The following is a 56,344-nucleotide window of genomic DNA, read 5'->3' as shown; positions in this document are numbered from 1 at the left end:
GGCAAAATCAATCCGTATTCAAGCTCCAATACCAGGAAAAGATGTTGTAGGTATAGAAGTTCCAAATGATGAAATTCAAACCATTTATTTAAGAGAAATTTTACAAAGTGAAGTTTTTAAAAACGCTAAAAGTCCTTTAACCATAGCTTTAGGTAAAGATATAGTAGGCAATGCTTTTGTAACCGATCTTAAAAAACTTCCGCATTTACTCATCGCAGGAACGACAGGTAGTGGTAAAAGTGTGGGGATAAATTCTATGCTTTTAAGTCTTTTATATCGCAACTCTCCAAAAACCTTGCGTTTGATGATGATAGATCCTAAGATGCTTGAATTTAGCATTTATAATGACATTCCTCATCTTTTAACTCCTGTTATCACAGATCCAAAAAAAGCAGTCAATGCGCTTTCAAATATGGTAGCTGAAATGGAAAGACGCTATCGCTTAATGGCTGATGCAAAAACCAAAAATATAGAAAATTACAATGAAAAAATGAAAGAATTAGGCGGAGAAGAACTTCCTTTTATTGTAGTAATTATCGATGAACTTGCTGATTTGATGATGACTGCGGGTAAAGATGTAGAATTTTATATAGGAAGACTTGCGCAAATGGCAAGAGCAAGTGGAATCCACTTGATTGTAGCTACACAACGACCTTCTGTTGATGTTGTAACAGGACTAATTAAAGCGAATTTACCAAGTAGAATTTCTTATAAAGTAGGGCAAAAAATTGACTCTAAAGTTATTTTAGATGCTATGGGTGCTGAAAGTTTACTTGGAAGAGGGGATTGTTTATTTACTCCTCCTGGAACAAGCTCTATAGTGCGTTTGCATGCGCCTTTTGCAAGCGAATTTGAAATAGAAAAAATCGTGGATTTTCTAAAGGATCAACAAAGCGTAGAATATGATGAAAGCTTTTTAAAGGATCAACAAAGCGTAGGTGTTACAACAAATGAAAGCTTTGATGGGGAAGTAGATGAGCTTTATGAAGAAGCTAAAAGAGTAATCTTAGAAGATGGAAAAACAAGCATTTCTTATTTACAACGCCGTTTAAAAATCGGCTATAACCGCTCTGCAAATATTATTGAACAACTTACGCAAAACGGGATTTTAAGCGAACCTGATGCCAAAGGACAAAGGGAAATCTTGTAAGATTTTTCTTGTGTTTTTGATATATAAAACTGATTACAAAAGAAGAAATTTAAAAGGCAAAAGCCCCGTAAAAAGGGCTTAAAAATTATTTATCTCTAAGATTTAATTCAGTAATTAACTTACTATAAGAATTATAATCTTTTCTTTTAAGATAAGATAAAAGTCTTTTTCTTTGACCTACAAGTTTTAGAAGTCCTAATCTTGATGAAAAGTCTTTTTTGTAGATTTTTAAATGTTCTGTAAGTTCTGCAATTCTTGCAGTTAAAAGAGCTACTTGAACTTCTGTTGAACCAGTATCACCTGGTTTTTTAGCGAATTTCGCAACTATTTCTGCTTTTTTGGCCGAATCCAAAGCCATGATAGACCTCCTGATTGGTAAAATAATAAAATTAAAGAACTGTAATTTTATCTTAAAAAGCAAAAAATAAACTGAATTTATCTTTTTTAGAAGGTTTTGTCAAAATTTAAGTCTTTTTCTAAGAATTATTTATTATAATTACAGCTATTTCTGTAGTTATAACAAGGAGAATCTGTGCTATTTACCAAAGCTAGCGAATACGCTTTACTTTCTTTAATTTATATTTCTCAAAAAGAAACACCTCAAGATGTAGATTCTTTAGCTTTAGAGCTTGATATTCCTAAAAGTTTTTTAGCTAAAATTTTACAAACTTTAGCTAAAGATGGCTTGTTAAAATCCTTTAAAGGGGCAAAAGGTGGTTTTGTTTTAATCAAAGAACCAAGTCAATATACTATAAAAGAAATTGTTAATAGTGCTGAAAAAAAGGATATCAGTGTATTTGAATGCAGTGGTGGCACTTGTCCAAATAATAAAGAAGAAAATTGCACCTTAATGCCTATGTTAGTAAATTTACAAAATAAAGTAGATGAATTTTTAGATTCTATTACTTTAGAAGATATTATGAAAAATAATGGCAAAAAATAAAATAGTCGATTTAGTTTTTCCTTTCTTGGGGCCTTTAATCGCTCCTGTTTTAAAAGCTAAAAGCTTGACTATTGTTGGTTTTTTAGTTTGTATTTTAGCTATTATTATAGTTCCTTTACCAAGCCCTATTTTGGACTTTTTCTTGGCTTTAAGCATAGCTTTATCGGTATTAATTATTTTAATTTCTATTTATATACCCAAACCGACAGATTTAACAACTTTTCCAACTTTAATCTTGATTATCACTTTATTTAGGCTTTCATTAAATATAGCTACCACAAGGATGATTTTAAGCGAAGGGCAAAACGGCCCTGAAGCTGTGAGTGAGATTATAGCAGCATTTGGAGAATTTGTTGTTGGTGGAAATATGGTCATTGGCGTGATTGTATTTTGTATTTTAGTATTGATTAATTTCATGGTTGTAACAAAAGGTAGTACAAGGGTTTCTGAAGTACAAGCAAGATTTACACTTGATGCGATGCCGGGTAAACAAATGGCTATTGATGCGGATTTAAATGCAGGACTTATTGATGAACAAACCGCTAGAGCAAGACGTCAAGAAGTTATTGCTGAGGCAAACTTCTATGGTGCAATGGATGGTTCTTCTAAATTTATCAAAGGAGATGCTGTTGCAGGAATTATCATAACTATTATAAATATCATAGGTGGTTTTTTAATAGGATCTTTTCAGCACGATATGGCTTTAAGCGATGCTGCTTCTACCTATACTATTTTAACCATAGGTGATGGACTTGTATCTCAAATTCCAGGGCTTATTACTTCTACTGCAACCGCTATAATTATCACTCGTGCAAGCAAAGATGAGGAAAATTTTGCAGAAGGAACTTTAACTCAACTTTTAAGCGAATATCGCACGCTTTTAATAGTAGGTTTTGTACTTTTTATCTTTGCGTTAGTGCCTGGTTTGCCAACTTTATCCTTGGGCTTTATGGCTTTAGTATTTTTAAGCCTTGGCTATCTTACCAAGCAGGTTAAGGAAGGTAAAATTGATATAACTACAGTTACAAAAAGCAAACCAAGTGCCGCAGTTGCATCTCAAAGTGGAGCAGGTGGGACAACGGCAGCGCCTGCTAAGAAAAGCGAAGAAGAAATTCTCAAAGAAGAAGAGCACAAGATTAACGATATACTCAAAGTTGAAATTTTAGAACTTGAACTTGGATACGGACTTATTAAGCTTGCTGAAAACGAACTTACAGAAAGAATTCGCTCAATGAGAAGAAGTATTGCTGAAAGTTTAGGATTTTTAATGCCAAAAATAAGAATAAGAGATAATTTAAGACTTAAACCAAATGAGTATAGTTTTAAACTCAAGGGCGTGTCTATAGCAAGTGCTGAAATTTATCCGGATAAATATTTAGCCATGGATAGTGGTTTTATCACAGAAGAGATAGAAGGGATTGCTACAAAAGAACCCGCTTTTAACTCTGATGCACTTTGGATTGATGCGAATTTAAAAGATGAAGCAACATTAAATGGCTATATAGTAATAGATCCTGCAAGTGTTATTTCAACACATATGAGCGAACTTATCAAAGCGCACGCAAGCGAACTTCTCACACGCCAAGAGGTACAAAATCTTCTTGATAAGGTTAAAAATGATTATCCAATCATCGTAGAAGGTGCTTTAGGTGTTGCACCTGTAAGTCTTATTCAAAAAATTCTCAAAGACTTGCTTAAGCATCACATACCAATTAAAGATATGCTTACTATTTTAGAATCTGTAAGCGATATAGCAGAAGTAAGCAAGAGTTTTGATATGATTATTGAACATGTAAGGGCGTCCTTAGCTAGGATGATTACAAATATGTATTTAGATGATAAAGGAAATTTGGATATTTTTATCTTAGACTCTGCTAGTTCTGCGGTTTTAATGGAAAATGTACAATTTAGAGATGGAAGTTATCACTTGCCTTTAAGTGTAGCTCAAACAGGTACTTTAGTAGATACTCTAAGGGCTGAAGTTGCCGCAGTAGCAAATGGTCGTATCAAGCCTTTTATACTTTGCGTTGAACCGCAGCTTAGAAAATTCATTGCTGATATTTGTTATAATTTTAGCATTAATATAGTAGTGTTAAGTTTTGCAGAAATTGCAGAAAATACAAATTTTAATACCGAGGGTATTATTAGGATAGAACTTTAAGGAATATAATGAAAATTTATCATCTTTCACATACAGATCTTGATGGCTATGCTTGTCAATTTATAGTAAATTTTTATTTTAAAAATGTGAAATTTTATAATTCTAATTATGGTAAAGAAATTAATGAAAATTTTAACTCTATTATAGGTGATATAGAAAAAGATGAAAATTTCGGAAAAGCTATTATTCTAATAACAGATTTAAATTTAAATTTAAATCAATGCGAAGAATTTGAAAAAATTTGCAAAGAGAAAAATACTAAAATTTTTCTTCTTGATCATCATCAAAGTGGCGAAGAATGTGCTCAAAAATATTCTTGGTATTTACTTGATTCTAAAAGATGTGCAACTAAAATCGTTTATGATTTTTTCTCTAAAATCTGTACTCCTGTTTTAGAACTTTCAAAATTTGTTGATGTGGTTAATGCTGTTGATATTTGGCTAAGCGAGGATGAAAATTTTGAACTTGGAAAGGTTTTTTTAGGCTTGATTGCCAATGCAAAAGAAATAAATCGTGTAATGTTTAAAGAATCTCAAATTGATTATATGTTTTTCTTGCTTGATAAGGCTTGGAAATTTATAGGAAAAGAAAATGCAAATATTTTACTCGATAATGCTACTCATTTTATAAAAAAGGATTATTTTGCCAGAAAAAATGATGATACTCTTTCTAATTTAATTTCTTATTTTGTAGTTGAAAAACTAAGTGAGCTAAAAGAAAATTTTAGCATAGAATATGAAGGCCATAAAGGCATCTTAACTTCAAATATAGGCAATACTTCTGTTATTGGAAATGATTTTTTAGTAAAAAATCCTGATTATGACTTTTTTATTGATGTTAGTTCTAGAAAAACCTTAAGTTTTCGTGCAAATGGAAAAATAGATGTAAGTTTAATGGCTAAAAATTTAGTAGGTGGTGGCGGACATAAAAATGCTAGTGGTGGACTTTTTGTGACATTTAAAGATGGAGCAAATTATAATTATATTAAGGCTCAAATTATTGATTTAATTAAAAGCAAAGAACTTAAAAAGGAAAACAATGAATCAAAACAATAATAAAACCTTAAAAAATGAATTAGAAGATTTGCAATATGAGCTTAGTATAGTTTTAGAAGCTATGCTTTTATACGCTGGAGTTAAAAGAGAAAAATTAGAAAATGCAATAGAAGCTTATATTGATAATATAGATAATGTACTCGAAAATTCCAACAAAGAAGGGGTTGATGAAATTTTAGAAGTGGTGGAATTTCTAAAAAATAAATACAAAGATTTTTTTCAATGAAAAAGTATATTTTAATTTTTTTTAGTTTATATTCTTTAAGTTTTGCTAATATTTATGAAAAATTAAATGATTTTGCTTATGAAAAAAAACCGAATAAAGATTTTAAGATTCAAGAAGTTAAATTAGTGCAATTTTCACAAGAAAATAAAGATTGCCTTGAACTTTTAATAGAAGCCAGTCAAGTTAGAATTTTAAATAGCTATAATTCTTGTCAAAAATTATCTAAAGATGAAAGTTTTCAAAAATTTCTTAATGAAGATTTTTTAAAACTTTATAAAAATAATGGATATTTGATTAATGAAAATTTACAAAATTTGAAAAATACCATGCAGGATATTATGATATATTATAAACTCCGATATTCTTTTAGTAAAGATGTAAAAGATATGAGTAAAAATAAGAATTTGGATATTTTAAATATAGATGAAAAAGATGGTGGCACTTTACTTTACAAAATCAACAATCAAGCTTGTGTTGGAATAGAACTTACAAGACATGACTCAAGAATGGCTATGAAAATATACGGGATAGAAAATTTGGATAAAGAGTGCAAACTATTTATCCAATCACCTTCTTTTAAAGATCTTTCCTGCACAAAAAAGGATTTTAAGTGGTATTATTTAGAATAAATAAATGCTTTAATTTTTAAATAAAAATTTTTAAAAACCACACTTAAAGTAAAAGTATCTTGCCTTCCAAGATTTTGAAAAACGCAGTTGTCTAAGTCTTTTTTTTCTTGAATGCTTAAATTTTTCATTAACCTAACCTTTAAAAATATTGCAAGATTTTATTATAGCGAAAAAACTTTATTTTTGCTTTAAATATATAAGTTCTATTTTAAATATAAACGAATATTATTTTAAGGTTTAAAGCTTTTTTCTTAAAATGTAATTAGGTTTTATTGACTTTTTCTAAATAAAGTCTTATACTGAATTTAAATTACGCAAAATAAGGAGGGAAATTGATGAATAAATTTTCTATAGTTTTAACTTTGTTGTTATGTGGAAGTTGTGCTTTAACCTTAGATCCAAATTTGGAAAAAACTAAGAGTGCAACAGGTATTGATCTGCCTACTGCCAAATGGAATTTACCTAAGGAATTAAATGAAGATGGCACTATAGATGAAACTAAAATGCCAAAAAATTCAGAATATAGCAAAATGGTTATTTTGGGAAATAAAATTCTTAATGAAACAAGCAAATATGTGGGTCCACAAGCCAAAGATCCTAAAAAAAGATTTGCGGGAAATAATCTTTCTTGTTCAAGCTGTCATGCTAATGGTGGAAGTGTGCAAAATCAATCGGGTTTTGTAGGAATTTGGGCAAGATTTCCACAATATAATGCAAGAGGAGATAAAGTAATTACCTTAGCAGATAGGATCAATGGCTGTTTTGAACGCTCTATGAATGGCAAAAGAATGCCTAGTGATACACCTGAAATGAAAGCCATGCTAACTTATATGCAATGGTTATCTCAAGGAGTTCCAGTAGGAGCTAAGATAGAAGGATAGGGACTTAAGAAGATAGATTTCATCTTAAGAGCAGCTGATCCTAAAAAAAGGTAAGGCAATTTATATGGATAAATGTGCCGTTTGTCATCAAGAAAATGGCTTAGGGCTTAAAAATGAGGATAGCACAGGGGCGTATTATCTTTATCCACCACTTTGGGGTGATGATAGTTATAATACAGGAACTGGAATGTATCGTCTTATCAAAGCTGCTTCTTATATTAAAGAAAATATGCCTCAAGGTGCGCCTGACTTAAGTCTTGAAGATGCTTATGATGTAGCAGCTTACATGAATTCACAAGCTTGTCCTATTAAAGCAAATAGAAATAAAGACTTTCCAGATAGAAAGGTTAAGCCTTTAGATATGGATGTAGGACCTTATGATGATAGCTTTTCTACAACCCAACATCGCTATGGACCTTATACAAATATGATCAAAAAATAATTTTTAAGGCAATTTTTATTGCCTTAAAAATTTATTATTTCATATTACTTAATTTTTTAACTAGATCTTCTAAATCTTGCATCGAATTGATTGCACTTGGGTTAATTTGATATTTTCCATTAACAACAAAAGCAGGGGTGCCATAGGTTTTAGCTATATCATTAGCTCTTTGAAACTCGCTTAAAATTTCTTTAGCTTTTGGGGTATTTAAAAAATTTAATACTTCATTTTTATTTACATTCATAGCCTTTAAACCTATGTCGTAAAATTCATCTAAATTTGAAAGATTTCTTTGCTTGTTTAAAAAATAAGAAACAAAATAAACATCAGCAAGTTTATAAGATAAACTATCAGAATAACTCGCGTCTTTACCATTTTGTTCATCTTTATATTGAGCAAAGGCAAAAAGCTCATTCATTTCTTTGGAAAATTCCCCATTCATTAAACTTACAGGATAGAGTTTAAAATGTAAATTTGGAAAAGCTTCTCTCAGTTTTTCAAGGGTTCCAAATTTATGATGATTGTAACAATGTATACATTTATAAGAAAATGCTTCTATTACACTATTTTCAGAGCTAGGTAAACTTGGATTAAGAGTAATAAAACTATTATTTGCTAATGCAAAACTTGAACAAAATACAAGCGTTAAAACAAATTTGCAAAAAAATTTACGCATATTATATCCTTGGTTAAATAAAATTTTCAAAGATAATTTTATTTAAAAAAAATAAATAAACCCAAAAATAAATTTGGGCTTATTTATTTTTTAGGATTGAATGCTTGATCAACACTAAAAGGCATTGCTTGATAACCCGTGCCTGAACCGCTGAATTGAATTTGAACCGAAGACTCCTTAGCGCCCCAGTTAAATTCATCAATTTCAGGTTTTGGTTCTCCAAGACTTACACCTTTACTAAGATTAAAAGCCATTCCAGCGTTGCACTATAAACCATAATAGAATCTTTATCTGGTTCATATTGAGTTAAAGAAGTTACAGGATAAAACCATTCATTGTCATTTTTATCTACAGGTTGCAATAAATATTTTTGAAATTCTTTATTCCACCCTTTATATGCGCCCAAATTCCTGCCTATACCTGCTATATCTCCAAATTTGTCGCTTTCATCCATTTTGGCAAGTTCTTCATCGCTTAAAGTTTTACCCGCTTTGCTTGCATCTATATTTAAACACACTGCACTTTGATCTAAAGCTTTGATAATAGTACTTCTATAAGGATCTAAAATCTCATACAATCTCTAATCATCAACAACATTACCATTCTCATCTACCTCTACAATAGTATCACGCACAGCGCGTACATGCTTACTATCTTGGACGCAAAGTATTTGTTGAAGAAATAATGCCCATTTTTTGCATATTGTCCATAGCATGAGAAAAAATCTATATAGACAGCAGGTAATTTGCGATTGAAAATTTCTCTTTCTAAGATATCGTATTTTATATATCTTTGACCAAATCCCCAAGTTAAAGCTCCATCTTTGTTTTGACGAAAACTCATCATAATTCCACGATTGTAAATATTGCCCCAGTTCATTAGTTTATTGTTATCATAATACCATCTGATTTCACCCTTGGTATCTTATGATAAAGACATTTGAATTTTTATCCCATTCCATAGCACCACCTACAAGATTATTCCATACAGATTATGAGTCTTTGCCAGATTATTTTCCAGGAGCATTATTTACTAAATATAGCCTATCTGAAAATTTTGGATCCATTTTTAATACTTTCACATTTTCAAAAAAGAGTTCCTCTTTGATCAGTGCCTTCCGCTTGGTTCTATGCTAGCCCATGGAGTTGTAATTTTATAAATCTCATCAATGACTTTTTGACTTTTACCATTTGCGGTTTTAGTATAACTTACCTTTACTATAAGAAGGATAAAGTCCAAAAATAGGAATTCCACCATACGTCTTAGCCATTTTAGAATTCACATTATAAGAAATAGTTTGACCGTTTGGTTTAGGAACAATAGTTACTTTTATATCACTTAAGACATAGCCATTATCCATAATAATAGCGGTCAAAGGAGACAATCCATAAGGATTCATTTTAATCGCACCTATTTGTCCTTGAATTTGCCAATCTATTTTTTCACTCCACTAGGACCACCCATGGCTATTAAAGCATTAGGTGCAAGTAGGGTAGAACCCGCTAAAAGTGCCATGCAAAGAGTTTTGATAAGTCTCATGATCAATCCTTTAAAATTATTTAAGACATCCTAAAATAGCTTAATAAAATTTTAATAATACGCAACAAAAATAATTTGTTGCGTATTTTAAGAGTATCTTAAAACGACTTGATTTAAACTAGCTATATTTTGATTCGGATTTTTTGATTCGCCTATAAATTTAAGCACCAAAACCAAAGCAACAATCACCAATGCAAAAATTTTAGCATTAGGTTTATTTTTATCTAAAACATAGGCTATAAACATTGCAAAAAGCACGACAAAACAACATAAAAATGCTATAAGACAGCAGATTGCCATATTCATAAACTTTAAACTAGGAATCAAATACCAACCATTACTATAAAGCCCATTTTCAAAATCAGGTGGAGTTCCTATAAAAAATTTTTGAAAAGCATTAAGATGATTATAAGCATTTTCTGGAACTACAGGGGTATCCATCCCGCATTCTCCTGTTGGCAAAAACCAACTAGGAGCCCATTTATACAAAGGTAAATTAAATGGATAAATAGGAATTTCACGACATCCATCTACGCCTGCAAAAGGATTTTCAGAATGAACCACTTCATGGATATGATTTAAAGTTAGACAATGCTCCAAGCCAAGCCAAATTCCATAAAAAGCTAAGCTATAAGAAAAAATTTTTATAATATTATTTGCAGGGTTGATTAATGCAATCATACCACCTATAGCCATAACAAGCATATCAAATCTTATATACACACATTGTTCACAAGGTTTCATAAAAAGATATTCTTGAAATAAAAAATGTGCTATACAAGTAAGCCCTATAGTAACTATAATCAAAATCAACCAAGGTTTGCGCGTATCTTGCCATTTGGAAAGTGAAAAATTTCTGCAATTATCTTTCATTTTTATATAACTCATTTTTGCTTGCTAAGTTCTTTAGTAATTTCAATCAAAGCCTCTGGAGAGTTGATTGCACTTGGAACGATTTGATATTTTCCATTAACAACAAAAGCAGGGGTGCCATAATTTTGCGAAATAGGATTGGCAATTTCATAACTTTTTAAAAGCTCTGCAGCCTCTGGAGTTTTTAAGAAATTTTCAAAATCAGCTTTACTTACATTCATTGCTTTTAAACCGACACTATAAAAAGCTTCAGGATTTTTACCATTTTCCCATCTTTGTTTTTTCTTAAAATATGCATTAAAATAAGCTTCAGCAACTTTATGAGTTAAGCTATTTTTATCCGTAGGATCAATTTTATTTACACCATCCTTAAATGTCGCAAAAGCAAAAATTTCATTAGCTTGCCTTCCATAATCTCCCATAGAACTTACAGGATAAAATTTATAAGTTAAATTAGGTAATTTTTCTTTAACTTTACCCATGGTATTAAATTTGTGATGATCATAACAATGAGTACAGTGATAAGAAAAAATTTCAATCAATGAATTATCAGCGTTAGCAATAGGATTTTTAAGAATTACATATTCTTTACCTTCACTTAATGCGCTAGCACTTATACCTGCTAAAAAAGCACATACAACAATAGATCTTGCTAATTTTACTGGAAATTTCATTACCCTCTCCTTGAAATTTGGTTTTGATAAAACTTTTTATTAAGTTTTTATGTAATAACTATTATAAAACTATTAAAATAAAAATATTCTTAAAAAATGTTATAACTAAGAATATTTACTTTAACTAAAAATCAAGAATAGGGGATTAAAAAATTTAATGCACAAGTTATCATTTTTATGTATATTTTGATAATAATATAAAATAATTTAATTTTTAAATATTCTTTATAGTTTTCAAGAAAAGTAAAATATAATTTTAATTTACGAAATAAAATTATCAATTTTTTACATTATATTTTATGGATAAGTTTATTTCACTCAAAAGGTAAAATCATAAAAGTATGTAAAAACAGTAGCTTAATCTATATCAAAGTAGAATAATCCAGGTGTATATAAAAAAGTTTGAAAATTACAGTTTTCAATACAAAATTATAAATTTTATATATTTTTACCTTTTATCATATCTTTTTATGATTGATATAAGATTTATTTAATAAAAATATTTTAATCTTTTTGCCTTGCATATAAAAACAAACTTTTTCCTAAAAAAGCTTTTTTTTACTAAGTTAATACTAAAATACCTTTTCTAGTTAAAAAGCTAAAATTTTAGATTTAGGAAAAGTTTTTATGAAATACCCTTTAGATTGTGAAGAAAATTTTGAAAAATCATTCTTATTTTGGTTAGCAAAATATGTAAAATTTAAACTCAACTCACTATCTAACAAAGAGTTAAAAAATCCACAAGCTTTAGCAGAAGTTAATTTTGCTCTTACAAAAGGTGTAAAAAATATTGATGAACTTGACGCTCTAGCAAAAAAAGCAAGAAATGCTGGTTTAAGTGGAGTTAATACTTATTTTAATCCTTTAAAAAAAGTATTTGAATATTTAAATTTTTATAAGCTTTACTCTTTAAAACAGATTGATGAAGAACTCATTGTAGAAGTTTTAGCAAGTATAACAGGTGCTTTATCAGATGCAAGCAAAAAAAATTACCGTATTGCTGTGATTAATTTTTTTGATTTTTTAGACAAGCAAAATGAAGAAGATGAAAAAGCACATATTTTCGATATCAATCTTAAAAACTGGGCAGGTATAGCAGGTTCTAAAGGGGTAAAATTACCTGAATTTATGAGTGAAGAAGAGCTTAAAAAATTTCTTGATGCTATTGAAAATGCAGATTTTAAAAACAATACCATACGCAATAAACTTATTATTAAAATCATCATTTTTACAGGCATACGGGTAAGTGAAGCTATCAATATCAAAATGGGTGATATTAGCGAAGAAAACGATCTTTATATCATAAGAATAAGAGCTAAAGGCAATAAATATCGTGTTGTAATGATAAAAAAAGAACTTATTTACGATTTGCTTAAAAATGTAAGTATTAATTATATGAGTAAAGACGCCCTACTTTTTGTCAATAAAAAAGGCACTCCACTGACTCAATCTTATGTCAGTCGCATAGTAGAACAGCTTTTATTTCGTGCAGGAATTCGCAAACAAAAAAATGGTGCTCATATGTTGCGTCATACTTTTGCCACCCTGCTTTATAAAAAGCAAAAAGATTTAGTTTTAGTTCAAGAAGCTTTAGGGCATGCAAGTTTAAATACCTCAAGAATTTACACTCATTTTGATAATGATAAATTAAAACTTGCCGCACAGGTTGCAAAGGAATTAAGTGACTCTTGAAAACTATGCTGTTTTTGATAAATATTTTTACCATGATTTAAAACACACTTTAAAAGCCTTTAACCACAAAGAAAGTAAAAAGTGCTTTAAATTTATAGAAAAATATAAAAATGATTTTTATATTTTAATGCTTGCTGATTATGAGCTATATAGATATTTTCAAGATAAAAATTTCACAAGCAAAAAAGCTTATTTGTCTATATTTGCTTTTAAAAAAAGAAAAAAATTTCAAAAAGAAGATATCGATGAAGAAAAATTTATTCCTGAATTTATAAATTTTTTAGATCAAGATAATTACAAAGAAAATTTCATCAAGGTTAAAGAGGCAATCTCTAAAGGAAGAGTTTATCAAATCAACCTTACTCAAAATTTTAAATTTCATAGCAAAATGGATTCTTTTGAACTTTTTAAACTTTTGCTTTCTAGACAAGATACTGAATTTAAAGCTTTTATAAAAGATGAAACAAGAGAAATTTTATCCTTTTCTCCTGAACTTTTCTTCAAAACCAAAAAAAGAAAAATATTTACAAAACCTATGAAAGGCACAATTAAGCGTGATAAAGATCCTATAAAAGATGAAGAAAATAAAATTTTCTTGCAAAATGATACAAAAAATCTGAGTGAAAATGTTATGATTTGTGATCTTTTACGCAACGATCTTTCAAAAATCATCACAAAAAAAAGCTTAAAAACCAAACTTTTTGAAATTCAAAGTCACCCTACTTTACATCAAATGACTTCAAGCGTACAAGGAAAACTTAAAAAAAATATTTCTTTATATCAAATTTTTAAAGCTCTCTTTCCTTGTGGTTCTATTACAGGTGCTCCAAAGCTTGAAAGCATTAAATTTATTGAAGAATTAGAACAAAGAGATCGTGGTATTTACTGCGGAACTATAGGTTTAATACACAAAAATAAAAATAAATTTAGCGTAGCCATACGCACCTTAGAAAAACAAGATGAAATTTATACTTATAGCACGGGTAGCGGCTTAGTTTGGGACTCAAAATTCAAAGATGAATTTGAAGAATTAAAACTTAAAAGTGCAATCTTAAATCCTTGTGATTTTTATCTTTTTGAAACCATGTATTTTAAAAATTCTCAAATTTTATTTTTAAAAGAACATTTATTAAGGCTTATAAATTCAGCTCTTAAATTTAATTTTAATACTCACAAGCTCTTTAAAGATTTTTATAATGTTTTAAATCAAAAAAGTTCTTATAAAGAATATCAAAATTTTACACTTTTTAAACTCGATGAAAAAAATTTCCACAAAAAACACTCTTTATTTTATAATTTTCCCCTACCCTTTAAAAATCCACATAAAGAAGGAATTTTAAAGCTTATTTTATACAGAGACGGAAGATACGAATTTCAACAAAGTGCCTTAAAACAAAATTCAAACGATATTTTGCTTTTAAGTGATGATAAAATTAACTCAAAAAGTGACAATCTCTATCACAAAAGCTCTTTACGTAGTTTTTATAATCAACACTCATACAAATGGCAGCAAAACTTGTGTTATGACATAGCTTTTTTTAACGAAAAAGATGAACTTTGCGAAGGCTCAAGAACCAATCTCATCTTAGAAAAAAACGCTCAATTTTATACTCCACAAATTCAAAGTGGTATGTTAAATGGCGTATATAGAAATTTCTTAGTCAATCTTGGTTTGATAAAAGAAAAAGCATTATTTAAACAAGATTTATTTGAAGCAGAAAATATTTATTGCATTAATTCCGTGCGTGGTTTAAAAAAGGTAAAATTACAATGAAGAAAATTTTATTTATAGATAATTATGATTCTTTTAGTTATACCATCATCTATTATCTTAAAGAACTTGGTTTTGAATGTAAAGTGATAAAAAATGATGCCTTTAAAAAAGCTAAAGAATTAGAAAAATTTGATTTTACTCATCTTATCATCTCTCCTGGCCCTCATTCTCCTAAGGAATCTAAATTAAGTTTAAAAGCAATCAAATATTTTAAAAAAAATAAAAAAATTTTAGGTATATGTTTAGGACATCAGTGTATAGCTGAAGTTTTTGGCGGCAGGGTTTCTAAAATGCAAAATCCCATGCATGGTAAAATTTCTAAACTTTATTTTAAAAAAGATCCTATTTTTAAGGGTATTAAAAAAGAAATTGAAATTTGCTTATATCATTCTTTACACATCAGTTCTATGCCTGAAAAATGCAAAATTTTAGCTCATAATTCAGAAAATATTATTATGGCAATTAAACATAAAAAATATCCTATTTATGGATTGCAATTTCACCCTGAAGCGGTTTTAACTCAAAAAGGCAAAAAAATACTTAAAAACTTTATGAAGCTTTAGTCTTTTTTGCATTTAAAATAACACTCAATATAATCAAAACAAAAGCAAAAATATCAAGCAAGCTATAACGGGTTTTTAAAAATAAAAAACTCATTAAAGCAGCTGCTACAGGTTCTATGGAGGCAATCATACTGGCTCTTAGAGCGCCTATATATTCCACTCCTTTTAAATACAAACAAAAAGCCCCTATAGTTCCGATAAAGACAATCCCGCCCATAGAAAAAAATGCTTTTAAGTTAAAAGCATAGTGAATTAAACCCTTATCAAATTGCAAGATTAATAAAAATACAAAAGAAGCAAAAAGACTCGCCCAACCCATTATCCAAAAAAGACCATATTTTAATATCACTTCTCTAGCACTTAAAGAATAAAAAGCAACTCCAAAAGCTCCTATAACAGCCCAAAAAATACCCCAATAATTTAAAACCACCGCTTCAATATCTCCTTTAGTTGCAAGTAAAAACAAAGCAAAAATAATCAAAATCAAAGCAAAAATTTCTATCAATTTAGGAAATTTTTTATTTTTAAAGCACAAATAAAGCATTATAATTAAAGGTGCACAATATTGTATCATAGTTGCAGTTCCAGCATCGGTATAATAAATAGCCTTAAAATAACCAAATTGTGTTAGCAAAAGCCCAAAAAATCCAAATATACAAATACTTAAGCTTTCTTTTAAATTTGCAAAAACTAAAATTTTTTGAGTTTTAAAACTTAAAAAAATTAAAATTAACCCTGTAGATAAAAGCCTATAAAAACAAACCCAATCTACGCTATAATTATTTTTAAAAAGGTATTCAGCTAAAACACCGCTAATAGCCCAAAAAATACCTCCCAAAAGAACTAAAAATACGCCCATTGCAAACCTTAATAAAAATTATTTTAAATTATAGTATATTTTTTAAAATAATGTCGATTTAGTGTAATATATATTATAAATTAAGGAGAAAATATGCAAATTAACAATTCCTTAAATAGCTTAAGTCAATATGTTAAAGTCAACTTAAACGAAGAAAATCAAAACTCTAAAAATCAAGAACAAAATGCTTTAGCGCAAGATCCAGCTGTAGAGGTAAATATCAGCAAAGAAGCCAAAGAAAAATCAAATACTTCTAATCAAAACAATTCTCAAGCTCCAGCTCAAGCTTTAAACGCACAAAACAACACGCAACAAAATAGTAGTAGCAATAGTGAAGATAAACTTACAGAATTAACACAAAAGCTTGCAGAAATTCAAGCAAAAATTGTTGAACTAACTGCAAAAATGTCTAAAGCTAATGAGGATCAAATCAAAAGTATTGAAAGTCAAATAGCAACATTAAATGCCCAAGCTTCAACTATTCAAGCTCAAATTCAAGAACTCCAAAGTCAACAAGCTTGATTATATTTTTTCAAAAGTTTAAGAATGCTATAATGATGCATTTTTAAACTTTTTCAAGGAAAAATATGACTTATCTAGAAATCGAAGGCACAAATCATCTAAGCGGAAATGTTACAATAAGCGGGGCAAAAAATGCTGCCCTACCCTTGATCGTTTCAAGCATACTTGCCAAAAATGAAGTAAAAATCAACAATGTTCCTAATGTGGCTGATATAAAAACTCTTATATCTTTGCTAGAAAATTTAGGAGCTAAAGTCAATTTTCAAAACAATAGTGCTTTATTAAACACAAACACTCTTAATCAAACCATAGCTAAATATGACATTGTGCGTAAAATGCGTGCTTCCATACTTGCTCTAGGACCTTTACTTGCTCGTTTTGGGCATTGTGAAGTATCTTTGCCTGGTGGATGTGCCATAGGACAAAGACCTATTGATTTACATCTTTTAGCCTTGGAAAAAATGGGGGCAAATATACAAATTAAACAAGGCTATGTCGTAGCTAGTGGAAATTTAAAAGGCAATGAAATTCTTTTTGATAAAATCACGGTTACAGGTAGCGAAAACATCATCATGGCAGCAGCTTTAGCTAAAGGTAAAACCAAGCTCTTAAATGTTGCAAAAGAACCCGAAGTAGTTCAACTTTGCGAAGTTTTAAAAGACGCAGGACTTGAAATTAAAGGCATAGGTACAGATGAACTTGAAATTTATGGTAGCGATGGAGAACTTTTAGAATTTAAAGAATTTAGCGTTATACCTGATAGAATTGAGGCAGGAACTTATCTTTGTGCAGGGGCTATTACAAATTCTAAAATTACTTTAGATAAAGTTAACGCCACTCATCTTAGTGCAGTTTTAGCAAAACTTCATCAAATGGGTTTTGAAACTTTGATTGCAGAAGATAGTATCACCCTACTTCCTGCTAAAGAAATTAAACCTGTAGAAATCATGACAAGTGAATATCCAGGCTTTCCAACCGATATGCAAGCGCAGTTTATGGCACTAGCTTTAAAGGCTAATGGAACTAGCATTATCGATGAAAGACTATTTGAAAATCGCTTCATGCATGTAAGCGAACTCTTAAGAATGGGTGCAGATATTAAACTCAACGGTCATATTGCTACTATAGTAGGCGGAAAAGAACTTAACGCTGCTGATGTCATGGCTACAGATTTGCGTGCTTCTTCAGCCCTTATCTTAGCAGCTCTTGCAGCTAAAGGCACAAGCAAAGTCCATAGAATTTATCATCTTGATAGAGGTTATGAAAATTTAGAAGAAAAATTTAAAGGTTTAGGTGTTAAAATCACAAGGCTTGAAGAATGAAAAATATCTTTAAAACCTTAAAAGACTTAGAAAATCAAATTTCATGCTTAGATGAAAGTGAGCTTATTAGCCTTGAAAAAGCAAAGGATAGAATTTTAGCTAAAGATTTATACGCTAGAAAAAATTTACCTAGTTTTGACAATGCTGCTCTTGATGGCTATGCTTTTAATTATACTGATATCAATGAGGCTTTGGAGATTAAAGGGACTATTTTTGCAGGAGATAAAAATTTTTATACAGTTGCTAAGAATGAATGCTATAAAATCATGACAGGGGCTAAAATGCCCAAAAATGCTGATACTATCTTAATGTTAGAAGATGAGTATATAGAAGAAAATAAACTCATCATTAAAAAAGCCCCTAAACAATACAATGCCTATCGCTATAAAGGCGAAGAATTAAAAAAAGGTGAAATTTTACTTCAAAAAGGCACCAAACTTAATGATAAACATATCGCCCTGCTTGCTTCTCAAGGGCTTTATAAAATAGAAGTCATAAGAAAAATTCGCATAGGTATTTTTTCAAGTGGAAATGAGCTAAAAGAACCTTGGCAAGAATGCGATGAAGAAAGTATTTATAATGCTAATGCTTTGCCTTTACTAACCATGCTTCAAAATGCTTCTTATTTAGGTATTATCAAAGATAATTTTAAAAGCACTAAAGAGGCTTTAGAAAATACAAATTTTGATCTTTTAATCACTTCAGGAGGTGCAAGCGTTGGCGAGGCTGATTTTATGGAAAAAGCTTTAGATGAATTAGGCTTTACTCCGCTTTTTAAAGGACTAAAAGCACGCCCTGCAAGACCTACTAAGCTTTATAGAAAGGGTGAGAATTTCGTATTGATTTTACCAGGAAATCCCATGGCGGCCTATCTTTCTTGTTTTATTTTTGCTAAAAAAATTATTGCTTTATTAAGTGGAAACCTAGACAATCCTTTAACATTTTATGGCAAAATGGGTATGGATTTAAAGCTTAAAAGCGGAAGAAATAATCTCATCTTAGGAAATTTAGAAAAAGATATTTTTACACCATTTAATGAAAATAAATTTGGATCTGGTATGATACTTCCACTTATTAAAAGTGAATTTTTACTTATAAGTGAAGAAAATATAAGCAAATTAAAAAAAGGTGATGAAATCACGCTTTTAAAAATATAATGTTTGTGTTTTTCACAAACATTAGCTTAATTTATCCTCATCATCATGATCATGGATATATTGTTCATCATTTTCCAAGGTATCAACAAAACGCCCTATCCTTTCCCAGCGAACATTTTTATCTTTATCCCAAGAGAAATATACAAACCAAGGTTTACCTACTATCAACCTATAAGGAACAGAACCCCAAAAACGACTATCATAAGAATAATCGCGATTATCACCCATCATGAAATACTCATTTTCAGGCACATCAAAAACATAAGCATTTCCGCCGCTAAAACCTATATGATTTCCAAGTTCTTTAATATAAGTTGGAGACATAGCAAAATCACCTATGCTAAGAAAGCGTAAAATATCGCTTTCTATATCTTTTTTTGGATCATAATGAATACCTTTTTGTTTATAAGGTTCTTTTACATAAATTTGCCCTCCAAGAGTAACAAGATCATTCGGATAATGTTCTTTCATAAATTCATCACCCTCATGCATTCTTACATAAAGTGTTTTATTTGCATAAACTATCCTATCTCCTCCTGTGCCTACACAACGCTTTACAAAGTGTTCTTTTTCATTTCTAGGATTTCTAAAAACAACTATATCTCCTCTTTGTGACCCTTGTGCTTTTATCAAATGCCCATCTTTATTGAAATCTGGCAAAACAGGAATTTCCAACCAAGGAATATGAGGAGTTGGGATACCATAGCTAAATTTTTTAACAAATAAAAAATCCCCTACCAATAAGGTGTTTTTCATAGAACCAGAAGGAATAACAAAAGCTTGTATAAAGAAAAAAATCACCAAAAGAACAATAACTACAGTTCCAGTCCAAGACTGTGAAAATTTATATAATTTCTTTAAAATTTCCATAGATTTTCCCTAATTAAGTCTATTTTTAGCAGATTTAACTGTGTTTTCTAAAAGCATGGCTATAGTCATAGGACCTACTCCACCTGGAACAGGAGTTATATAACTAGATTTTTTAGATACCTCTTCAAAATCTACATCTCCTACTATCTTTCCACTTTCAAGACGATTGATTCCAACATCAATAACAATCACTCCTTCTTTTACCATATCCGATCGAAGTAAATTCACACAACCTGCTGCTACTATAATCAAATCAGCTTGCCTAGTATAAAGGCTCAAATCTTTGGTTTTAATATGACAAACGCTTACTGTAGCTCCAGCGTTTAAAAGCATAGTAGCCATAGGACGACCTACTATATTTGAAGCACCTATAATAACAGCGTCTTTTCCTTCTAAATCAATTTCATAAGCCTTCAAAAGCTTCATAACTCCAAGTGGAGTACAAGGCAAAAACCCACTTTCTAAGCCTAAATTTAAATATCCTACATTAATAGGATGAAAGCCATCAACATCTTTACTACTTATAATGCTTTCAAGTATTAAATCTTTACAAATATGATCAGGTAAGGGAAGTTGAACCAAAATTCCATGAACACTATCATCGTGATTTAAGGTATTAATCAATGCCAAAAGTTCATTTTGTGTAGTATTTTCATTAAGATGATAAACTAAAGATTTAATTCCACATTCTTCACAGGCTTTAGCCTTAGATTTTACATAAGTTTGACTTGCAGGATCATCTCCAACCAAGATAACAGCTAAACAGCTTTCAATCCCTTTGCTTTTCAAAAATTGATTTTTTTCTTTTAATTCTTCTTTGATTTTTGCGCTTAAAGCTTTACCATCAAGCAAAGTCATTATTTTCCTTCTATAAATTTAATCACTTTTTTAAAGTAAAAATTGTATCATATTAAAACTTCATTAACAAGGTGAAACTTTGAAAATTGTCTTAATGTTTTTTTTATTTAGTATCAGTCTTTTTGGTGCTGATTTTATCACTCTTAAAGAATACTCTAAAATGCTTTATGAAAATCCAAGGGGCATTAGTTGTAAAGAATGTCATGGAGCAAATGGAAGCGAACAAATTTTAGGATATTATATGAAAAATGGTATTAAAACAGCTTATAAAGTTCCAAGTATACAAAATCTTAGTTTTGAGAATTTTAAAAATTCTCTTAATCAGAGTAAAGACGCAAAATCAATCATGCCAAATTACTCTTTAACAAATGATGAAATTGTAACTTTATATAATTACATCAAGCAATTTAGCAAGGAAGAAAAATGACAAACAAAAAAGCTTTTAAAGAAGCGTGTAAATTCATCGCAGGTGGTGTAAATTCTCCAGTTCGTGCTTTTGCAAATGTTCAAAGTGAGCCAAAATTTATTTCTCATGGAAAAGGTGCTTATATTTTCGATATAGATGGAAATTCTTATATAGACTATGTTCAAAGCTGGGGGCCTTTACTTTTTGGACATTGCGATAAAGATATACAAAAAGCTTGTCAAAAAGCACTTCATAAAGGTTCAAGTTTTGGAGCTCCAACTTTATTAGAAACTGAACTTGCCAAGCTTGTTTTATCTGATTTTCCTCATTTAGAAAAGATCCGCTTTGTAAGCAGTGGAACAGAAGCAACCATGAGTGCTATTCGTCTTGCCCGTGGTTTTACTAAAAAAGATAAAATTTTAAAATTTGAAGGATGTTATCACGGGCATTCTGATTCATTATTAGTGAGTGCAGGAAGTGGTGCTGCTACTTTTAACTCTCCTAGTTCTTTGGGTGTTTTAGAAGATGTAGCTAAACACACTTTAGTAGCTAAATATAATGATATAAATAGCGTTAAAGAGCTTTTTGAAAAAAATAAAGATATTGCATGTGTTATCATTGAGCCTATTGCTGGAAATATGGGGTTAGTTCCAGCTAAACAAGATTTTTTAGAAGAACTTGCTAAGATCTGTAAAAACAATCAAACTCTGCTGATTTTTGATGAAGTAATGAGTGGATATAGAGCATCTTACCTTGGTTCCTATGGAATCAATCATATCCAAGCAGATATAATTACTTTTGGTAAGGTAATAGGAGGCGGTCTACCTGCAGCAGCATTTGCTTCTAGAGCTGAAATTATGGATATTTTAAGTCCTTTGGGTGGAGTTTATCAAGCAGGAACTTTAAGTGGAAATCCTTTAGCAATGGCTGCAGGTATAGCAAGTCTTACAAAAGCCAAAAAGAAAACCAAGCTTTATGACAAACTTGGAAAATTAGCAAAAAAACTTACCCAAGGAATGAAAAAATTAGCAGATGAAAAAGGACTTCCACTGCAAGTTTGTCATGTAGGTTCTATGTTTGGATACTTTTTCACCAAAGATCCTGTATCAAACTACCAAGATGCATTAAAATCCGATCTAGCATTATTTTCAAAATTTCACAAAAATATGCTTGAAAATGGAATTTATTTAGCACCTTCTCAATTTGAAACAGGCTTTATATGTTCAAAAATGGATGATAAAATTATAGATACAACACTAGAGGCTGTTAGGGAAAGCTTTAAAAGAATATGAGCAATATTTTAAAAGAAGAAAAAAATCACTTAGAAAATTCCAACAGCAAAAGACAAAAAATCATTCGCAAAACTCTTGAAGCTGCGGATGGTTTAAGTCTTGGTATCTCTATGGTTGTTGCTGTATTTATAGGTGTGGGAATAGGATATTTACTTAAAAAATTTACTCCTTATCCTTGGCTTTTTTGGCTTGGAGTTTTTTGGGGGATCAGTGCTGCTATACTTAATGTTTACAAAGCTTATAAAGTTCAAGTAAAAAGCTATGAAGAATTTAAAGAAAGAGATGAGTTGATCAAAGAAAAAATTCAAAAAGAAAAGAACAAATAATGGAACATAAAAAAGCTCTATTTTGTATTTTTGCCATTATTCATTTATTTTTTTGGATCATATTTTCATCGTTAAATCATTTTAAATTAGATACATTTTTAAGCTATGAAATAGCTTTTTTTAGTGTTTTATTGATTATTTTTGCTTCTTATTTAAATTATAAAAAAGTCATTATAAAAAAATCAAAAAATTATGAAAAAGATTTTAATTTCATTTCATCACTTTTTATCAAAAAAAAACAAAATTTATCAAAAATTATTCATTTTAAAGTTCTAAAAGACGATTTAAAGCCAAATGTTAAAGAGAAAATCCATTTTTTTGCTATGTTTTTTACTCTCTTTAAATTGATGGCTTATGTAGTATTGGTTGCTGGATTTTTATTTTTACATCGCCAAGATAAATTAGATATCTTTGCTTATATTTGTGGAATTTCATCCTTGCTAGTTTGTGTGTTTATTTTTATTTTATATATAAAAAAGTATGAGTCCAAAAAAAATTATTAAATCAATGACAGCACTTTTTGCTGGTATGGCATTTTTATTTGCAGGTAATGCCTTGATAGTAAGCTCTATAGGTGTTATATTAAAAGAAAACGGAGAAAGTTCTTTAGCTGTTGGAGTAGTAAGTTCTTGTTTTTTTGTAGGCGCTCTTATTGGAACCATCAGTGCTCATAAAATTATTTCTCGTATAGGTCATATACGCTCTTTTGGGCTATTTGGTGCTATTTTTGGAATTTCAGCTATGCTTCATACAGTAAGCGAAAATCTTATTTTTTGGGCTGTTTTAAGATTTTTCATAGGAATTTGCTACTATGGACTTTTAATGGTCATAGAATCATGGCTTAATGAAAAAAGCAAAAATGCCATTCGATCTAGAATTTTAGGTTTTTATGAAATTGTTTTTTATCTTGCGTTTGGTATTGGAGTTTTAATCATAGCGTTAAATTTAAGCAAACATAGTGTATTTATCCTCAGTGCAACTTTAATTTTACTTTCATCTTTACCTTTAAATCTAATTAAAATCAAAGAACCTGTTTTACCCGCATCAAGTCCTATTTCTATGCCTAAAATTTTTGATATAGCTCCTTTAGCTATCGTCACAAGCTTTATAGCCGGAATGCTTATAAATGGCTTTTTTTCTATGGCATCTTTATTTATACTTTTGCAAGGTTTTGATACAAAAGCGGTTTCTTATTTTATATTTTGTGGGGTTTTAGGTGGTTTTATTGCACAAACCATCATAGGAACTATTTCAGACAAACTTGGTCGCAAATTTGCCATTATCACTTGTGCAAGTATAGGATTTATCACTATGCTTATATTTATCTTTTTTAAACTTCATTTATATATGCAATATTTTTTAGGAATTACTCTTGGTATAGGAATATTTTGCTTATATGCTTTAGCACTTGCTAGAGCAAATGATGTTTTAGTAAGCAAAAATAAAGGTGTAGAGTTAGGTCGTGGGGTTCTTTTTTGTTATTCTTTGGGCTCTTTGTTTGGCCCTTTAATTTTAGGTTTTTTAATGCAATATTTTGAAATCAAAGGTTTTATATGGTTTTATATAGTTTCTTTAGCATTTTTAATTCTTTTTGCTATCAATAAACCAAATATTTTAAATAAAAAATTTAAGAAAAAGCCTGGAAATATGGTGATATTTGATGATTAATACTCAACTAGCAAGTCAAATTGCCAATACGCAAAAAAATGATTTAAAAGTAGATAACTCTGCTTCAAAAGATAAAACAAATTTAAAAGACAATCCAAAAGAAGCACTTGCACAAGCTTTAAAGCAAAATTTAGGTTTAAGCAAGGACGCTAGTAGTGAGGAAATACTAGCAAAATTTGTTCAAAATGAAACAGGTACCAAATTAAAAGAACTTGTTAATAAACTTTTAGATCAAATCAATGCTCAAAAAAATCCCGATTCCCCTGTACTTAAACAAGGAAAAAATTTAAATTTAGCTCCTAATTTTGCTAATGAATTAAAAATCTTAAGTACAGAACTTGCAAAAAGTGATACTTTTACACAAGTTTTAGACAGATTAAATCAAATTTTAAAACCTGCCAGTGAAATAAAAAACAATAACTTAGCTCCTTTGTTTAAAAATTCAGGCGTATTTTTAGAAGCTAAGTTAAAAGATGCCCTAAACGAAGAATTACTACCCAAAAGTTTTCACTCTCTTTTAAGTACAATCAAAGGTCTTAGTAGCGAAAAACTAAGCGTTCAGATAGCCCAGCTTGCAAATACAAATTTAAGCCCAAAAGACACTTTAAAAGAATTAAAAAATATTATTAATTCTAGCAAAAATGAAAATAAGCAAATTTTAAATCAAAGTTCTTTTAAAGCACTTTTAAATTTAAGTTCTAAATTGGAAAATTTTAAAAATTATATAAGTAAAAATCCCAGTCATGCTCAAGAAAAAATCACCCCTATAGCTAATAAAATTTTAAAAGAATTAAATTCCATCAAAAATGATTTTTTCAAAGCTCTTAATAAGCCAGAAAATTTAATGATAAAAGATCCAAACATCCTTAAGCAAACTGCTACCGCCTTTGAAAAACTTGAAAATACTTTAAAAAATATACTAGGCAATCAAGCTTCTAAAATACAAGATAAAGAAAATATTTTAGAAAATCTTTTAAGTAACAAAGAAAATATCAAAGAAGAAAAACTTAATCATAACACAAAAAACCAAGATGAAGAAAAATATATAAAAGTATCAAAAGAAGAAACTCTCGCAGATGATGCTAAAACCGATATTAAGCAAGATGTAAAAAACGAAGAAAATTTACCTAAAAAAGAAGTTAATGCAAATTTAGATTCTAGCACAAAAACTCACGAAGAAAATATCAAAGAAAATCCAAAATTTTATGAAACAAAAACAGAAAACAAAACTTCAATCAATACAAATACCAACACTTCAAATCCTAACACAAACAATACGCAAAATTTAAATAATACTCAAAATATTCAATCTAACAATAACCAAACTATGCAAAATATTTTTAAAAATCAGGAATTTATAAAACAAAATATTGTAAAAAATTTAGCATTTAATGTAGAAAATTTAGATCTAGAACAAGTGCAAGATTTAAGTAAAAATTTAAGCAATCTTTCTCGTAGACTTAATGAAAGCTTAAAAGAACTTGAACCCTATACTCAAAATGCCAAGCTTAATCAAGCAGAACTTAAAAATCTCGAACACAAACTCAATCTTTCTATCAAAGATCTAGCACAAATTAAACCAAAAACAGAACAAGATATAGCTGAATCTTTACATCATGATGTAAAATCAACACTTTTGCAAATTTCAAATTTGGCTAAAAATGAAGGCAATGAAGCTGTATACAATCAAGCTAATCGTCTTTTAGCGCAAATTGAAATCAATCAGCTTATGTCTTTAGCTAATGATTCTATCAATACTTATCTGCCTTTTTCTTGGGATGATTTAAATGATTCTAAAATTATGTTTAGACGCGGAAAAAAGGACAAATTTTTTGCTCAGATTAAACTCGAATTTGCAAAACTTGGGGATTTAGAAATTCTTATTTCTTTAAATAATGAAAAATATATAGATATTAATATTATGGCAGAAAATATTGAATTTAGAAAAACCATCTATGAAAATGCCCATGAGCTTAAAAGAAATATCAATAAAGCAGGACTTTTAAGTGCAAATTTCTTTGTAGGTGATATCATAAGAAGTAAATTTGATACTAGAAATATGAAAAATTTAGATCTTGAAATGGGTATGGATAAAAAAGTATGAGCAAAATCAAAAGATCGATTAAAAAAGCTGTAGCTCTAGGCTATCAAAAAGAAAAAAACTCTGCACCAAAAGTACTTGCAAGTGGCAAAGGCGAAAGTGCTGCTAAAATTATTTCTTTAGCCAAGGAACACGGAGTTCCTATTAAAGAAGATGAAGATTTAATAGAAATTTTAAGCAAGCTTGACTTAGGTGATGAAATTCCACCTAATATGTATAAAGCTGTAGCTGAAGTTTTTGCCTTTATCTATCAAATGGCAAATAAAACTCCTAAAAACTAATCCGCTATTTTTTCTCCAAATTTAATACCCTGCCCTACTTTTAAATTAAAAGTTAAAAGTCCTTTTTGAGAGATTAAAACTATAGTAGAACCTAGCTCAAAATTTCCTAGTTCTTCGCCTTTTTTGAAATTTAAATTTTCATATTTTCTAGTAAAATTATGAGAAATTTTAGCATTGGTTTGTATGCTTGCATCAAAATTAAAACGCATTTTTCCTACATTTTGCGCTCCTACAAAAACAAGCCAAAAAATACCTTTTTCATTTTGACATTTCAAGCTCACTCTTTCATTTTTTACATATAAATTACTAATGCGTTCTAAATGTTTTTCATTTACGCTATAAAGCACTCCACTTGTGTAAGTTGCACTTAAAATTTGCATATCACAAGGGCTGTGATAACGATGATAATCTTTTGGAGAAAGATAAATATTGACATAATCAAGCCCATTTTTAAGCTCATCTTTTTCAAAGCTATCTTTTAAAAGCTCCTCAATGCTATAAGTATGTCCTTTTATAGAAAAAGCAAAATGTTCTTCATTTGCCAAAAAAGTACTTCCACACTCTAAAATTTTACCATCACTTGGACTGATAAAACCTTCTTCAAGCTTTCTTGGAATTTGCAAAGTTCTTGTAAAAAGAGCATTTAAACTCTCGTATTCACAAGAGCTTTTAAATTCACTCATATCGATATTAAAATACTTAACATAATTTTCATTAATAACTTTTTGTATCATTTTAGGAAATTTAATCCCCGCTACAAAACCAAAAAGTCTCGAACTTTCTTTTGAAAAACTCATTTTTTTCCTTTTAAATTTAAAATCACTATTTCACTCGGAGCAAAAACTCTAAGACTTGGCCCCCAAAATCCTGCTCCACTACTCACATAAAGCTTAGTTTTTTCTCCTAAATCATAAAGCCCATGAACAAAACCTTGCTGAAGTTTAACTAAAAACATAAAAGGGAAAATTTGCCCTCCATGTGTATGCCCACTTAAAACAAGATCAAAATCACTTAAATCATAAAGCAAAGCTGTTTTAGGTTGATGTGTGAGTAAAATACTAGCTTTACTTGTATTTAAATCCACTTTTATTCTTGCTAAATCAGGAGCATATAAACCCCTATCAAGTCCGGCTAAATCTCCAAGTCCAGCAATATTTATAAAACCTAAATCTAAATTTTGATTGACTAAAATTTTCATATTAGTATGTTTTCTAAGCAAATCCAAAACTTCATTGATACCATGATAATACTCATGATTTCCCAAAGCATAAAAAGTTCCGTAAGTGGAGTTAAAATCATTAAGTTTTGAGATGTAATTTTTTAAATCTTTAGGATTAGTATCAATCAGATCCCCTACTATTACAACCATATCAGGACTTTGCAAATTCACTTTAGTGATGAGCTTGTCTAAAAAATTTTCATGCAAATTTTTACCCAAATGTATATCAGTAAGCATGACAATTTTTAAATCTTTTTTAAGATTTGGTATTTCAACATCAACACTCTTTACTTCAGGTGTTTTTAGAGCATTATTTATACTTACATAAATTAAAAACACACTTAAAACTATAAGAGAAAGTTCAAAAATCAAACGCAAAATAAGATTATATGTTTTATCTCTTTTACCCATAAGAGCTAAAATCAATTTAACAAAATCCCATGCTAAAGTCATAAAAAACAAACAATAAGTCGGCGCATAAAACATGGCTAAAATTTCATACCAAGTATCACTTAAATATTCATCTCTACGAAATATTAAAAACACAGCTTGAGCTAAAAAAAGCACAATAAAAATAAAGGAAAAAATTTTATAAAAATACTTAAAAAGAGTAATTTTCTTGATTAATCTTTTATAAATATAAACATTTGCTAAGCCAAAAATTAATAACACAATGAAAGAAAAAATTAAAAATATCATAAAAGTATTATAACCAAGTAAAATTAAATATCCGTATAAATTTTTCTGTTATAATAAGCTTTTAAATAATTTTAAAGGCTATAAGATGTACCGTTTTGCACCTTCTCCCACAGGTGATATGCACATAGGAAATTTACGCGCAGCAATTTTTAATTATATCTGTGCAAGACAAAAAAATATGGATTTTATCTTACGTATTGAAGATACTGATAAGGCTAGAAATATAGCAGGAAAAGAAGAAGAAATCAAAGAAATTTTAAATCTTTTTAGTATTTCATGGCAGCATTACTATATACAAAGTGAAAATTTAAAATTCCATCGCCAAATGGCTTTAAAACTTGTAAGCGAAAAAAAAGCTTTTGCTTGTTTTTGCACCGAAGAAGAACTTGAAGCAAAAAAAGAGCTGGCTAAAAAACAAGGTAAAGCTTATCGCTACGATGGCACTTGTGAAAAACTAGCCGATATTGATGTTTTAGAATGTGAAAAACCCTTTGTTATCCGTCTTAAAAAACCTACTCATACTATGAAATTTACTGATTTTATCAAAGGCGAGCTTAGTTTTGAGCCTGAAAACATAGACTCTTTTGTGATTATGAGAACGGATAAAACTCCAACTTATAATTTTGCTTGTGCGGTTGATGATATGCTTGAAAATGTCACTTGTATTATACGCGGAGAAGATCATGTTTCAAACACTCCAAAACAAGAACATATCCGCGCAAGCTTAGGTTATAATAAAGCCATGACTTATGCACACTTGCCTATCATTTTAAACGAAGAAGGTGTTAAAATGAGTAAAAGAGAAGCACATTCTTCTGTAAAATGGCTACTTGAAAGTGGAATTTTACCTAGCGCAATCGCAAATTATCTGATCATGCTAGGCAATAAAACTCCTTGTGAAATTTTTACCTTAGAAAAGGCTATAAAATGGTTTGATATTTCTAAAGTTTCAAAAGCTCCCGCAAGATTTGATCTTAAAAAACTTTTGCAAATTAATCGCGAACATATCAAAATGATAAAAGATGATGAGCTTAATAAAATTTTAGATTTAAACAAAGATCTTGCACCACTTGCTAAATTTTACACTCAAGAAGCAAGTACTATAAAAGAACTTAAAGAAAAAATGCAAGCTATTTTTAACGCAAAAAATTTTGGCGAGTTTGAAACAGAATGTAAAATTTTAAAAGAACTCTTAAAAGATATTGAACTTTTTGAAAATTATGAAGATTTTAAAAATGAACTTTTAAATAAAAGCAACTTAAAAGGTAAAAAATTTTTCATGCCTTTAAGGATAATTTTAACAGGAAATATCCACGGACCTGAGCTTAGTGATCTTTATCCTTATATTAAAAATTTTATTCACGAATTAGCAAGGATTTAACTATGGTTATAGACTCTTTTATTATTTCTATTTTTCAAGTACTTCAAATTGTCATTAACATTTATACTTGGATTATTATCATCACAGCACTTTTAAGCTGGGTAAACCCTGATCCTTATAATCCCATAGTGCAAATTTTATATAAATTAAGTTATCCTGCTTACACCTTAGTTAGAAAAATTCCAACACGCATTGGCAATATTGATCTTGCGCCTTTGATTATAGTCTTAGCATTGCAGTTTCTTGGCATTTTTCTTGGGAATATCTTAAGGAGTATATTGTGATAAAAAAAATACTCGTTTTTTTATTTATTTTTTCAAGTTTAAATGCTACACAATATAGTATAGAAAAACTCAAAAAGGAAGAAAATTCACTTGCTAAAGATTATTATATTTATAGGCTTTTAGAAAAAAATAAAATCAGTAAAAAAGATGCACAGGATTTAAATTCTCATATTTTTCGCTATATAGGAAAAATTAAATCCGAACTTGAAAAAATCATCCCTTTAAAGCCTTATATCAACCCAAAATATGCTAAATGCTATACCTATACAGCAAATACTATCTTAGATGCAAATTTAACTTGTCAAAGTGTGCGCTTAAATTCATTGGTTTTTATAGCGAGTCTAAATTCCAAAGACCGAACTACTTTAGCTCAAACCTTTAAAAATCAAAGACCTGATTTGACAAATTTATTGCTAGCTTTTAATACTTCTGATCCTATGAGCTATATAGTACAAAAAGAAGATATTAATGGTTTTTTTAAACTTTATAATTATTCTAAAAAATACGACTTAGATTTAAATACAAGTTTAGTCAATAAACTACCAAACCACATTGGTTTTAAAGATTTTGCACAAAATATTATTATTAAAAAAGAAAATCCAAAATTTAGATATTCTATGCTAGAAATAAATCCTGAAAATGTAAGTGAAGATTCTGCTTTCTATTTAGGAGTCAATGCCTTAACTTATGATAAAACAGAGCTTGCTTATGACTTTTTTAAAAAGGCGGCACAAAGTTTTAAATCGCAAAGTAATAAAGACAATGCTATATTTTGGATGTGGTTGATTAAAAACAATGAAGAAGATTTAAAAACTTTATCGCAAAGTTCTTCTTTAAATATTTATAGTCTTTACGCAAAAGAACTTACTAACACACCTTTTCCAAAGATAGAAAGCCTTAATCCAAGCAAGAAAAAAAATAATTTTAATATGCAAGATCCTTTTGCTTGGCAAAAAATAAACAAACAAATTCGCGATGCTAACGCAAGTCAACTAGATGTCTTGGCAAAAGAATTTGACACACAAGAAACCTTGCCTATTTATGCTTACATATTAGAACACAAAAATAATTTTAAAAAACATTATTTTATAATGCCTTATTATGACAATATAAAAGACTATAACAAAACAAGACAAGCTTTAATTTTGGCTATTGCCAGACAAGAAAGTCGTTTTATTCCAACTGCTATTTCAGTTTCTTATGCTTTAGGCATGATGCAATTTATGCCATTTTTAGCCAATCACATAGGGGAAAAAGAATTAAAAATTCCAAATTTCGATCAAGATTTTATGTTTAAACCTGAAATAGCATATTACTTTGGAAACTATCATCTAAATTACCTTGAATCACGTTTAAAATCTCCACTTTTTGTCGCTTATGCTTATAATGGCGGTATAGGATTTACTAACCGTATGCTTGCAAGAAATGATATGTTTAAGACAGGCAAATTTGAACCTTTCTTGTCTATGGAGCTAGTTCCTTATCAAGAAAGCCGAATTTACGGAAAAAAAGTTCTAGCTAATTATATTGTGTATCGACATCTTCTGAACGATAGTATAAAGATTTCGGATATTTTTGAAAATTTAATTCAAAACAAGGCAAATGATCTAAACAAATCTTAGCTACAAGCTTAGTCTCTTCCTTGACACTAGGAAGAGATACTTTAAAATAATCAGTATAGTTGTTTTGTATTATATATTTTAAATACTCATCATCTAATTTTTCAATATTGGCTTTTTTATTATTGATAAAAACTTCTAAATTTTGAATTTTTAATGTATTTGGGGTAAAAGACAAGGCCAATATATCATCTTTACTTGTCTTATCTAGGATTGGGTTTAAATAAGACATGGTTATAATGGCATTAATCTTATCTTGTGTGATTTTATATTTTTGAGTAAACATTAAAGTTTGAGATTTTAAATTTGTATCCACAATCGCCTGATCTTTTAAAGAACAAGCTCCAAGCAAAAAAGCACCTAAAATTACACTATAAATTTTCATTCTTTTTCCATATTTTTTAGTATTATTGTAGCCTTTTAACCCTATTTTTTGGTTTAAAAAGATATAATTTTACAAAAAAATTAAGAGTATATTTTATGAAACAACTTATCATGGCTTTTAGCGGACCTTCAAATTCAGGTAAAACTACACTTATTACCAAAATAGCTAATAATTTTTTGCAACAAAATTTAAAAGTTTTAATCATTAAACATGATCCTGCCGATAAAGCTCAATTTGATTTTAACGGTAAAGATAGTTTTAAATTTTTTCAAAGTGGGGCTGAAGTCATGGTTTTAAGCCCTACGAGAACAACTTTTTTTTCTCATAAAAATAGAGATATTTTAAAAGCTTTAAAATTAGCACCCAATTTTGACATTTGTTTGGTTGAAGGATTAAAAACTCTTGATTTACCACGCATTAGCGTATTTTGTAAAGAAATTGATGAAAGTTATTTTACTTTTTCAAACGCTATTGCAAGCTATGAAAAAATTTCTCACCCTTATCTTACTTGGCTTGATTTAAACGATATACAAGCTATTTGCCAATACATACTTAAAAATGCTAAAAATTTACAAGGAGAATTATAAAATGCAAGAAGTGATTTCTTATATACAAAAAGCGGTTTTAGAAATTTCTAACGCTTTAAAATTTCCCGATACAAGCTACAGTCAAAATCAAAATTTTACAGGCGATACCCAACTCAAATTTGATGTTTTAAGCGATGAAATCATCACAAAAACTCTAAGTCAATGTTCAAGCATTAAAGCCATCATAAGTGAAGAAAAAGACGAAATTTTAACGCTTAACGAGAGGGCAAATTTTATCGTAGCTTATGATCCTTTAGATGGTTCTAGCTTAATGGATGTTAATTTTGCCATAGGTTCTATTTTTGCTATCTATGAAGAAAAAGCAAATGCTAAAAATTTAAGAGCTGCACTTTATAGTATGTATGGAGCACGCTTAGAACTTGTGATTTGCAAAGATCAGCCAAAACTTTATCGCTTAAATGCAAATAATGAATTTATTTTTATAAAAGATCTTAAAATGAATGAAAAAGGCAAGATTAATGCTACAGGCGGAACGCAAAAATTTTGGGAAGAAAAACACGCTAAATTTATCAAAAATCTTTTTGATGAAGGCTATCGCTTAAGATATTCTGGAGCCATGGTAAGCGATATCAATCAAATTTTATTAAAAGGGGGTGGGATTTTTAGTTATCCTGCAACACAAGATGCACCTAATGGTAAACTTCGCGCCTTTTTTGAAGTTTTTCCTCTAGCCTTTATCATAGAAAAAGCAGGCGGAAAAACTACAAATGGAAAAAACCGCTCTTTACTTGAACTTGAATTTGATAAAATCCATGCGACAACTCCTTGTTTTTTTGGATCAGAATATGAAATTTCAAAACTTTTAAAGGCTTACAATGAATGAAATTAGAGATGAATTTGAGCAAGATATGGATAAAAAAAAAGAAATTTTACTTTCATGTCAAAACTCAAAAAACCTAAACTCTTGTTATAATTGCGATGAAATTTTTAACTGCCAAACTAGAAAAAATTATGTTGATGCAGTCTATAACAGTATGTCTAAGGGTAAAACCGAAGGCGGATTTGACTTTTAAAGGAAAAAAATGCGTTATATTACAACACCAATTTATTATGTAAATGATGTGCCTCATTTAGGTCATGCTTATACTACCATCATAGCCGATACTTTAGCAAGATTTTATCGTTTGCAAGGACATGAAACAAGATTTCTAACAGGAACAGATGAGCATGGACAAAAAATCGAAGAAGCTGCCAAACTAAGAAATTCCACTCCTCAAGAATACGCTGATAAAATCAGTTTTGAATTTAAAAAATTATGGGATGAATTTGAAATCACCTATGATATTTACGCAAGAACAACTGATACAAGGCATATTGAATTTGTTAAAGCTATGTTTTTAAAAATGTGGCAAAAAGGTGATATTTATAAAGATGAATACGAAGGACACTATTGTATTTCTTGTGAAAGCTTTTTTACTCAAAGTCAGCTTATCAATGATTGTTCTTGTCCAGATTGTGGCAAACAAACTAGAATTTTAAAAGAAGAAAGCTATTTTTTCAAACTTTCAAAATATCAAGATAAAATTTTACAATGGTATGAAGAAAAAGATCCCATCTTGCCAAAAAACAAAAAAAACGAACTTATAAATTTTGTCCAAAACGGCCTTAAAGATCTTTCCATTACAAGAACAAGTTTTGATTGGGGGATTAAACTGCCTCAAGAAATTAATGATGATAAACATATTGTTTATGTATGGCTTGATGCACTTTTTATCTATGTAAGCTCACTTGATTTTCAAAGCAAGGGAGAAAATACTAAATTTTGGCCTGCGCATGTGCATTTAGTAGGAAAAGATATCTTGCGTTTTCATGCCATTTATTGGCCAGCTTTTTTAATGAGCGTAGATTTACCTTTGCCAAAATTTATAGGTGCACATGGCTGGTGGACTAAAGAAGGTGAAAAAATGAGCAAATCTAAAGGCAATGTTGTAAAACCTAAAGAAGTGGTTGATGCTTATGGAAGCGAAGCTTTTAGATATTTCTTGCTTAGAGAAGTACCTTTTGGTAATGATGGGGATTTTAGCGAAAATATGCTGATAAATCGTATCAATGCAGAGCTTAGCAATGAATTTGGAAATTTACTTAATCGCATTATAGGTATGAGTACAAAATATTCTCAAGGAAATATTTCAAAAGAAGGTGTTTTAAAATTTTACAATGCCGAACTAAATCAAGCAAAAGAACACTTAAATTTAGCGGTAGAATTTTTAGAAAACTTACAGTGTAATCGTTATTTAGAAGAACTTTTTAAAGCCTTAAGTGTGGCAAATTTAGCCATTAGTAAATACGAACCTTGGAATTTAATCAAAGAAAACAAACACGAACAAGCTAATGCTTTAGTAGCACTTTGTGCAAATATTTTAGCCAAAACAAGCCTTTTATTAAGCCCTACTCTACCAAAGTCTTGTCAAAAGGTGGCCTTAGCTTTAAATTTTGAAATTTCATCTACAAATTATGCAAAAATGATACTTGATAATAAACTTTTAGATTTTAAAGCAAATCCTTGCGAAGCTTTATTTCCAAAAGTAGAAAAAGCTCTTTTAAAACAAGAAATTAAAGAAGAACCTAAAAAAGAAGAAAGTCCTAAAATAAAAATCGATGATTTTGCAAAAATTGAAATCAAAGTTGCTAAGGTGCTTGATTGTCAAAATATAAAAGGAAGCGAAAAACTTTTGAAATTTCAACTCGAACTTGACGATAAAGAAATCCGTCAAGTACTCTCAGGCATAGCAAAACACTATAAAGCCAGTGATTTAATCGGTAAACAAGTTTGCATTATAAGCAATCTTAAAAAAGCTAAAATTTTTGGACATGAAAGCGATGGTATGATACTTTCTGCAAAAAGCGGAGATAAGCTTGTTTTAATCACCCCTGAACAACTTGTACAAAACGGTTCTTTAGTGGGTTAAAATATGCAAATTAGCAATTTAGGCGAACTTTTAAACGCGATACTCATTCATGAAGGTAGCGTTTTAAGCGCGGAAGGTTTTGCCATAAATTTAAACGAACTTAAAGCAGGCTTTGCATTCTTTAATAACGATAAAAAAGAAATTACCCAAGCTGTAAAAAAAGGTGCTTATGCTATAATTACAGAAAATGACATTACTATTGAAGATAAAGATATTTTTTACTTTAGAGTAGAAAATCTAGAACAAGCTCTTGTAAGATTTTTACGCTTTTTTTGTGAAGATAAAGAATGTGAATTTTTGCTTTTTAAATCTTACGAACTAAGTCTTTGCAAGGCTTTTTATTTTAACATTTTAAAAGGAAATATTTTTGCTGATTTTGAAAAACTAATCAAAGCAAAAAAGGGTGAAATTTTTTGCTACTGTGAAGAAAATTACTTAAATAAACTTTGTGCCTATTCTCATAGTCTAAAAGATGCTAATTTTACCTTATTATCGCGATCTAGCTTCTTTTTTACAACTTTGATTTGTGAAAATTTATATTTTAAAAATCTTAATTTGCCTTTTTTTTACGCAAATAGTTTTGCAAAAATTATTTCTTTTTTAAAAGAAAAAAATCAAAAAATAATATTTGACTTTAATAAGATTGATGATTTTAAAATTTATTTTATTGATGATAAATTTGAAATCACTCCTTTTGGTTCAAGCTCTCAAGCGTTTATTGTAAGCAACAACCAAAATACCTTTGAATTCTGGAAAGAAAAATTTAAAAACATAAAAGACTTTAAAATTGCTTCTAAAAATTCTTTATTTTGCGATTTTTCCTATAATCAGCTTTCAGATTTAAGAAAATTAAAAAATTTTAAATATTGTTTAATTCTTGAAAATTATGATATTTTTGAACAAGAATTTGAAAACAAAGAAAATCAAACCCCAAGCTTATTTTAAATTCACTCCTTCATTTTCAAGCAAAAATCTTTTTATTTCAAGCCCTCCATTATATCCTCCTATACCATTGCTTGCAATAACTCTATGACAAGGTATAAAAATAGGAATTTGATTTTTAGAATTTGCATTTCCAACAGCTCTAAAAGCTTTTGGATAATTAATTTTTTCTGCTATATCTTTATAAGTAGCTATTTTGCCATAAGGAATTTCCATTAAAGCCTTATAAACCTTTGATTCAAAATCCGTACCTTGTATCAAAACAGGAATGCTAAATTTTCTAAGCTTATGAGTAAAATATAAATCAAGTTCATATTTTGCTAAGTCAAGCAAACTACATTTTTTTTCTGATCTTTTATTATCACAAAAATCGACTCTAGTTAAAAATTTTCCATCACTATGTAAAGATAGGTAACATAAAGGCATTTTATAATAAACTTTAAACATTTTTTATCCTTCAAAGAGCTACAATTATAATAAAAAATATTTAAGGAGTAGAAAATGTCTTTTATACAAGAATACAATAAACTTGTTGAAGAAAGAGCCGCTTTGGGTATACCACCCCTTCCTTTAAATGCAAATCAAACTAGAGAACTTTGTAAATTACTTGAAAATGAAAATAATGAAGAGCTTGCAAATCTTTTAGAAAATAGAGTAAATCCTGGTGTTGATGATGCAGCTTTAGTAAAATGTGAATTTTTAGATTCCATACTTAAAGGCAAAATCAGTGCTCCAAATATAGACAAAAAAAGAGCCTTAAGAATGCTTGGAACTATGCTAGGCGGATATAATGTTAAAGTTTTAATCGATGCCTTAAAAGATGAAAACATAGCCAAAGATGCTGCAGAAGTGTTGAAAAATATTATTTTTGTACATGATAATTTCCATACCATAGCTGAACTTAGCAAAAACAATCCACACGCTAAGGAAGTTTTACAAAGCTGGGCAAATGCGGACTGGTTTAATAAAAAAGAAAAACTACCACAAGTGATTAAATGTATAGTTTTTAAAGTAGCAGGGGAAACAAATACCGATGATCTAAGCCCTGCAGGAGATGCTTTTACAAGAAGCGATATTCCTTTACATGCAAATGCCATGCTAAAGGTAAGACAAACAGGATCCTTAGAAAAAATCAAAGAGCTTAAAAAAAGCGGTCGCGAAGTGGTTTATGTAGGTGATGTTGTAGGAACAGGTTCAAGTAGAAAATCGGCAATAAATTCCATACAATGGCACTTAGGAAAAGAAATAGAAGGTGTGCCAAACAAGCACAGCGGTGGTATAGTAATGGGTTCAACCATAGCACCGATTTTCTTTAACACTGCTCAAGATAGCGGGGCTTTACCTATCATCTGTGATGTAACAAACTTAGAAATGGGCGATGAGTTTGAAATTCATCCTTATGATGGAAAAATCATAAAAAATGGCTCTGCAATCGCAGAATTTACACTCAGTCCAAACACTCTCTTAGATGAAGTTAGAGCAGGAGGAAGAATCCCACTTATCATAGGTCGTGGGCTTTGTACTAAGGCTAGAGAATTTTTAGGAATGGAAAGCGAAAATATCTTTACCAAACCTGAACAACCTAAATCTTCAAGCGGTGGTTATACCTTGGCTCAAAAAATGCTAGGTCGTGCCTGTGGAGTTGAAGGTGTGCGTCCAGGTATGTATATAGAACCTATAACTTTAACCGTAGGCTCTCAAGATACCACAGGTCCTATGACTAGAGATGAAATTAAAGAACTTGCAAGCCTAGGTTTTAATGCAGACTTTGTTATGCAAAGCTTTTGCCATACAGCTGCGTATCCAAAAGTAAGCGATTCAAATTTACATAAAACCTTGCCCAATTTCATGACAAGTCGTGGTGGGGTAAGTTTAAAACCAGGTGATGGAGTTATCCACTCTTGGCTTAATCGTTTTGTATTGCCAGATACCGTAGGAACGGGTGGGGATTCTCACACACGCTTTCCTATAGGAATTTCTTTCCCTGCAGGAAGCGGACTTGTAGCTTTTGCTGCAGTTACTGGTTCTATGCCTTTAAATGTCCCTGAAAGTGTTTTAGTACGTTTTAGTGGAGAATTGCAAGCCGGAGTTACCCTAAGAGATTTGGTTAATGCTATACCTTATTATGCAATCAAACAAGGACAACTTACCGTTGAAAAGAAAAATAAGAAAAATATTTTTGCAGGAAAAATTTTAGAAATAGAAGGCTTGCCAAACTTAAAAGTCGAACAAGCTTTTGAACTTAGTGATGCAAGTGCTGAAAGATCTGCAGCTGCTTGTAGTGTAGATTTAAGCATAGAAAGTGTAAGCGAATATATCAAATCCAATATTTCTTTAATTGAAGCTATGATAGAAGCAGGATATGAGAATAAAGCTACCCTTGCTAGAAGGGCTGAAAAAATGAGAGAATGGCTTAAAAACCCTACTCTTTTAAGAGCAGATAAAGATGCAAAATACGCTTATATTATAGATATTAATCTTAATGACATTAAAGAGCCAATCCTAGCTTGTCCAAATGACCCTGATGATGTGGCAACCTTAAGCGAAATTTTAGCCGATAATAAGCGTCCAAAAAATATAGATGAAGTTTTTGTAGGTTCTTGTATGACAAACATAGGACATTATAGAGCTTTGGGAGAAATTTTAAAAGATAAAGGCATACTTAAAACCAGACTTTGGGTAGTGCCTCCAACAAAAATGGATAAAGCACAACTTATTAATGAAGGTTATTACAGCATCTTTGGCGCAGCAGGTGCTAGAATAGAAGTTCCTGGTTGTTCTTTGTGTATGGGTAATCAAGCTAGAGTAAATGATGGAGCTGTAGTTTTCTCAACTTCTACAAGAAATTTTGACAACCGTATGGGAATGGGTGCTAAAGTATATTTAGGCAGTGCAGAACTTGCGGCAGTTTGTGCGATTTTGGGTAAAATTCCAAGCAAGGAAGAATACTTACAAATTGTTAGCGAAAAACTAAGTGATGAGCATAAGGCAAATATCTATAGATATTTAAATTTTAATGAGATTGAAAATTTCAAACTTGAAAATTAATTCAAATTTAATACTTATTTGGATTAAATAACAAAATTAAAATTTTCAAAGGAAAAATATTGAAGTTATTATTCGCTTCCTTTTGTTGTTTTGCAAGTTTAATGGCTAGTGATGCCATTAACTGCGACAACATTAAAAATAATAAAACATTGCTAAATGAAAGTTCAAATTTAGATTATTTAAATATAGCTTCAAGCTGTAAAGAATCTTTAAAAAATCAAGATTTTACAAAAAAACTCTATGCAATTTCCAATGAAATTCGCGGAAGCAATAGCTCTTGTAATGGTGTGGCTTATTTGCCAAAATTACAACAATTTGATTTTTTATTATTAAAAATAGCTATCGATCCCATCGCTTATCAAAAAACTTTAGATACACCCGAAAATTTAGAAAAAAAATATGATATTTTAAAATCTTATTTTAGATATTGGGCATATCAAAGTATAGGAAATTTTAGACTTTACAAAGCTTTTTGGAAAGAATACAATAACGCTATAGAACCTTTAGAAAAGTATTTTGAAAGTAATTTTAATTTTGATAAAGGTAGTAATATTTACTATACTAGCAATGCCTTAAACGAATTTTTAAATTGGGCTGTTGGTGAAACAAAAATTTACAAAGACATTAATCCTTTAGCAAAAATCATGTCAAATAAAAATTATTCGGTATCTTATATACAAGATTTTATTTTTTCAAATAATCCAAGCCAAGATGATCTTACTATAGCCTTGCAAGCAGCGCTTCTAAATCAAAGAGAAAAAGAAATTTTAGAACTTTTGATTCGTTTTGGTGCTAGGATTGACGAAGGTTATGAAAGTGCTATTTTTTACGCATTGGAAAATTATGAAAATACAAACTTTTTAATCCAAAATGGAGCAAATGTTAATCAAGCCAATGCCTTTGGTAAAACCCCGCTTTTTTATGCCATAGAGTTTAATCGTCTTGATATCATAAAACTACTTCTTGATAATGGAGCAAATGTTAATCAAAAATATATTAATAACAATGAAAAATTAGCATTAAGTGCGAACATAGGTTCAAATACGCCTTATTTTATTACATTTTGCGCTCTAGAGCACACTTCAAAAAATGTTTTAATGCATGCTGCAGCCTATGGAAATGTTGAAATTTTAAAACTTCTTATTTCAAAAGGAGCAAATTTTAACGCTGTTGATGATCTTGGTTTTAATGCACTTGACTTTGCGCTAGCAGCAGGTAAAAAAGAAAATGCTGATTATCTAAAAAGCTTGGGTTTAAAAGCAAACGAAAATCTATTTTACGGAGGTAGTTTAGAATGAAAACCGCATTTATTACAGGAGCTAGTTCAGGTTTTGGTAGAGCTTGCGTTGAAGCTTTTATACAAGAAGGCTACAAAGTAATCGCCCTTGCTAGACGCAAAGAGCGTCTAGAAGAGCTAAAAAATGCTTACAAAGATAAGATTTACACCCTTTGCATAGATGTAAGAAATCAAAAAGAAATCTTTGAAGCTATTGAAAATTTACCTAAAGAATTTCAAGAAATTGATGTGCTTTTTAATAATGCAGGCTTGGCTTTAGGAGTAGATGAATTTGATAAATTAAACCTTGAAGATATTAACACTATGGTAGATACAAACATCAAAGGATTTTTATATGTTGCAAAAGCTGTTATTCCTATACTTCGCAAACAAAAAAATGCTTATATTTTTAACTTAGGTTCGGTTGCGGGACGCAATCCTTATTTTGGAGGCAATGTGTATTGTGGAACCAAAGCCTTTGTAGGACAATTTTCATTGGCCTTAAGAAATGATCTTAGAGGAAGCAATATCAAAGTAACAAACATTGCTCCAGGACTTTGCAAAACTGAATTTAGTGAAGTGCGTTTTAAAGGAGATATCCAAAAAGCTGATGCAGTGTATGAAAATACGCAATTTATCAGTGCTAATGATATTGCCAAAGTGGTAATGTCTATCATTAACCTACCAAGCCATATTAATGTTAATGAAATCGAGCTTATGCCGGTAACACAAACTTGGAATGGATTTTATATAGAAAGAGATGAATGAATAAATTTTTAGTTTCATTGTTTTTACCTTTAGTTGCATTTGCAAACTCCTCAGAAGCAGCTGCAAATGCTAATTTATTTGGAGCTTTTACGCTTATACCACCTTTAGTTGCTATTGCTTTAGCCTTTATCACAAAAGATGTTATTTTATCGCTCTTTACTGGAGTTTTAAGTGGAACTTTTCTACTTAGCCTTTCTGCAAATATTTTTAAAGCACAACATTTAACTTTTGTAAATTATTACAATACTACAGTAGAATCTTTTTCAAAAATTATTTCCTATATCTTAGGTTCAACTTCAGATCCAGTAAATGCAGGAATCATTTTACAAATTCTTTGTATAGGTGGTCTTGTGGCACTTATCACAAAAATGGGAGGTGCAAAAGCTGTAGCATTAAAATTTGCCAAAAGAGCCAAATCAGCTGTATCAGCTCAAGTTAACACTTGGTTTTTAGGGCTTTTAATATTTTTTGATGACTATGCTAATTTACTAATCGTAGGTCCAATTATGCGTCCTTTGGCAGATAAATTTAAAATTTCTCGTGAAAAATTTGCCTTTATTATCGACTCTACCGCAGCTCCTGTGGCAGGAATAGCTGTAATTTCTACTTGGATAGGCTTAGAAGTTTCTTTAATTAAAACCGCTTATGAACACATAGGCATTAGCAATATTAGTGCTTTTGGAATTTTTGTTGAAACCATACCTTATCGTTTTTATAATATCTTCATGCTTTTTTTTGTAGTCATGACTGCAATCATGAGGCGTGAGTTTGGTTCTATGTACAAGGCTGAAGTGCGTGCAAGAACCACAGGACAAATTGCTCCTCTACCTAAATCAGGCACACTAGATACTACTGAATTAGAAGATCAGTTTTTAGCACCAAAAGAAGGTATTAAAATTCGTGCTTTTGATGCTATTGTTCCTATTTTTACTTTAATCATTTTAGCTATATTAGGATTTTATTTTAATGGACTTAGCACTTTAGAAGGCGAAGAACTTGCAAAAGCAAGTGCCAATCCTTTGTCTTTTGAAACTTTTAGGGCTGCTTTTGGAAATGCTGATTCTTCTGTGGTGTTATTCCAAGCTGCTTTGTTTGCTGCTATTGTAGCGATTTTTATCGGGGTGCGTCGTAAAATTTTCAATCTTAAAGAAGCGGTAGAAACTTGGATATATGGCTGGAAAACCATGATTTTTACCATAGTATTGCTTTTATTTGCTTGGTCGCTTTCAAGTATAGTAAAAGATCTAGGAACTTCTTTATTTATCACTAGTTTGCTTGCAGATAAATTGCCTGAGTTTATTTTGCCTGCTACTATTTTTGCTTTTGCTTCAGCCATTTCTTTTGCCATAGGAACAAGCTATGGAACTATGGGGATTTTAATGCCTTTGGCTGTGCCTTTAGCTCATGAAATCGCCAAAATCAATGGTATGGATGCAAATGCTATGCATCATTATATGGTTATTAATATAAGCTGCGTTTTAACAGGTGCGATTTTTGGAAACCATTGCTCACCAATTTCAGATAATGTAATCCTTTCATCTATGAGTGCAAAATGCGATCATATGGAGCATGTAAGAACACAAATTCCTTATGCTTTATTTATCTGTGGCATTTCTTTAATCGCTGGATATATTCCTGTATCTTTAGGACTTAGCGTTTGGTTTGTCTTGCCTTTAAATTTCATACTTATTGCACTTTTACTAAGACTCATCGGAAAGAAAGTTCCATGAGTCTTGAAAATTTTGGAAATTTTCTTACTTTAGATGAAAAACATTCTTTCATAAAAAAATATTTTAAAGAATTTTATACAAAGGATTTTAAACTTTTTGCTTCAAAAGATAAGCATTATCGTACAAGAGCTGAACTTTCATTTTATCATGAAAACGATACGCTTTTTTATGCGATGTTTGATCCAAAAAACAAAAAAAAGTACATTATAAAATATTTAGATTTTGCTGATGAAAAAATTTGTACTTTTATGCCAAAACTTCTAGAATACTTGCGTCAAGATAATAAATTAAAAGAAAAACTTTTTGGCGTGGAGTTTTTAACCACAAAGCAAGAACTTAGCGTAACTTTACTCTATCATAAAAATATAGAAGATATAAAGTCAAATTTAGAAAATTTAAGCAATATTCTTCATATCAACCTTATAGCAAGAAGTAAAGGCAAAAAGCTTATTTTTAAAACAGAAAATCTAAGACAAACTTTAAATATTCAAGGTAGAAAAATATTTTATGAATTTAACAACGATTGTTTTATTCAACCTAACACTACTATAAATGAAAAAATGATTACTTGGGTGTGTGAAATTTTAAACACTCAAAAAAGAATGGATTTACTTGAGCTTTACTGTGGATATGGAAATTTTACTTTAGCTTTAGCACCATTCTTTTTTAAAGTTTTAGCCACTGAAATTTCAAAAAGCAATATTAATTTTGCTTTAAAAAATTGCGAGCTTAACAATACAACAAATATCCACTTTGCAAGACTTTCAAGCGAAGAATTAAGTCTTGCTATCAAAAAAGAAAGAGAATTTTTTCGTTTAAAAGATATTCGATTAGATGATTTTAATTTCTCTCATGTTTTAGTTGATCCACCCCGTGCAGGACTTGATAAAAGCGTAATTGACTTAATAAAAAAATATGAAAATATTATTTATATTTCTTGCAATCCTATCACTTTAAAAGAAAATTTAAAAGAATTAAGCCTAACACATAGAGTGGAAGAGTTTGCTCTGTTTGATCAATTTGTCAATACTCCACATCTTGAATGCGGAGTATTTCTTAGCAAGGTATAAAAAAATAATTCATTAATTTAGCCAGTATTACTATTGCAATACAAAGCACAAATACAAAAGGGTGGATAAAAGCACCGAGTGGATTTTTCTTCTTTAATATAAAATGACAAAATAAAGAAAAAACAACTAAAGATAAAATTCCAAAAGCCAAAATAATTTTTACAGCAAAAAGTAAATTTAAAGGTTTAAAATGAAAACCTGCCAAAGCACCTCCGCTTAAAAAAAGCAAAAGAACCACAAAAGGCATTATTTTAACCCCAGTAGCACTAAAAAGACTTTTGTCAAAATTAGGATTTTTCTTTTTAACTACACCCAAAACAAATACATCAACAAACAAATAACCTATAAACAAAATAGCACAAAGAAGATGGATTGTTAAAGTATATGGATAAAATTCTTCCATTTTTCCCTCCTTATTAAACTTCGGAATTTGCTATATTATAACACTTTTTTCATTTTTTAAATTCACTTTAGTTAATTTTTTAATCATTTAAGATAAAATACCAAAACAAAGGTTAACAATGAATGAAAAAGAAACTATCTCTTATATTATAAATACAAGTAAAAATATTGCCATATTTGCTTTAAGTCCAGATAAGACAAAAGCTTCTTATAGGGTAGCAGAATTTTTACAAAGAAAAAATTATAAAATTTTTCCTATTTATCCTAAAGAAGAGTTTATTTTAAATGAAAAAGTTTATAGAAATTTAGATCAAATAGAAGAAAAAATCGATACACTTATACTTTTTAGAAAAGGCGAAGTGGCACTAGAAATTCTTCCTAAGCTTGTTGAAAAAAATATTAAAAACCTATGCCTTCAACTTGGTATTAGTAATGAAACAGCCAAAGAAGAATGTAAAAAATTAGATATAAATTTTATACAAAATCGTTGCATTATGCTAGAATATCCGTATTTTAAAACAAAGGAAAAATAGTGTTAGAGCTTAATAAAATTTACAAAGCAAAACAACAAATTTCAGGGTTTGTAAACAAAACTCCTTTCATATACTCTTCTTTTTTAAGTGATATTTGTCAAAGTGAGATTTATCTTAAAAATGAAAATTTACAAATTACAGGTGCTTATAAAATTCGTGGAGCTTATAATAAAATAGCCAATCTTAGCGCTGAACAAAAACAACACGGAGTCATTGCGGCAAGTGCAGGAAACCATGCTCAAGGCGTGGCCATTAGTGCAAAAAAATTTGGCATTAAAGCAGTTATTGTAATGCCAGAATCCACTCCGCTCTTAAAAGTTTCTGCTACAAAAGCCTTAGGAGCAGAGGTGATACTCAAAGGAGACAATTTTGATGAAGCTTATGTCTTTGCAACCTCTTATGCTAAAGAAAATAATCTTAGTTTTATCCATCCTTTTGAAGATGAATTTGTAATGGCAGGACAAGGAACTTTGATGCTTGAAATGCTTGATGAAATAAGCGATCTTGATATGATTATCGCACCTGTTGGAGGTGGAGGACTTATAAGTGGTATCGCAAGTGCAGCTAAACAAATCAATCCAAACATTAAAATCATCGGAGTTGGAGCCAAAGGAGCTCCTGCAATGTATGAAAGTTTTCATGCCAAAAAAATCAAAAATGCAAAAAGCGTACGCACTATAGCCGATGGTATTGCTGTGCGTGATGCAAATCCTATTAATTTTAATATTATTTTAGAATGCGTAGATGATTTTATCCAAGTTGATGATGAAGAAATCGCTAATGCGGTATTGTTTTTACTTGAAAAACATAAAATCATAGTTGAAGGCGCAGGAGCTGCGAGTGTAGCCACCCTACTTCATCAAAAAATAAATACACAAAATCATAAAAAAATTGGCGTAGTTTTAAGCGGAGGCAATATCGATGCACAAATGCTAAATATCATCATAGAAAAAGGTTTATTTAAATCCTACAGAAAAATGCAAATTCATGTTACTTTAGTAGATAAACCTGGGGCATTATTACACCTTACAGACAGCTTAAAAATAGCCAATGCAAATATAGTAAAAATCGACTATGATAGATTTTCCACCAAGCTTGATTATGGCGATGCGATGATTTCAATTACCCTAGAAACCAAAGGTAAAGAACATCAAGAAGAAATAAGAAAAATTTTAACCCAAAAGGCCTTTAATTTCTATGAAAGTTTTTAATAACATATACGGCTTAAATAAAGCCCATTTGGCGGTGCTAAAAAGTGATTGTATTGCTTTTTGGCCTCAATCTGTTCTTTGAGTTCTTTTTCACTCATTTTTCCTTCTAAAACCTTTAAAACACTTGCTACACTTAATCTAATTTGCCCTCTTAAAAAACCATTAGCTTTAAAATGAAAAATGCTAAAATCTTTATAAGCATAAGCTCTAGCAATAAAAATTTCTCTTAAAGTCGTTTTATTATCTCCTCCACTTTTGCAAAAAAACTTTAAATCCTTTTTTCCCACAAAAAAACCCAAAAGCTCGTTAGCCTTATCTAAGTCAAATTTAGGATAAAAATGCACATAAGAAGCCATAAAAGGACTATAAGAAGAGTGAGAAAATATATAGCGGTATTCTCTACTTTTTACATCAAATCTTACTTCAAAATCATCTTTTACTTTTTCAATTTTTTTGATATGGATAAAAGGATGGGAAAATTTATTAAGCTGTTTTTGAAGATATTCTAAATTTGTAAAATAATCTCCACACTCCACACTAGCTACAGCATAGCTTGCATGTACTCCTTTATCTGTACGAGAAGCCATCAAAAGAGGTGAAAAAATACCCAAATGCGATAAGGCCCCACTTAAAGCATCTTGAACACCTTTTTTATGAGGCTGAGTAGCAGAACCTAAAAAAGCAGTGCCATCATAAGAAAATATAATTTTTATTTTCATCAATAACGACTCAAAATCATTTTCTTAAAACAATAAGCCGAAACAAATAAACTTAAAGAAAAAATTCCAAGGCAAGCCAAAATTGGAGGTTGAGAAAAAGAACTTAAAAGTCCAAAATATATAGCAATCACTCCAAACATACCTAAATACACATAGCCTTTTTCATAACGATAAGTAACCAAACCAAAACAAAGCGCAAAAAGCGTACTAGCAAGTGGAAACAAGGCTATAGTTGTATAAATCACAAATTCTCTTGCTCTTTGTGGATTTTCGTTTAAATCATTCCAGTATTCATAAAATTTCTTTGTTTGAAGATTGTCTGTATTAAACTGAGTATTTACTACTAAAGTGTCAAATTCTCCACTAAAAATACTTTGACCTTGCTCAAAATTATACATTTTGCCTTGATTCAAGCTAAAAGCAAAGCTATCATCTTTTCTTTGCACATGCGCTTCTTTGGCTATGATAAGTTGTTCTTTATCATCTGCTTTATGTTTAGGGCGATACATAATTATGTTTTCATACTTATCACTATCTTGTTTTTCTATAAAAATCATCCAGTCTAAAAATTTTTGTCCAAATTCTCCTGTTTTGTAGTTAAATTTCACTTGAGTGCTTTTATAGTTTACAAAGTTATCCTGAAGTTCAAATACTATAGGTATCATTACCAAAGCCACAACAAGCATAAAAGCACTAATCAAGCTTGCAATTTTAAGGAAAAATTTTGCCAAAATCATTGGTGAAAATCCCAAAGTAAAAAGTACTATGCTTTCATTTTCCTTAGAAAGCCTAAACAAAGCCAAAGTTAAAGAAATAAAAAAAGATATAGGCAAGGTAAAAATTAAAATTCTAGGCAACATAAACCCATAAAGCTTTAAAAGATCCAAAAAACTAATCTCTATGCTTGAAGTAAGTTTTGCAAGTTGAATAAAAAACACCATAGATACAATAGCAAAAAGTACGAAAAATATAGACAAATTCGTACTTAAAAATTGATTTAAAACATATCTTAAACTAAGCTTCATTAGAATAATCCTAAGTTTTTATAAAATAAAACTGCCACAAAAGCGATATTTAAAAAGGGTATCATAGCAAGTTCTTGCTCTTTTATTGCTTTAATTCTAAAAAAAATAAAAAAAGGCAAAGTCAAAATAGAAGCTATAAATAATACTAAAAATCCATACTCAAAACCTAAAATTCCACCTATACAAGACATAATAATAATATCAGCATCACCCAAATTTTCTAAAATTTCATCTTTTTTTTGGAAATTCATTAGAAAAAAAACCAAACTTTTTAATAAAAAAACAAATCCTCCAAAACTAAAAGCATTTAGTAAAAAACCTCCACTAAACTCTTTAAAAATCAAAAAATGTAAAATTTCACTCTCCCTAAAGGCGTAAAAAAAAGCAAATAAAAAAGCACTCCAAAGTAAAATTTGTGGTACGGCTTTGAGTTTAATATCAATTAAAGAAAGTAAGAAAAGATTAAATAAAAATAGAGATAAAAATAAAAAATCATAAAAATTTTGACTTAAAGAATAAACCAAAATAAGCAAAATTGCGCCTAAAATTTCATTGATTAACAAAGAAATAGGCAAATGACATTTACAAGTTTGACATTTTGCCTTTAAAAAAATATAAGAAAAAATAGGAATAATTTCATAGTATTTTAATTTTGTATCACAAGAAAAACAAAAAGAGCGCGAGATAAAAAAGGGCTTTTTTTCAATTATCCTACTTGCCAAACTTGTGCAAAAAGAACCCAAACAAGCCCCTAGAATTATTATGAAAAATATCATTTTCCAAAAGTTCTTTCTCTATTTCTAAATTCTTTAATAATCCTTTTAAATTCTCTCTTGGTAAGAGATGGAAATAAAGTTTCACTAAAATAAATTTCAGCATATGAACACTGCCAAAGTAAGAAATTTGAAAGTCTTTTAGCGTTTCCAACGCGAAGCATCAAATCCACATCTAAAGGTAAATCTAAATTTTGCGTTAAATTTTCTTCATTTAGCTCAAGTTTTTTTTCAATCACACGCTTAGCAGCTCTTATAATCTCATCTCTTGCACCATAACTTATAGCCAAATTAACACAAAGTGCGTCACAATGCTTTGTTTTTTCTTCAACTAAGGTAATTTTTTCTCTTACTTTATCTTCCAAGCGCGATAAATCACCTATAGCTCTTAAACGCACATTATTTTTTTCAAATTTTTCTAAAGCTTCATCTAAACAACGATCTAAAAGTTCAAAGATAAAATCAATTTCATCTTTAGGACGCTTCCAATTTTCCGTACTAAAAGCAAAAAGGCTTAAATTTGAAATATTTTCTTCCATGCAAACTTCCATCAATTTTTGCATAGTTTTGACTCCTTGGGAATATCCAAGCTTTGCCAAAAAACCCTTAGCTCTAGCCCAGCGCCTATTGCCATCCATAACAACAGCAAGATGTTTTAATTCATTCATTTTTCATCCTTTAAAATCAAAAAGCCTTTTGAAAACAAACAAAGGTTCAATCTTGTTTTCTTGCGATACATTAAAATCTAAATGTTCGTTTAAAAATTTTTGCACCTTGGCAAAAGGTGTAAAAACACTAATGCCTTGCGAGTCTATTAAAATTTTTAAAGCTCCAAAAACACTAAAATATAAGTAAATTTCTAAATATTTTGCTCTTTTACGCATTTGAAACAAGCAAGATTTATTTTCAAAGTTAAAAGGAATATGATAAATATTTTCAAAACTTGCAAAAAGCATTTCTTTTAATATCTGATAACGCTCTATATCTTTACAATCTAAAAGATTTTGTATAATGAATTTTTTATAAGAAATTTTATCCTCTAACATAGCGATTATCAAAGCCAATCCCTCTTCAAAAGGTTTAAAATTAGGACGCTTTGAAAGATGTTTAAATTGTATAACTCCACCATTTTGCATATAAAGTTCAGCTAAATATTCAGCACCAATTTCAAGCTCTATCATGCTTTTGGTTTGAATCTTTTTATGATTTAATAAAAGCGTATAATGTCCATAACCTGATTTAGCTAAAACTTTCATTTGTATAGGTAAGGTAGAATTAATCATACTCATAATTTTTCACACCATTTTACTAATTCAAATGCCAATTTTTCTTTGCTTTGCAAAGTGCTTTTATTTTCATTGTTTAAAGTGATAAAATAAAGCTCATTTTGATCGCTTCCAAAATAATTTTTTTGATCAATGATATTAAGACAAACCATATCAAGTTGCTTATCTTTTAAAGATTTTTTCGCATTTTCTAAGGCATTTTGAGAATCAAATTCCATCTTAAAACCTATCTTTTTGCCTTGAAATTTGCAAGTTTTAAGCAAATCTTCATTTAAAGATAGATGCAAATTTAAACCCTGCAAATGCTCATTTTTTTTAATTTTCCCTTTTACACTTTGAGGGATAAAATCACTCACCGCAGCCGTCATAATCAAAAAGTCATGATTTAAATTTTTATCCAAAAGCTCCTTTAGATCCTTAGAACTTTCAAATTTGCAAAGCTCATAAGGCGTATCAAATTCCACAGAGCTTAAAAGTTTTACCCTAGCTCCTAAAAAATAAAAAGCGTCAGCTATGGCCTTTGCCATTTTTCCACTTGAAAAATTACTCACACAACGCACATCATCGATCTTTTCTTTTGTGCCGCCACCTGTGATAACTACACTTTTATCGCACCAAAACTTTTCTTTTAAAAGCTCTCTTTTGGTGATATTAAAAATATCCTTAACTTCAGCTAAGGCTCCTACGCCTTCATCTTTACAAGCTAAAACTTTACAAATAGGCTCTATAATCAAAGCTTTATTTTCTTTAAGTATCTTTAAAGAATTTCGCGTGCTAAAATGATGAAACATATTTGTATTTGCCGCAGGAGCTATGATAAGAGGTTTATTTGCTGCGATTAAGGTTTGGATAAAAAGATTATCCGCTATACCAAAAGCAAGTTTATTGATAGAATTAACACTTGCAGGGGCAAACAAAACAAGGTCTACATCCTTGCTAAAAGCTATGTGATTGTTTGAATTTTGCCAACTTTCATTTTCCTCACATAAAACTTCATCAACCAAGGCTTCAAAACTCATTTTGCTAGCAAATTTTAACAAACCATTAGAAAGCAAAACTTTTACCCTAAAGCCTTCTTTTTTAAACAAAGAAATAAGCTCATAAGATTTATAAAAAGCTATACTACCGCTAATGGCTAAAAGTATGGTTTTCATTTTTGAAATTTCTTATAATAATAATCTTTTATCATTTTATGCCCTGCTCTATTGATAAACAAAGCACCCTTTTCTACATTGACACTTACTGTGCTTCCTGCTGCTATGATCACTTCATCTTCGATTTTTACAGGTGCGATAAATTGCGTATCCGAACCTACAAAAACATTTTTTCCTATGATGGTTTTATACTTTTTTACCCCATCATAATTACAAGTGATAGTCCCACAGCCTATATTGGTTCCACTATCTATCTCACAATCTCCTAAATAGCTCAAATGCCCTGCTTTTACGGTATTTAACTTTGCATTTTTGCATTCTACAAAATTTCCTATATGAGTGTTTTTTAACTCACAATTTGGACGCAAATGTGCCAAAGGCCCTACATCGCTATTTTCTACGATGGAATTTTCTATCACGCTTGAACTTTTAATGATAGAGTTTATAATCTTACTTTTGCCCTCTATCCTTACATTTTCATATACTTCACATTCACCTACAAATTCAACATCTGCACCTATAAAAGTGCTTTGCGGTAAATGAAAAATCACACCCTGTTGCATCCAGTATTTTTTAATTTTTTCTTGCATGAAATTTTCAGCTATACTGAGTTCAAATTTATCATTAATCCCCATAAATTCATCTTCATCTACAAAAACCGCTTTAATCATCACATCTTTTTCTTTTGCTAGTTTTACAATGTCGGTTAAATAATACTCTTTTGCCGCATTATTGTTATCAATCAAAGGTAAAAGCTCTTTTAAAAGCCTAGAGTCAATCACATAAACCCCAGCATTGCAAGTATTTATCTCTTTTTCTTGTGTATTTGCATCTTTAAATTCAACAATTTTTTCAACGCTATCGTTTTTTATCACCACTCTGCCATAACTTTTAGGATCTCTTGCTTTAAAAACTGCTAGATTTAATTTTGCATTATTACTCAACAAAGCTTCCAAACTTGTTTGCTCAACCAAAGGCATATCGCCACAAAGAATCAACACTCTTTCATTTTTAGGCTCAAACCCCCTTAAAGCTCCCGCAGTTCCTGGATAATTTTGCAAGTCTTGCTCTAAAATTTGTGTTTTTGGAAAATATTCTAAAATTTCTTTTTCAACGCGTTCTTTTTGATGCGATAAAACTACACTTACATCATCACTTAAAGCAAAAGCCTTTTTTAAAATGTGTAAAATCATACTTTTTTGACAAAGCTCTTGCAAAACCTTTGGCTTTTGTGATTTCATTCTAGTGCCTAATCCTGCCGCTAAAATCAAAATAGAAGTTTTCATTTTTTACCTTTGTTATTAAGAAGTCTAAAAGACTATTTTAGCAGTTTAAAGTTAAAATCCTAATACCCTTAAACTAGTTTTTAGTCATCAAAAGATAAAATTTAAATTTCTTTAATAAAAAACAAAAAAAAGGTTTTTAAATTTTGAAAAAAATATTATTATTTTTACTTTTAAGCATGAGCTTATTTGCTGCTGAGGCAACTATCCCTACAGTAAATTTAAGCTTAAGTGCACCCAATACACCTAATCAGCTTGTTACTACTTTAAATATAGTGATTGTTTTAACCATACTTGCGCTCGCTCCAAGTATAGTTTTTGTTATGACTTCTTTCTTGCGTCTTATTGTGGTATTTTCATTTTTGCGACAAGCTATGGGGACGCAAAGTATGCCACCTAACACTATTTTAGTAACCTTGGCTTTAATTTTAACTTTTTTTATCATGGAACCTGTAGCTACAAAATCCTATAATGAAGGTATAAAACCTTATTTAGCAGAAAAAATAGGCTATGAAGAGGCTTTTATAAAAGGAGCAAAGCCTTTTAAAGATTTTATGCTTAAAAATACTCGAGAAAAAGATTTAGCCCTTTTTTATCGCATACGCAATCTACCCAATCCCAAAACCATAGATGATGTTCCCCTTACGGTTTTAGTTCCTGCTTTTATGATTTCAGAGCTTAAAACCGCTTTTGAAATAGGGTTTTTAATCTACCTACCCTTTTTAGTCATAGATATGGTTGTAAGCTCAGTTTTAATGGCTATGGGTATGATGATGCTACCTCCTACTATGATCTCTTTACCTTTTAAACTCTTAATTTTTGTATTAGTGGATGGATGGAATTTGCTAGTGCAAAGGCTTGTGGAAAGCTTTGTAACCTAAGAAGGAAAATCCTTCTTAGAAAAAGAATTCTAAATTATTCTTTTTAAAAGTATCTTTAACATCTTTAAGATATTTCTCTCCTAAAGAATCAAAAAGCCCATCTTTTTTGCTTTCTGCAATAAATTCATCAAGCTCTTTTTTAAGTTCTGCATTGCCTTTTTGTACTGCTATACCCCAAAACTCAGGATTTTCTTGAAAAGGCGCTAAAATGGCTCTGGTTGTATCTTGATGTTTTTGCCAAGTCCGATAAATCGTAAGTTGATCATAAAAAAATCCATCAGCCTTGCCTTGAATCACTTCCAAAATAGCAGCATTTTCTTTATCAAATAAATTAATAGTTGCATTTTTTAAATTTTTAACCGCATATAAATGCCCTGTAGAACCACGCTTTAAAGCCAAAACTTTGCCCTTTTTATCTAAATCTTTGATATTTGTAATATCAGAGTTCAAAGGAGTTAAAATAGCCAAATTTGCCTTAGCATAAGGAATGCTAAAATCCACCACTTTCTTTCTCTCATCGGTAATTGTCATAGAGGACATAATAAGATCTATCTTGGCTGTTTTTAAAGCAGGTATTAAACCATCCCAAGCGATATTTTTTACTACAAGTTTATAGCCGTTTTTCTTTGCAAAAGCTTCTAAAAAATCCACGCTAATTCCACTTGCTTTGCCTGTTTTATCGCTCATTTCAAAAGGCGGATATCCAAGCTCCATTCCTACAACCAAATCTTTTGCACTCAAATTTAAAGCAAAAAAAGAGATAAAAATCAAAATAATTTTTTTCATAATTTCCTTTCAAAATTTTTTGTAAAAAAATTATACTAATTTTATCTTATTTTGTTATTAGCAATTTATTTCAAACTTAAAAAATTAAAACTTCTAAACCCTAGTTTGTCCTATAAGATTATTTAATCTATCCATTATAGAACCAACATAAGAATTTATACTTTCACTGCTTGCTTTCCAGCCATTAGCCTTTGCTTGATTAAACTGATTATCAAACCAAGCTCCACCATAGCCTATACTTGTATTTTGCCAAGCAACTCCTTTTTCCATTGCATATATATCTGCATCAAGCCAGCCATCTTGTGCATAACCTTTTAACAAACTTGCAAAATCAACTTTGCCTGTCATAATGTCATCTAGTGAAACATCGAAAGAAGGATTTGCTTTCATTTCTTGCTCAAATTTTGCTTCTAAAACTTTTGCTTCAGGACTAAAAACAACTTGATTTGGAGATGGAATAGGCGAATAAGACTTTAAAAAACTCATAAATAAAGCTTCTTTAGAATAACTTCCATCTTCATTTTGTGGATAAACTGACATATCAGGATTAAATTCACCTTCATTTGAAGGTCCTTGCTCCATGCTTTGTGGAGAAAAGTCAAGTTTCATAAGGTTCATACCCAAATTCATAGTAGAATACTTAATCGCTTGTGCTTCGTGAAATTGTTCTGCGTTAAATATATGTGTTACAATATATTCTTTGTTTTCATTGCAACCATCATTTAGTCCTTTTGGTAATTGCTCTAAATCAGCTTCGCTAAAACTTGTTTTATCATTTGGAAATGCACTTATTACTTGATTAAAGCTATTATAATAGGATTTAACAATAGAAGCCATATCAAAACTATCATAATAGTTTCCACTGGTTTCACTAGCCATATTATGTTGATTAAATCTCTCTATCTCATCCAAAGTAGATTTATGTATCTTAAAATCTTCAGGTAATCCTGCGGCTTTGTTAAAATCACTTCCCATATAACCATCTTTATCTACACTATAACCATAGGCTGTATCAGTGCTTAAATCTGTTTGTTTATATTTTAGAGTATAAATAGAGTTTTTAAATTCACTTGATATATCATAGTTAGGAGAACTTGTCTTACTACTTATACTAAAATTAGTATTATTGCTGGTATTTGTTGTATTAGTAGAATTTAATACTTCACTTCTTGCTAGAGTTTGTGAATTTGCATTTTGAATTTCATTTAATTTACTAGCATTTTGTTTTAAAAAAGCATTAGTAAAACTTATTTTAGAATTTTCTTTACTTTCTTTATTAGCTTTTGCTTGTGAAAGTATAGAACCATAGTTTGAGTTATCATTGATGCTAAAGATACTCATATTAATTCCTTGATTTAGATTTTTCTGCCTTCAATCTAAATATATTAAAATAATATAAGCAAAATCTGTTCC

63 protein-coding genes (1 of these 63 cut by a window edge) are annotated in these 56,344 nt (G+C 29.9%); 37 read left to right on the top strand and 26 right to left on the bottom strand.

Annotation, left to right across the window (positions count from 1 at the left end):
* Nucleotides 1-1,150: the final stretch of a DNA translocase FtsK gene (locus AJ882_RS00700; protein WP_041176765.1), read on the top strand. The gene continues 1,691 nt to the left of window position 1, outside the view; the window shows 1,150 of its 2,841 coding nt (coding positions 1,692-2,841); its start codon lies off the left edge, out of view; its stop codon occupies nt 1,148-1,150.
* 85 nt (nt 1,151-1,235) lie between these two features.
* Here the strand turns inward: AJ882_RS00700 and rpsO are convergent, their stop codons facing one another.
* On the bottom strand, nt 1,236-1,508 hold the full coding sequence (gene rpsO, locus AJ882_RS00695) for a 30S ribosomal protein S15 (RefSeq protein WP_002852579.1): 273 nt from the start codon (nt 1,506-1,508) through the stop codon (nt 1,236-1,238).
* Between the two features lie 174 nt (nt 1,509-1,682).
* On the opposite strand from rpsO, the gene AJ882_RS00690 reads away from it, so the two are divergent.
* The 5 genes from AJ882_RS00690 to AJ882_RS00670 are packed head-to-tail and all read left to right on the top strand — an operon-like array spanning nt 1,683 to nt 6,164.
* The gene (locus tag AJ882_RS00690; RefSeq protein WP_002852609.1) at nt 1,683-2,093 is read left to right on the top strand and encodes an Rrf2 family transcriptional regulator; all 411 of its coding nucleotides are present in this window, start codon (nt 1,683-1,685) and stop codon (nt 2,091-2,093) included.
* A complete protein-coding gene (flhA, locus tag AJ882_RS00685; RefSeq protein WP_070279628.1) occupies nt 2,080-4,254 on the top strand; it encodes a flagellar biosynthesis protein FlhA in 2,175 nt (724 codons plus the stop codon). The genes AJ882_RS00690 and flhA overlap by 14 nt, the downstream gene beginning before the upstream one ends.
* An 8-nt stretch (nt 4,255-4,262) precedes the next feature.
* Nucleotides 4,263-5,309 carry a DHH family phosphoesterase gene (locus AJ882_RS00680; RefSeq protein WP_011049801.1) on the top strand — a complete coding sequence of 349 codons (1,047 nt, stop codon included), beginning with the start codon at nt 4,263-4,265 and terminating at the stop codon, nt 5,307-5,309.
* Complete coding sequence (locus AJ882_RS00675; protein ID WP_002852415.1) at nt 5,293-5,535, top strand: hypothetical protein; 243 nt, start codon at nt 5,293-5,295, stop codon at nt 5,533-5,535. The genes AJ882_RS00680 and AJ882_RS00675 overlap by 17 nt, the downstream gene beginning before the upstream one ends.
* Nucleotides 5,532-6,164 carry a hypothetical protein gene (locus AJ882_RS00670; protein WP_011049800.1) on the top strand — a complete coding sequence of 211 codons (633 nt, stop codon included), beginning with the start codon at nt 5,532-5,534 and terminating at the stop codon, nt 6,162-6,164. The genes AJ882_RS00675 and AJ882_RS00670 overlap by 4 nt, the downstream gene beginning before the upstream one ends.
* Here AJ882_RS00670 and AJ882_RS09415 read toward each other — a convergent pair.
* Entirely contained in the window at nt 6,152-6,292 is a 141-nt protein-coding gene (locus AJ882_RS09415; RefSeq protein WP_002852524.1) for a hypothetical protein, read from the bottom strand. The two genes, AJ882_RS00670 and AJ882_RS09415, sit on opposite strands and share 13 nt — an antisense overlap.
* 207 nt (nt 6,293-6,499) lie before the next feature.
* On the opposite strand from AJ882_RS09415, the gene AJ882_RS09515 reads away from it, so the two are divergent.
* Nucleotides 6,500-7,045 (top strand): c-type cytochrome, encoded by a 546-nt coding sequence (locus AJ882_RS09515; RefSeq protein WP_014517247.1) that lies wholly within the window; start codon nt 6,500-6,502, stop codon nt 7,043-7,045.
* A gap of 64 nt (nt 7,046-7,109) precedes the next feature.
* A complete protein-coding gene (locus tag AJ882_RS09510) occupies nt 7,110-7,487 on the top strand; it encodes a c-type cytochrome (RefSeq protein ID WP_002867466.1) in 378 nt (125 codons plus the stop codon).
* A 34-nt stretch (nt 7,488-7,521) separates the two neighbouring features.
* On the opposite strand, the gene AJ882_RS00645 is transcribed toward AJ882_RS09510, so the two are convergent.
* From AJ882_RS00645 to AJ882_RS00625, 7 genes are all read right to left on the bottom strand, one after another.
* Nucleotides 7,522-8,163, bottom strand: a complete 642-nt coding sequence (locus AJ882_RS00645) for a thiol:disulfide interchange protein DsbA/DsbL (protein WP_014517246.1) — start codon at nt 8,161-8,163, stop codon at nt 7,522-7,524.
* Between the two features lie 83 nt (nt 8,164-8,246).
* Nucleotides 8,247-8,417, bottom strand: coding sequence for a hypothetical protein (locus AJ882_RS09505; protein WP_228568083.1), 171 nt, complete (start codon nt 8,415-8,417; stop codon nt 8,247-8,249).
* Nucleotides 8,390-8,740, bottom strand: coding sequence for a hypothetical protein (locus tag AJ882_RS09500; RefSeq protein WP_250482763.1), 351 nt, complete (start codon nt 8,738-8,740; stop codon nt 8,390-8,392). Before AJ882_RS09500 ends, AJ882_RS09505 begins: the two co-directional genes overlap by 28 nt.
* Before the next feature lie 38 nt (nt 8,741-8,778).
* Nucleotides 8,779-9,042, bottom strand: coding sequence for an aryl-sulfate sulfotransferase (locus tag AJ882_RS09495; RefSeq protein ID WP_237973203.1), 264 nt, complete (start codon nt 9,040-9,042; stop codon nt 8,779-8,781).
* A gap of 319 nt (nt 9,043-9,361) precedes the next feature.
* Nucleotides 9,362-9,562: an aryl-sulfate sulfotransferase N-terminal domain-containing protein gene (locus tag AJ882_RS09490; RefSeq protein ID WP_032597555.1), complete on the bottom strand. Its 201-nt coding sequence runs from the start codon at nt 9,560-9,562 to the stop codon at nt 9,362-9,364.
* A 227-nt stretch (nt 9,563-9,789) separates the two neighbouring features.
* The gene (dsbI, locus tag AJ882_RS00630; protein ID WP_002867468.1) at nt 9,790-10,590 is read right to left on the bottom strand and encodes a protein-disulfide oxidoreductase DsbI; all 801 of its coding nucleotides are present in this window, start codon (nt 10,588-10,590) and stop codon (nt 9,790-9,792) included.
* Nucleotides 10,587-11,249 carry a thiol:disulfide interchange protein DsbA/DsbL gene (locus tag AJ882_RS00625; RefSeq protein ID WP_002860520.1) on the bottom strand — a complete coding sequence of 221 codons (663 nt, stop codon included), beginning with the start codon at nt 11,247-11,249 and terminating at the stop codon, nt 10,587-10,589. The genes dsbI and AJ882_RS00625 overlap by 4 nt, the downstream gene beginning before the upstream one ends.
* Nucleotides 11,250-11,876: 627 nt before the next feature.
* Here AJ882_RS00625 and AJ882_RS00620 point away from each other — a divergent pair.
* The 3 genes from AJ882_RS00620 to AJ882_RS00610 are packed head-to-tail and all read left to right on the top strand — an operon-like array spanning nt 11,877 to nt 15,278.
* On the top strand, nt 11,877-12,941 hold the full coding sequence (locus AJ882_RS00620) for a tyrosine-type recombinase/integrase (RefSeq protein ID WP_002860519.1): 1,065 nt from the start codon (nt 11,877-11,879) through the stop codon (nt 12,939-12,941).
* Nucleotides 12,931-14,715 carry a bifunctional chorismate-binding protein/class IV aminotransferase gene (locus tag AJ882_RS00615; protein WP_070279627.1) on the top strand — a complete coding sequence of 595 codons (1,785 nt, stop codon included), beginning with the start codon at nt 12,931-12,933 and terminating at the stop codon, nt 14,713-14,715. Before AJ882_RS00620 ends, AJ882_RS00615 begins: the two co-directional genes overlap by 11 nt.
* Entirely contained in the window at nt 14,712-15,278 is a 567-nt protein-coding gene (locus AJ882_RS00610; RefSeq protein ID WP_004315489.1) for an anthranilate synthase component II, read from the top strand. The genes AJ882_RS00615 and AJ882_RS00610 overlap by 4 nt, the downstream gene beginning before the upstream one ends.
* Here the strand turns inward: AJ882_RS00610 and AJ882_RS00605 are convergent.
* Nucleotides 15,265-16,137 carry a DMT family transporter gene (locus AJ882_RS00605; RefSeq protein ID WP_011049795.1) on the bottom strand — a complete coding sequence of 291 codons (873 nt, stop codon included), beginning with the start codon at nt 16,135-16,137 and terminating at the stop codon, nt 15,265-15,267. The two genes, AJ882_RS00610 and AJ882_RS00605, sit on opposite strands and share 14 nt — an antisense overlap.
* Before the next feature lie 93 nt (nt 16,138-16,230).
* On the opposite strand from AJ882_RS00605, the gene fspA1 reads away from it, so the two are divergent.
* From fspA1 to AJ882_RS00590, 3 genes are all read left to right on the top strand, one after another.
* Nucleotides 16,231-16,659 (top strand): flagellum-secreted nonflagellar protein FspA1, encoded by a 429-nt coding sequence (fspA1, locus tag AJ882_RS00600; RefSeq protein WP_011049794.1) that lies wholly within the window; start codon nt 16,231-16,233, stop codon nt 16,657-16,659.
* A gap of 65 nt (nt 16,660-16,724) precedes the next feature.
* Nucleotides 16,725-17,981: a UDP-N-acetylglucosamine 1-carboxyvinyltransferase gene (gene murA, locus AJ882_RS00595; RefSeq protein ID WP_070279625.1), complete on the top strand. Its 1,257-nt coding sequence runs from the start codon at nt 16,725-16,727 to the stop codon at nt 17,979-17,981.
* Nucleotides 17,978-19,138 carry a molybdopterin molybdotransferase MoeA gene (locus tag AJ882_RS00590; protein ID WP_002906009.1) on the top strand — a complete coding sequence of 387 codons (1,161 nt, stop codon included), beginning with the start codon at nt 17,978-17,980 and terminating at the stop codon, nt 19,136-19,138. The genes murA and AJ882_RS00590 overlap by 4 nt, the downstream gene beginning before the upstream one ends.
* A 21-nt stretch (nt 19,139-19,159) precedes the next feature.
* Here the strand turns inward: AJ882_RS00590 and lepB are convergent, their stop codons facing one another.
* Both lepB and folD read right to left on the bottom strand, forming a co-directional pair.
* Nucleotides 19,160-20,008, bottom strand: coding sequence for a signal peptidase I (gene lepB, locus AJ882_RS00585; RefSeq protein ID WP_002867474.1), 849 nt, complete (start codon nt 20,006-20,008; stop codon nt 19,160-19,162).
* A gap of 9 nt (nt 20,009-20,017) precedes the next feature.
* A complete protein-coding gene (folD, locus tag AJ882_RS00580; protein WP_002867475.1) occupies nt 20,018-20,866 on the bottom strand; it encodes a bifunctional methylenetetrahydrofolate dehydrogenase/methenyltetrahydrofolate cyclohydrolase FolD in 849 nt (282 codons plus the stop codon).
* A gap of 79 nt (nt 20,867-20,945) precedes the next feature.
* Between folD and AJ882_RS00575 the strand changes: the two genes are divergently transcribed.
* The 7 genes from AJ882_RS00575 to AJ882_RS00545 are packed head-to-tail and all read left to right on the top strand — an operon-like array spanning nt 20,946 to nt 26,940.
* On the top strand, nt 20,946-21,293 hold the full coding sequence (locus tag AJ882_RS00575; protein ID WP_002858771.1) for a c-type cytochrome: 348 nt from the start codon (nt 20,946-20,948) through the stop codon (nt 21,291-21,293).
* Nucleotides 21,290-22,564, top strand: coding sequence for a glutamate-1-semialdehyde 2,1-aminomutase (gene hemL / locus AJ882_RS00570; RefSeq protein WP_002860511.1), 1,275 nt, complete (start codon nt 21,290-21,292; stop codon nt 22,562-22,564). Before AJ882_RS00575 ends, hemL begins: the two co-directional genes overlap by 4 nt.
* Nucleotides 22,561-22,890, top strand: coding sequence for an AtpZ/AtpI family protein (locus AJ882_RS00565; RefSeq protein WP_002852414.1), 330 nt, complete (start codon nt 22,561-22,563; stop codon nt 22,888-22,890). The genes hemL and AJ882_RS00565 overlap by 4 nt, the downstream gene beginning before the upstream one ends.
* Nucleotides 22,890-23,393 (top strand): membrane protein, encoded by a 504-nt coding sequence (locus AJ882_RS00560; RefSeq protein ID WP_002868148.1) that lies wholly within the window; start codon nt 22,890-22,892, stop codon nt 23,391-23,393. The genes AJ882_RS00565 and AJ882_RS00560 overlap by 1 nt, the downstream gene beginning before the upstream one ends.
* A complete protein-coding gene (locus tag AJ882_RS00555; protein WP_002879612.1) occupies nt 23,371-24,558 on the top strand; it encodes an MFS transporter in 1,188 nt (395 codons plus the stop codon). Before AJ882_RS00560 ends, AJ882_RS00555 begins: the two co-directional genes overlap by 23 nt.
* A complete protein-coding gene (locus AJ882_RS00550; RefSeq protein WP_011049793.1) occupies nt 24,551-26,662 on the top strand; it encodes a flagellar hook-length control protein FliK in 2,112 nt (703 codons plus the stop codon). Before AJ882_RS00555 ends, AJ882_RS00550 begins: the two co-directional genes overlap by 8 nt.
* Nucleotides 26,659-26,940, top strand: a complete 282-nt coding sequence (locus tag AJ882_RS00545) for a FlhB-like flagellar biosynthesis protein (protein WP_002852641.1) — start codon at nt 26,659-26,661, stop codon at nt 26,938-26,940. The genes AJ882_RS00550 and AJ882_RS00545 overlap by 4 nt, the downstream gene beginning before the upstream one ends.
* On the opposite strand, the gene AJ882_RS00540 is transcribed toward AJ882_RS00545, so the two are convergent.
* Both AJ882_RS00540 and AJ882_RS00535 read right to left on the bottom strand, forming a co-directional pair.
* Nucleotides 26,937-27,737, bottom strand: coding sequence for a phosphatidylserine decarboxylase (locus AJ882_RS00540; protein WP_011049792.1), 801 nt, complete (start codon nt 27,735-27,737; stop codon nt 26,937-26,939). The two genes, AJ882_RS00545 and AJ882_RS00540, sit on opposite strands and share 4 nt — an antisense overlap.
* Nucleotides 27,734-28,858, bottom strand: a complete 1,125-nt coding sequence (locus tag AJ882_RS00535; protein WP_002859523.1) for a metallophosphoesterase — start codon at nt 28,856-28,858, stop codon at nt 27,734-27,736. The genes AJ882_RS00540 and AJ882_RS00535 overlap by 4 nt, the downstream gene beginning before the upstream one ends.
* An 85-nt stretch (nt 28,859-28,943) precedes the next feature.
* Here AJ882_RS00535 and gltX point away from each other — a divergent pair, with 85 nt between their 5' ends.
* Genes gltX through AJ882_RS00520 form a run of 3 tightly spaced genes read left to right on the top strand, consistent with a single transcriptional unit; the run spans nt 28,944 to nt 32,145 of the window.
* Nucleotides 28,944-30,239 carry a glutamate--tRNA ligase gene (gene gltX, locus AJ882_RS00530; RefSeq protein ID WP_002860506.1) on the top strand — a complete coding sequence of 432 codons (1,296 nt, stop codon included), beginning with the start codon at nt 28,944-28,946 and terminating at the stop codon, nt 30,237-30,239.
* 2 nt (nt 30,240-30,241) lie between these two features.
* Nucleotides 30,242-30,523 (top strand): YggT family protein, encoded by a 282-nt coding sequence (locus AJ882_RS00525; RefSeq protein WP_002872847.1) that lies wholly within the window; start codon nt 30,242-30,244, stop codon nt 30,521-30,523.
* Nucleotides 30,520-32,145 carry a lytic transglycosylase domain-containing protein gene (locus AJ882_RS00520; RefSeq protein WP_083261801.1) on the top strand — a complete coding sequence of 542 codons (1,626 nt, stop codon included), beginning with the start codon at nt 30,520-30,522 and terminating at the stop codon, nt 32,143-32,145. The genes AJ882_RS00525 and AJ882_RS00520 overlap by 4 nt, the downstream gene beginning before the upstream one ends.
* Here AJ882_RS00520 and AJ882_RS00515 read toward each other — a convergent pair.
* Nucleotides 32,042-32,527, bottom strand: coding sequence for a hypothetical protein (locus AJ882_RS00515; protein ID WP_002882325.1), 486 nt, complete (start codon nt 32,525-32,527; stop codon nt 32,042-32,044). The two genes, AJ882_RS00520 and AJ882_RS00515, sit on opposite strands and share 104 nt — an antisense overlap.
* Nucleotides 32,528-32,622: 95 nt before the next feature.
* On the opposite strand from AJ882_RS00515, the gene mobB reads away from it, so the two are divergent.
* Genes mobB through AJ882_RS00490 form a run of 5 tightly spaced genes read left to right on the top strand, consistent with a single transcriptional unit; the run spans nt 32,623 to nt 36,989 of the window.
* Nucleotides 32,623-33,114, top strand: a complete 492-nt coding sequence (gene mobB / locus AJ882_RS00510) for a molybdopterin-guanine dinucleotide biosynthesis protein B (protein WP_002867480.1) — start codon at nt 32,623-32,625, stop codon at nt 33,112-33,114.
* A gap of 1 nt (nt 33,115) precedes the next feature.
* On the top strand, nt 33,116-33,958 hold the full coding sequence (locus AJ882_RS00505; protein WP_002867481.1) for a class 1 fructose-bisphosphatase: 843 nt from the start codon (nt 33,116-33,118) through the stop codon (nt 33,956-33,958).
* Nucleotides 33,951-34,148: a hypothetical protein gene (locus tag AJ882_RS00500; protein WP_002882327.1), complete on the top strand. Its 198-nt coding sequence runs from the start codon at nt 33,951-33,953 to the stop codon at nt 34,146-34,148. Before AJ882_RS00505 ends, AJ882_RS00500 begins: the two co-directional genes overlap by 8 nt.
* Before the next feature lie 9 nt (nt 34,149-34,157).
* Nucleotides 34,158-36,044 carry a methionine--tRNA ligase gene (gene metG, locus AJ882_RS00495; protein WP_011049791.1) on the top strand — a complete coding sequence of 629 codons (1,887 nt, stop codon included), beginning with the start codon at nt 34,158-34,160 and terminating at the stop codon, nt 36,042-36,044.
* 3 nt (nt 36,045-36,047) lie between these two features.
* A complete protein-coding gene (locus AJ882_RS00490) occupies nt 36,048-36,989 on the top strand; it encodes a hypothetical protein (protein ID WP_014517243.1) in 942 nt (313 codons plus the stop codon).
* Here AJ882_RS00490 and AJ882_RS00485 read toward each other — a convergent pair.
* Entirely contained in the window at nt 36,981-37,433 is a 453-nt protein-coding gene (locus AJ882_RS00485; protein ID WP_011049789.1) for a methylated-DNA--[protein]-cysteine S-methyltransferase, read from the bottom strand. The two genes, AJ882_RS00490 and AJ882_RS00485, sit on opposite strands and share 9 nt — an antisense overlap.
* Before the next feature lie 54 nt (nt 37,434-37,487).
* On the opposite strand from AJ882_RS00485, the gene AJ882_RS00480 reads away from it, so the two are divergent.
* The 5 genes from AJ882_RS00480 to trmA are packed head-to-tail and all read left to right on the top strand — an operon-like array spanning nt 37,488 to nt 44,878.
* Nucleotides 37,488-40,034, top strand: a complete 2,547-nt coding sequence (locus AJ882_RS00480) for a bifunctional aconitate hydratase 2/2-methylisocitrate dehydratase (RefSeq protein WP_002888633.1) — start codon at nt 37,488-37,490, stop codon at nt 40,032-40,034.
* Nucleotides 40,035-40,093: 59 nt separating this feature from the next.
* Nucleotides 40,094-41,332: an ankyrin repeat domain-containing protein gene (locus tag AJ882_RS00475; protein WP_011049788.1), complete on the top strand. Its 1,239-nt coding sequence runs from the start codon at nt 40,094-40,096 to the stop codon at nt 41,330-41,332.
* Complete coding sequence (locus AJ882_RS00470) at nt 41,329-42,078, top strand: SDR family NAD(P)-dependent oxidoreductase (RefSeq protein ID WP_002860500.1); 750 nt, start codon at nt 41,329-41,331, stop codon at nt 42,076-42,078. The genes AJ882_RS00475 and AJ882_RS00470 overlap by 4 nt, the downstream gene beginning before the upstream one ends.
* On the top strand, nt 42,075-43,808 hold the full coding sequence (locus tag AJ882_RS00465) for a Na+/H+ antiporter NhaC family protein (protein WP_011049787.1): 1,734 nt from the start codon (nt 42,075-42,077) through the stop codon (nt 43,806-43,808). The genes AJ882_RS00470 and AJ882_RS00465 overlap by 4 nt, the downstream gene beginning before the upstream one ends.
* Nucleotides 43,805-44,878 (top strand): tRNA (uridine(54)-C5)-methyltransferase TrmA, encoded by a 1,074-nt coding sequence (gene trmA, locus AJ882_RS00460; RefSeq protein ID WP_002874176.1) that lies wholly within the window; start codon nt 43,805-43,807, stop codon nt 44,876-44,878. Before AJ882_RS00465 ends, trmA begins: the two co-directional genes overlap by 4 nt.
* On the opposite strand, the gene AJ882_RS00455 is transcribed toward trmA, so the two are convergent.
* Nucleotides 44,865-45,281, bottom strand: a complete 417-nt coding sequence (locus AJ882_RS00455; RefSeq protein ID WP_002856751.1) for a membrane protein — start codon at nt 45,279-45,281, stop codon at nt 44,865-44,867. The two genes, trmA and AJ882_RS00455, sit on opposite strands and share 14 nt — an antisense overlap.
* 118 nt (nt 45,282-45,399) lie before the next feature.
* On the opposite strand from AJ882_RS00455, the gene AJ882_RS00450 reads away from it, so the two are divergent.
* Together AJ882_RS00450 and ilvA are read left to right on the top strand one after the other, a co-directional pair.
* Entirely contained in the window at nt 45,400-45,813 is a 414-nt protein-coding gene (locus tag AJ882_RS00450) for a CoA-binding protein (RefSeq protein WP_002867490.1), read from the top strand.
* Nucleotides 45,813-47,024: a threonine ammonia-lyase gene (ilvA, locus tag AJ882_RS00445; RefSeq protein WP_002866959.1), complete on the top strand. Its 1,212-nt coding sequence runs from the start codon at nt 45,813-45,815 to the stop codon at nt 47,022-47,024. The genes AJ882_RS00450 and ilvA overlap by 1 nt, the downstream gene beginning before the upstream one ends.
* Here ilvA and truA read toward each other — a convergent pair.
* The 7 genes from truA to glmU are packed head-to-tail and all read right to left on the bottom strand — an operon-like array spanning nt 47,021 to nt 53,267.
* Complete coding sequence (gene truA / locus AJ882_RS00440; RefSeq protein WP_074471096.1) at nt 47,021-47,746, bottom strand: tRNA pseudouridine(38-40) synthase TruA; 726 nt, start codon at nt 47,744-47,746, stop codon at nt 47,021-47,023. The genes ilvA and truA overlap by 4 nt on opposite strands.
* The gene (locus tag AJ882_RS00435) at nt 47,743-48,768 is read right to left on the bottom strand and encodes an LptF/LptG family permease (RefSeq protein WP_002856798.1); all 1,026 of its coding nucleotides are present in this window, start codon (nt 48,766-48,768) and stop codon (nt 47,743-47,745) included. The genes truA and AJ882_RS00435 overlap by 4 nt, the downstream gene beginning before the upstream one ends.
* Nucleotides 48,768-49,544 carry a prepilin peptidase gene (locus AJ882_RS00430; RefSeq protein ID WP_002859509.1) on the bottom strand — a complete coding sequence of 259 codons (777 nt, stop codon included), beginning with the start codon at nt 49,542-49,544 and terminating at the stop codon, nt 48,768-48,770. The genes AJ882_RS00435 and AJ882_RS00430 overlap by 1 nt, the downstream gene beginning before the upstream one ends.
* Nucleotides 49,541-50,209 (bottom strand): polyprenyl diphosphate synthase, encoded by a 669-nt coding sequence (gene uppS / locus AJ882_RS00425; RefSeq protein ID WP_002852565.1) that lies wholly within the window; start codon nt 50,207-50,209, stop codon nt 49,541-49,543. Before uppS ends, AJ882_RS00430 begins: the two co-directional genes overlap by 4 nt.
* Before the next feature lie 3 nt (nt 50,210-50,212).
* Nucleotides 50,213-50,830: a hypothetical protein gene (locus tag AJ882_RS00420; RefSeq protein ID WP_002888613.1), complete on the bottom strand. Its 618-nt coding sequence runs from the start codon at nt 50,828-50,830 to the stop codon at nt 50,213-50,215.
* Entirely contained in the window at nt 50,827-51,981 is a 1,155-nt protein-coding gene (coaBC, locus tag AJ882_RS00415) for a bifunctional phosphopantothenoylcysteine decarboxylase/phosphopantothenate--cysteine ligase CoaBC (protein ID WP_002907964.1), read from the bottom strand. The genes AJ882_RS00420 and coaBC overlap by 4 nt, the downstream gene beginning before the upstream one ends.
* The gene (glmU, locus tag AJ882_RS00410) at nt 51,978-53,267 is read right to left on the bottom strand and encodes a bifunctional UDP-N-acetylglucosamine diphosphorylase/glucosamine-1-phosphate N-acetyltransferase GlmU (protein ID WP_011049785.1); all 1,290 of its coding nucleotides are present in this window, start codon (nt 53,265-53,267) and stop codon (nt 51,978-51,980) included. Before glmU ends, coaBC begins: the two co-directional genes overlap by 4 nt.
* A gap of 143 nt (nt 53,268-53,410) precedes the next feature.
* On the opposite strand from glmU, the gene fliP reads away from it, so the two are divergent.
* Nucleotides 53,411-54,145: a flagellar type III secretion system pore protein FliP gene (fliP, locus tag AJ882_RS00405; protein WP_002852529.1), complete on the top strand. Its 735-nt coding sequence runs from the start codon at nt 53,411-53,413 to the stop codon at nt 54,143-54,145.
* 15 nt (nt 54,146-54,160) lie between these two features.
* On the opposite strand, the gene AJ882_RS00400 is transcribed toward fliP, so the two are convergent.
* On the bottom strand, nt 54,161-54,931 hold the full coding sequence (locus tag AJ882_RS00400; protein WP_002859503.1) for a transporter substrate-binding domain-containing protein: 771 nt from the start codon (nt 54,929-54,931) through the stop codon (nt 54,161-54,163).
* Nucleotides 54,932-55,024: 93 nt separating this feature from the next.
* On the bottom strand, nt 55,025-56,272 hold the full coding sequence (locus AJ882_RS00395; protein WP_011049784.1) for a Cj0814 family flagellar-dependent secreted protein: 1,248 nt from the start codon (nt 56,270-56,272) through the stop codon (nt 55,025-55,027).
* Nucleotides 56,273-56,344: the final 72 nt, after the last annotated feature.

It is taken from the genome of Campylobacter sp. BCW_6461, assembly GCF_001762735.1.
Lineage (GTDB): Bacteria > Campylobacterota > Campylobacteria > Campylobacterales > Campylobacteraceae > Campylobacter_D > Campylobacter_D jejuni.
Note: the sequence above shows the minus strand (reverse complement) of the source record. Positions and strands in the feature narration are given on the sequence as shown.

Excerpts from the sequence above, each read along its gene's own strand:
- rpsO (WP_002852579.1), bottom strand. The coding sequence starts at position 1,508 with ATGGCTTTGGATTCGGCCAAAAAAGCAGAAATAGTTGCGAAATTCGCT.
- flhA (WP_070279628.1), top strand. The coding sequence starts at position 2,080 with ATGGCAAAAAATAAAATAGTCGATTTAGTTTTTCCTTTCTTGGGGCCT.
- AJ882_RS00680 (WP_011049801.1), top strand. The coding sequence starts at position 4,263 with ATGAAAATTTATCATCTTTCACATACAGATCTTGATGGCTATGCTTGT.
- AJ882_RS00675 (WP_002852415.1), top strand. The coding sequence starts at position 5,293 with ATGAATCAAAACAATAATAAAACCTTAAAAAATGAATTAGAAGATTTG.
- AJ882_RS00670 (WP_011049800.1), top strand. The coding sequence starts at position 5,532 with ATGAAAAAGTATATTTTAATTTTTTTTAGTTTATATTCTTTAAGTTTT.
- AJ882_RS09415 (WP_002852524.1), bottom strand. The coding sequence starts at position 6,292 with ATGAAAAATTTAAGCATTCAAGAAAAAAAAGACTTAGACAACTGCGTT.
- AJ882_RS09515 (WP_014517247.1), top strand. The coding sequence starts at position 6,500 with ATGAATAAATTTTCTATAGTTTTAACTTTGTTGTTATGTGGAAGTTGT.
- AJ882_RS09510 (WP_002867466.1), top strand. The coding sequence starts at position 7,110 with ATGGATAAATGTGCCGTTTGTCATCAAGAAAATGGCTTAGGGCTTAAA.
- AJ882_RS00645 (WP_014517246.1), bottom strand. The coding sequence starts at position 8,163 with ATGCGTAAATTTTTTTGCAAATTTGTTTTAACGCTTGTATTTTGTTCA.
- AJ882_RS09505 (WP_228568083.1), bottom strand. The coding sequence starts at position 8,417 with ATGGCTTTTAATCTTAGTAAAGGTGTAAGTCTTGGAGAACCAAAACCT.
- AJ882_RS09495 (WP_237973203.1), bottom strand. The coding sequence starts at position 9,042 with ATGAACTGGGGCAATATTTACAATCGTGGAATTATGATGAGTTTTCGT.
- AJ882_RS09490 (WP_032597555.1), bottom strand. The coding sequence starts at position 9,562 with ATGAATCCTTATGGATTGTCTCCTTTGACCGCTATTATTATGGATAAT.
- dsbI (WP_002867468.1), bottom strand. The coding sequence starts at position 10,590 with ATGAGTTATATAAAAATGAAAGATAATTGCAGAAATTTTTCACTTTCC.
- AJ882_RS00625 (WP_002860520.1), bottom strand. The coding sequence starts at position 11,249 with ATGAAATTTCCAGTAAAATTAGCAAGATCTATTGTTGTATGTGCTTTT.
- AJ882_RS00620 (WP_002860519.1), top strand. The coding sequence starts at position 11,877 with ATGAAATACCCTTTAGATTGTGAAGAAAATTTTGAAAAATCATTCTTA.
- AJ882_RS00610 (WP_004315489.1), top strand. The coding sequence starts at position 14,712 with ATGAAGAAAATTTTATTTATAGATAATTATGATTCTTTTAGTTATACC.
- AJ882_RS00605 (WP_011049795.1), bottom strand. The coding sequence starts at position 16,137 with ATGGGCGTATTTTTAGTTCTTTTGGGAGGTATTTTTTGGGCTATTAGC.
- fspA1 (WP_011049794.1), top strand. The coding sequence starts at position 16,231 with ATGCAAATTAACAATTCCTTAAATAGCTTAAGTCAATATGTTAAAGTC.
- murA (WP_070279625.1), top strand. The coding sequence starts at position 16,725 with ATGACTTATCTAGAAATCGAAGGCACAAATCATCTAAGCGGAAATGTT.
- AJ882_RS00590 (WP_002906009.1), top strand. The coding sequence starts at position 17,978 with ATGAAAAATATCTTTAAAACCTTAAAAGACTTAGAAAATCAAATTTCA.
- lepB (WP_002867474.1), bottom strand. The coding sequence starts at position 20,008 with ATGGAAATTTTAAAGAAATTATATAAATTTTCACAGTCTTGGACTGGA.
- folD (WP_002867475.1), bottom strand. The coding sequence starts at position 20,866 with ATGACTTTGCTTGATGGTAAAGCTTTAAGCGCAAAAATCAAAGAAGAA.
- hemL (WP_002860511.1), top strand. The coding sequence starts at position 21,290 with ATGACAAACAAAAAAGCTTTTAAAGAAGCGTGTAAATTCATCGCAGGT.
- AJ882_RS00565 (WP_002852414.1), top strand. The coding sequence starts at position 22,561 with ATGAGCAATATTTTAAAAGAAGAAAAAAATCACTTAGAAAATTCCAAC.
- AJ882_RS00560 (WP_002868148.1), top strand. The coding sequence starts at position 22,890 with ATGGAACATAAAAAAGCTCTATTTTGTATTTTTGCCATTATTCATTTA.
- AJ882_RS00555 (WP_002879612.1), top strand. The coding sequence starts at position 23,371 with ATGAGTCCAAAAAAAATTATTAAATCAATGACAGCACTTTTTGCTGGT.
- AJ882_RS00550 (WP_011049793.1), top strand. The coding sequence starts at position 24,551 with ATGATTAATACTCAACTAGCAAGTCAAATTGCCAATACGCAAAAAAAT.
- AJ882_RS00545 (WP_002852641.1), top strand. The coding sequence starts at position 26,659 with ATGAGCAAAATCAAAAGATCGATTAAAAAAGCTGTAGCTCTAGGCTAT.
- AJ882_RS00540 (WP_011049792.1), bottom strand. The coding sequence starts at position 27,737 with ATGAGTTTTTCAAAAGAAAGTTCGAGACTTTTTGGTTTTGTAGCGGGG.
- AJ882_RS00535 (WP_002859523.1), bottom strand. The coding sequence starts at position 28,858 with ATGATATTTTTAATTTTTTCTTTCATTGTGTTATTAATTTTTGGCTTA.
- gltX (WP_002860506.1), top strand. The coding sequence starts at position 28,944 with ATGTACCGTTTTGCACCTTCTCCCACAGGTGATATGCACATAGGAAAT.
- AJ882_RS00525 (WP_002872847.1), top strand. The coding sequence starts at position 30,242 with ATGGTTATAGACTCTTTTATTATTTCTATTTTTCAAGTACTTCAAATT.
- AJ882_RS00515 (WP_002882325.1), bottom strand. The coding sequence starts at position 32,527 with ATGAAAATTTATAGTGTAATTTTAGGTGCTTTTTTGCTTGGAGCTTGT.
- mobB (WP_002867480.1), top strand. The coding sequence starts at position 32,623 with ATGAAACAACTTATCATGGCTTTTAGCGGACCTTCAAATTCAGGTAAA.
- AJ882_RS00505 (WP_002867481.1), top strand. The coding sequence starts at position 33,116 with ATGCAAGAAGTGATTTCTTATATACAAAAAGCGGTTTTAGAAATTTCT.
- AJ882_RS00500 (WP_002882327.1), top strand. The coding sequence starts at position 33,951 with ATGAATGAAATTAGAGATGAATTTGAGCAAGATATGGATAAAAAAAAA.
- metG (WP_011049791.1), top strand. The coding sequence starts at position 34,158 with ATGCGTTATATTACAACACCAATTTATTATGTAAATGATGTGCCTCAT.
- AJ882_RS00490 (WP_014517243.1), top strand. The coding sequence starts at position 36,048 with ATGCAAATTAGCAATTTAGGCGAACTTTTAAACGCGATACTCATTCAT.
- AJ882_RS00485 (WP_011049789.1), bottom strand. The coding sequence starts at position 37,433 with ATGTTTAAAGTTTATTATAAAATGCCTTTATGTTACCTATCTTTACAT.
- AJ882_RS00480 (WP_002888633.1), top strand. The coding sequence starts at position 37,488 with ATGTCTTTTATACAAGAATACAATAAACTTGTTGAAGAAAGAGCCGCT.
- AJ882_RS00470 (WP_002860500.1), top strand. The coding sequence starts at position 41,329 with ATGAAAACCGCATTTATTACAGGAGCTAGTTCAGGTTTTGGTAGAGCT.
- AJ882_RS00465 (WP_011049787.1), top strand. The coding sequence starts at position 42,075 with ATGAATAAATTTTTAGTTTCATTGTTTTTACCTTTAGTTGCATTTGCA.
- trmA (WP_002874176.1), top strand. The coding sequence starts at position 43,805 with ATGAGTCTTGAAAATTTTGGAAATTTTCTTACTTTAGATGAAAAACAT.
- AJ882_RS00455 (WP_002856751.1), bottom strand. The coding sequence starts at position 45,281 with ATGGAAGAATTTTATCCATATACTTTAACAATCCATCTTCTTTGTGCT.
- AJ882_RS00450 (WP_002867490.1), top strand. The coding sequence starts at position 45,400 with ATGAATGAAAAAGAAACTATCTCTTATATTATAAATACAAGTAAAAAT.
- AJ882_RS00435 (WP_002856798.1), bottom strand. The coding sequence starts at position 48,768 with ATGAAGCTTAGTTTAAGATATGTTTTAAATCAATTTTTAAGTACGAAT.
- AJ882_RS00430 (WP_002859509.1), bottom strand. The coding sequence starts at position 49,544 with ATGATATTTTTCATAATAATTCTAGGGGCTTGTTTGGGTTCTTTTTGC.
- uppS (WP_002852565.1), bottom strand. The coding sequence starts at position 50,209 with ATGAATGAATTAAAACATCTTGCTGTTGTTATGGATGGCAATAGGCGC.
- AJ882_RS00420 (WP_002888613.1), bottom strand. The coding sequence starts at position 50,830 with ATGAGTATGATTAATTCTACCTTACCTATACAAATGAAAGTTTTAGCT.
- coaBC (WP_002907964.1), bottom strand. The coding sequence starts at position 51,981 with ATGAAAACCATACTTTTAGCCATTAGCGGTAGTATAGCTTTTTATAAA.
- glmU (WP_011049785.1), bottom strand. The coding sequence starts at position 53,267 with ATGAAAACTTCTATTTTGATTTTAGCGGCAGGATTAGGCACTAGAATG.
- AJ882_RS00400 (WP_002859503.1), bottom strand. The coding sequence starts at position 54,931 with ATGAAAAAAATTATTTTGATTTTTATCTCTTTTTTTGCTTTAAATTTG.
- AJ882_RS00395 (WP_011049784.1), bottom strand. The coding sequence starts at position 56,272 with ATGAGTATCTTTAGCATCAATGATAACTCAAACTATGGTTCTATACTT.